The 49,671-nt window shown below is 67.0% G+C and carries 46 protein-coding genes (1 of these 46 cut by a window edge); 22 read left to right on the top strand and 24 right to left on the bottom strand.

Annotation, left to right across the window (positions count from 1 at the left end; translation table 11 throughout):
- Positions 1-466: the 3' portion of a response regulator gene (locus R1L06_RS05790; protein WP_107432195.1), read on the top strand. Its footprint begins 188 nt before the window's first position; the window shows 466 of its 654 coding nt (coding positions 189-654); its start codon lies beyond the left edge, outside the window; it ends in the stop codon at positions 464-466.
- A 216-nt stretch (positions 467-682) separates the two neighbouring features.
- Here the strand turns inward: R1L06_RS05790 and R1L06_RS05795 are convergent, their stop codons facing one another.
- The 5 genes from R1L06_RS05795 to R1L06_RS05815 form a co-directional block, all read right to left on the bottom strand.
- A complete protein-coding gene (locus tag R1L06_RS05795) occupies positions 683-1,999 on the bottom strand; it encodes an acyl-CoA thioesterase/bile acid-CoA:amino acid N-acyltransferase family protein (protein ID WP_317217164.1) in 1,317 nt (438 codons plus the stop codon).
- 113 nt (positions 2,000-2,112) lie between these two features.
- Complete coding sequence (locus tag R1L06_RS05800) at positions 2,113-2,835, bottom strand: LytR/AlgR family response regulator transcription factor (protein ID WP_317217165.1); 723 nt, start codon at positions 2,833-2,835, stop codon at positions 2,113-2,115.
- A complete protein-coding gene (locus R1L06_RS05805) occupies positions 2,832-3,887 on the bottom strand; it encodes a sensor histidine kinase (protein WP_317217166.1) in 1,056 nt (351 codons plus the stop codon). The genes R1L06_RS05800 and R1L06_RS05805 overlap by 4 nt, the downstream gene beginning before the upstream one ends.
- Before the next feature lie 166 nt (positions 3,888-4,053).
- Positions 4,054-5,511, bottom strand: coding sequence for an amidohydrolase family protein (locus R1L06_RS05810; protein WP_317217167.1), 1,458 nt, complete (start codon positions 5,509-5,511; stop codon positions 4,054-4,056).
- A gap of 51 nt (positions 5,512-5,562) precedes the next feature.
- Positions 5,563-6,261, bottom strand: a complete 699-nt coding sequence (locus R1L06_RS05815) for an ankyrin repeat domain-containing protein (protein WP_317217168.1) — start codon at positions 6,259-6,261, stop codon at positions 5,563-5,565.
- Between the two features lie 121 nt (positions 6,262-6,382).
- On the opposite strand from R1L06_RS05815, the gene R1L06_RS05820 reads away from it, so the two are divergent.
- Both R1L06_RS05820 and R1L06_RS05825 read left to right on the top strand, forming a co-directional pair.
- Positions 6,383-7,264: a LysR substrate-binding domain-containing protein gene (locus tag R1L06_RS05820; RefSeq protein WP_317217169.1), complete on the top strand. Its 882-nt coding sequence runs from the start codon at positions 6,383-6,385 to the stop codon at positions 7,262-7,264.
- A gap of 174 nt (positions 7,265-7,438) precedes the next feature.
- Positions 7,439-7,876, top strand: coding sequence for a DUF3806 domain-containing protein (locus R1L06_RS05825; RefSeq protein WP_121503529.1), 438 nt, complete (start codon positions 7,439-7,441; stop codon positions 7,874-7,876).
- A 115-nt stretch (positions 7,877-7,991) separates the two neighbouring features.
- On the opposite strand, the gene R1L06_RS05830 is transcribed toward R1L06_RS05825, so the two are convergent.
- Positions 7,992-9,152 carry an amidohydrolase family protein gene (locus tag R1L06_RS05830; RefSeq protein ID WP_317217170.1) on the bottom strand — a complete coding sequence of 387 codons (1,161 nt, stop codon included), beginning with the start codon at positions 9,150-9,152 and terminating at the stop codon, positions 7,992-7,994.
- Positions 9,153-9,335: 183 nt separating this feature from the next.
- On the opposite strand from R1L06_RS05830, the gene R1L06_RS05835 reads away from it, so the two are divergent.
- Positions 9,336-9,977 (top strand): hypothetical protein, encoded by a 642-nt coding sequence (locus R1L06_RS05835; protein WP_317217171.1) that lies wholly within the window; start codon positions 9,336-9,338, stop codon positions 9,975-9,977.
- Between the two features lie 27 nt (positions 9,978-10,004).
- Here the strand turns inward: R1L06_RS05835 and R1L06_RS05840 are convergent, their stop codons facing one another.
- Both R1L06_RS05840 and R1L06_RS05845 read right to left on the bottom strand, forming a co-directional pair.
- Positions 10,005-10,637 carry a hypothetical protein gene (locus R1L06_RS05840; protein WP_317217172.1) on the bottom strand — a complete coding sequence of 211 codons (633 nt, stop codon included), beginning with the start codon at positions 10,635-10,637 and terminating at the stop codon, positions 10,005-10,007.
- Between the two features lie 104 nt (positions 10,638-10,741).
- Positions 10,742-13,468 (bottom strand): TonB-dependent receptor plug domain-containing protein, encoded by a 2,727-nt coding sequence (locus tag R1L06_RS05845; protein ID WP_317217173.1) that lies wholly within the window; start codon positions 13,466-13,468, stop codon positions 10,742-10,744.
- Between the two features lie 219 nt (positions 13,469-13,687).
- Between R1L06_RS05845 and R1L06_RS05850 the strand changes: the two genes are divergently transcribed.
- Positions 13,688-14,287 (top strand): GNAT family N-acetyltransferase, encoded by a 600-nt coding sequence (locus R1L06_RS05850; RefSeq protein ID WP_121503533.1) that lies wholly within the window; start codon positions 13,688-13,690, stop codon positions 14,285-14,287.
- Here the strand turns inward: R1L06_RS05850 and R1L06_RS05855 are convergent.
- The gene (locus R1L06_RS05855) at positions 14,284-15,060 is read right to left on the bottom strand and encodes a CDP-diacylglycerol diphosphatase (RefSeq protein WP_164081234.1); all 777 of its coding nucleotides are present in this window, start codon (positions 15,058-15,060) and stop codon (positions 14,284-14,286) included. The genes R1L06_RS05850 and R1L06_RS05855 overlap by 4 nt on opposite strands.
- 67 nt (positions 15,061-15,127) lie before the next feature.
- A complete protein-coding gene (locus R1L06_RS05860) occupies positions 15,128-15,784 on the bottom strand; it encodes a decarboxylase (RefSeq protein WP_317217174.1) in 657 nt (218 codons plus the stop codon).
- A 171-nt stretch (positions 15,785-15,955) separates the two neighbouring features.
- Between R1L06_RS05860 and R1L06_RS05865 the strand changes: the two genes are divergently transcribed.
- Positions 15,956-16,252 carry an I78 family peptidase inhibitor gene (locus R1L06_RS05865; RefSeq protein WP_006373100.1) on the top strand — a complete coding sequence of 99 codons (297 nt, stop codon included), beginning with the start codon at positions 15,956-15,958 and terminating at the stop codon, positions 16,250-16,252.
- Between the two features lie 98 nt (positions 16,253-16,350).
- Here the strand turns inward: R1L06_RS05865 and R1L06_RS05870 are convergent, their stop codons facing one another.
- Entirely contained in the window at positions 16,351-17,235 is an 885-nt protein-coding gene (locus R1L06_RS05870; protein WP_317217175.1) for a hypothetical protein, read from the bottom strand.
- Here R1L06_RS05870 and R1L06_RS05875 point away from each other — a divergent pair.
- Positions 17,234-17,440 (top strand): hypothetical protein, encoded by a 207-nt coding sequence (locus R1L06_RS05875; protein ID WP_317217176.1) that lies wholly within the window; start codon positions 17,234-17,236, stop codon positions 17,438-17,440. The genes R1L06_RS05870 and R1L06_RS05875 overlap by 2 nt on opposite strands.
- A 16-nt stretch (positions 17,441-17,456) precedes the next feature.
- Here the strand turns inward: R1L06_RS05875 and dld are convergent, their stop codons facing one another.
- The 6 genes from dld to R1L06_RS05905 form a co-directional block, all read right to left on the bottom strand.
- Positions 17,457-19,163: a D-lactate dehydrogenase gene (dld, locus tag R1L06_RS05880; protein WP_317217177.1), complete on the bottom strand. Its 1,707-nt coding sequence runs from the start codon at positions 19,161-19,163 to the stop codon at positions 17,457-17,459.
- Entirely contained in the window at positions 19,160-20,299 is a 1,140-nt protein-coding gene (gene lldD, locus R1L06_RS05885; RefSeq protein ID WP_014037557.1) for an FMN-dependent L-lactate dehydrogenase LldD, read from the bottom strand. Before lldD ends, dld begins: the two co-directional genes overlap by 4 nt.
- 4 nt (positions 20,300-20,303) lie before the next feature.
- Positions 20,304-21,068 carry a transcriptional regulator LldR gene (gene lldR, locus R1L06_RS05890; RefSeq protein ID WP_317217178.1) on the bottom strand — a complete coding sequence of 255 codons (765 nt, stop codon included), beginning with the start codon at positions 21,066-21,068 and terminating at the stop codon, positions 20,304-20,306.
- A gap of 53 nt (positions 21,069-21,121) precedes the next feature.
- On the bottom strand, positions 21,122-22,780 hold the full coding sequence (lldP, locus tag R1L06_RS05895; RefSeq protein ID WP_132810342.1) for an L-lactate permease: 1,659 nt from the start codon (positions 22,778-22,780) through the stop codon (positions 21,122-21,124).
- Positions 22,781-23,002: 222 nt separating this feature from the next.
- A complete protein-coding gene (locus R1L06_RS05900; protein WP_005410036.1) occupies positions 23,003-23,455 on the bottom strand; it encodes an MgtC/SapB family protein in 453 nt (150 codons plus the stop codon).
- Between the two features lie 147 nt (positions 23,456-23,602).
- Complete coding sequence (locus R1L06_RS05905; protein WP_049398446.1) at positions 23,603-24,361, bottom strand: SDR family NAD(P)-dependent oxidoreductase; 759 nt, start codon at positions 24,359-24,361, stop codon at positions 23,603-23,605.
- 446 nt (positions 24,362-24,807) lie between these two features.
- Between R1L06_RS05905 and R1L06_RS05910 the strand changes: the two genes are divergently transcribed.
- Positions 24,808-25,761, top strand: coding sequence for a helix-turn-helix transcriptional regulator (locus R1L06_RS05910; protein ID WP_049398445.1), 954 nt, complete (start codon positions 24,808-24,810; stop codon positions 25,759-25,761).
- 219 nt (positions 25,762-25,980) lie between these two features.
- Complete coding sequence (locus tag R1L06_RS05915; protein WP_317217179.1) at positions 25,981-26,445, top strand: SMI1/KNR4 family protein; 465 nt, start codon at positions 25,981-25,983, stop codon at positions 26,443-26,445.
- Between the two features lie 98 nt (positions 26,446-26,543).
- On the opposite strand, the gene R1L06_RS05920 is transcribed toward R1L06_RS05915, so the two are convergent.
- From R1L06_RS05920 to R1L06_RS05930, 3 genes are all read right to left on the bottom strand, one after another.
- A complete protein-coding gene (locus R1L06_RS05920; RefSeq protein WP_317217180.1) occupies positions 26,544-28,454 on the bottom strand; it encodes a CocE/NonD family hydrolase in 1,911 nt (636 codons plus the stop codon).
- A gap of 219 nt (positions 28,455-28,673) precedes the next feature.
- On the bottom strand, positions 28,674-29,060 hold the full coding sequence (locus R1L06_RS05925) for a DUF4440 domain-containing protein (protein WP_317217181.1): 387 nt from the start codon (positions 29,058-29,060) through the stop codon (positions 28,674-28,676).
- Positions 29,060-30,418, bottom strand: coding sequence for an MFS transporter (locus R1L06_RS05930; protein ID WP_317217182.1), 1,359 nt, complete (start codon positions 30,416-30,418; stop codon positions 29,060-29,062). The genes R1L06_RS05925 and R1L06_RS05930 overlap by 1 nt, the downstream gene beginning before the upstream one ends.
- A 105-nt stretch (positions 30,419-30,523) precedes the next feature.
- Here R1L06_RS05930 and R1L06_RS05935 point away from each other — a divergent pair, with 105 nt between their 5' ends.
- Positions 30,524-31,417, top strand: coding sequence for a LysR family transcriptional regulator (locus R1L06_RS05935; RefSeq protein ID WP_317217183.1), 894 nt, complete (start codon positions 30,524-30,526; stop codon positions 31,415-31,417).
- Positions 31,418-31,460: 43 nt separating this feature from the next.
- On the opposite strand, the gene R1L06_RS05940 is transcribed toward R1L06_RS05935, so the two are convergent.
- Positions 31,461-32,033 (bottom strand): hypothetical protein, encoded by a 573-nt coding sequence (locus R1L06_RS05940; RefSeq protein WP_317217184.1) that lies wholly within the window; start codon positions 32,031-32,033, stop codon positions 31,461-31,463.
- A 15-nt stretch (positions 32,034-32,048) separates the two neighbouring features.
- Positions 32,049-34,844 carry a beta-glucosidase family protein gene (locus tag R1L06_RS05945; RefSeq protein WP_317217185.1) on the bottom strand — a complete coding sequence of 932 codons (2,796 nt, stop codon included), beginning with the start codon at positions 34,842-34,844 and terminating at the stop codon, positions 32,049-32,051.
- 337 nt (positions 34,845-35,181) lie between these two features.
- On the opposite strand from R1L06_RS05945, the gene R1L06_RS05950 reads away from it, so the two are divergent.
- Positions 35,182-35,616 carry a VOC family protein gene (locus tag R1L06_RS05950; RefSeq protein WP_049422820.1) on the top strand — a complete coding sequence of 145 codons (435 nt, stop codon included), beginning with the start codon at positions 35,182-35,184 and terminating at the stop codon, positions 35,614-35,616.
- Positions 35,617-35,927: 311 nt separating this feature from the next.
- Positions 35,928-36,608, top strand: a complete 681-nt coding sequence (locus R1L06_RS05955; RefSeq protein WP_317217186.1) for an AraC family transcriptional regulator — start codon at positions 35,928-35,930, stop codon at positions 36,606-36,608.
- Between the two features lie 9 nt (positions 36,609-36,617).
- Here the strand turns inward: R1L06_RS05955 and R1L06_RS05960 are convergent, their stop codons facing one another.
- The gene (locus R1L06_RS05960; protein WP_317217187.1) at positions 36,618-37,508 is read right to left on the bottom strand and encodes a sterol desaturase family protein; all 891 of its coding nucleotides are present in this window, start codon (positions 37,506-37,508) and stop codon (positions 36,618-36,620) included.
- A gap of 131 nt (positions 37,509-37,639) precedes the next feature.
- Between R1L06_RS05960 and R1L06_RS05965 the strand changes: the two genes are divergently transcribed.
- The 7 genes from R1L06_RS05965 (at position 37,640) to R1L06_RS05995 (ending at position 46,411) form a co-directional block, all read left to right on the top strand.
- A complete protein-coding gene (locus tag R1L06_RS05965) occupies positions 37,640-38,590 on the top strand; it encodes a LysR family transcriptional regulator (protein ID WP_317217188.1) in 951 nt (316 codons plus the stop codon).
- Between the two features lie 92 nt (positions 38,591-38,682).
- A complete protein-coding gene (locus tag R1L06_RS05970) occupies positions 38,683-39,333 on the top strand; it encodes a DsbA family oxidoreductase (protein WP_317217189.1) in 651 nt (216 codons plus the stop codon).
- Positions 39,334-39,368: 35 nt separating this feature from the next.
- Complete coding sequence (locus R1L06_RS05975; RefSeq protein WP_106468390.1) at positions 39,369-40,376, top strand: cyclase family protein; 1,008 nt, start codon at positions 39,369-39,371, stop codon at positions 40,374-40,376.
- 296 nt (positions 40,377-40,672) lie between these two features.
- A complete protein-coding gene (imuA, locus tag R1L06_RS05980; RefSeq protein ID WP_317217190.1) occupies positions 40,673-41,287 on the top strand; it encodes a translesion DNA synthesis-associated protein ImuA in 615 nt (204 codons plus the stop codon).
- Between the two features lie 9 nt (positions 41,288-41,296).
- Entirely contained in the window at positions 41,297-42,706 is a 1,410-nt protein-coding gene (locus R1L06_RS05985; RefSeq protein ID WP_317217191.1) for a Y-family DNA polymerase, read from the top strand.
- A gap of 6 nt (positions 42,707-42,712) precedes the next feature.
- Complete coding sequence (locus R1L06_RS05990) at positions 42,713-45,823, top strand: error-prone DNA polymerase (RefSeq protein WP_317217192.1); 3,111 nt, start codon at positions 42,713-42,715, stop codon at positions 45,821-45,823.
- 81 nt (positions 45,824-45,904) lie between these two features.
- Positions 45,905-46,411 carry a hypothetical protein gene (locus R1L06_RS05995; RefSeq protein WP_317217193.1) on the top strand — a complete coding sequence of 169 codons (507 nt, stop codon included), beginning with the start codon at positions 45,905-45,907 and terminating at the stop codon, positions 46,409-46,411.
- A gap of 134 nt (positions 46,412-46,545) precedes the next feature.
- Here R1L06_RS05995 and ptsJ read toward each other — a convergent pair whose 3' ends face one another.
- Positions 46,546-47,832: a MocR-like B6 salvage transcription factor PtsJ gene (gene ptsJ / locus R1L06_RS06000; RefSeq protein ID WP_317217194.1), complete on the bottom strand. Its 1,287-nt coding sequence runs from the start codon at positions 47,830-47,832 to the stop codon at positions 46,546-46,548.
- 76 nt (positions 47,833-47,908) lie between these two features.
- On the opposite strand from ptsJ, the gene R1L06_RS06005 reads away from it, so the two are divergent.
- From R1L06_RS06005 to R1L06_RS06015, 3 genes are read left to right on the top strand one after another with little or no spacing between them, the layout of a single operon-like run.
- Positions 47,909-48,682 carry a YggS family pyridoxal phosphate-dependent enzyme gene (locus R1L06_RS06005; RefSeq protein WP_121503549.1) on the top strand — a complete coding sequence of 258 codons (774 nt, stop codon included), beginning with the start codon at positions 47,909-47,911 and terminating at the stop codon, positions 48,680-48,682.
- Positions 48,679-49,380 (top strand): glutamine amidotransferase, encoded by a 702-nt coding sequence (locus tag R1L06_RS06010; protein ID WP_071228847.1) that lies wholly within the window; start codon positions 48,679-48,681, stop codon positions 49,378-49,380. Before R1L06_RS06005 ends, R1L06_RS06010 begins: the two co-directional genes overlap by 4 nt.
- Positions 49,377-49,601, top strand: coding sequence for a hypothetical protein (locus tag R1L06_RS06015; RefSeq protein WP_032129370.1), 225 nt, complete (start codon positions 49,377-49,379; stop codon positions 49,599-49,601). The genes R1L06_RS06010 and R1L06_RS06015 overlap by 4 nt, the downstream gene beginning before the upstream one ends.
- Positions 49,602-49,671 lie beyond the last annotated feature (70 nt).

A 49,671-nucleotide genomic window follows, 5' to 3' on the forward strand; every position in this document is an offset into this window, starting at 1 on the left:
GCCACGGCTGGATGGTGTGGAAGCGATCGTGCGGATCCGCGCGATGGATCCGCGCGCGCGCATCATCGTGCTGACCACCTACCGCGGTGACGTACGCGCGGTCCGCGCGCTGCAGGCCGGCGCCAGCGCCTATCTGCTGAAGGACATGCTGCGCCATGAGCTGGTCGATACGATCCGCATGGTCGCTGGCGGCCGCCGCGCACCGATTCCCCCGGCGGTGGCGGCCAGCATCGCCGCGCATGTGGTGGAAGACCGGTTGTCGCCGCGCGAAACCGAGGTACTGAGGCATGTGGCCGGCGGCCTGTCGAACAAGCGCATCGGCGAGCGCATGCAGATTTCCGAGCAGACAGTGAAGGCGCACATGAAGAGCCTGATGGACAAGCTGGGCGTGGGTGATCGCACGCATGCGGTGACCCAGGCGCTGCGGCGCGGGATCATCAGCCTGGACGACAGCGGTCACGATTAGGGAGTTGTTCGGCAGGGCTTGCAGCCCTGCACCTGCGGTAGTGCCGGCCGCTGGCCGGCAACCTCTACAGCAACAGCGGGCTTTCCGTGGGATGGCGGGGCGGTGTTGGTAGGTGTCGACCTTGGTCGACACGGTAGATCCAGGCCATGCGTGGATGAAGCTCAATCGGATCGGAATCGAACATCTGGAAGGAAGAACAGGGGTCAGCACTTTCGGCTACAGCGCCTCGGCAAGGAACTCCAGCACCGCTGGCCCTACCTCTCGGTCCGCGCGGGCATGACCTTCGGCCGTGCCCCCCACTTCAATGTACGGGCCTACATCATGGCGATGGGTGGTCGGCTGCAGAAACGGGGTGATCAGATGCCCCGCATCTGAGTAGTACAGGAAACGGTCACGGTCACCACGCCCTGCGGCTGCAAGCCGACGCTGCGCAACAGCCAGCATCGTGCCTGAGTCACCCAGCCGATCGTCACCACCTCCGATCCACAACGTGCGTGCAGCAATGTCCTCGATGGGCAGCATCGCGATACGCAATGCCGGTTCCCACTGCGGCCCCGGTCTGCCCCAGTCAACCTCCTCGCGATACGGCAGCCACGGCAGGGGTTCGCCCTGCCAGCTCAAGGGGGAACGGTCCACCGCTCGGAAATCGGCCGGGGCCACGTCACGGGCGATGCCACGAAACGGGGCTGGACTGCCTACCCAGGACACAGCGACGCGGAGCTCAGGCAGATGCACCGCCGTGGCCATGGTCACGATGCCGCCCCAGGAGCCTCCCATCAGCCCTACCCGCTGTGGATCCACCCGGGGATGGCGCTGCAGCCAGTGCACTGCATCGCGTACGGTTTCCAACGGAACCTCGATCAGATCCTTGGGCACGCCCGGCCCGCGATACCACGCCACCGACACCGCGACATAGCCGTTGCTGGCCAGCCAGGCGGCATAGAGGTCGCCACCGTCGAATCCGCCTTCGGCACCGCCCAGCGCCACCAATGCTGGCGCCCGTGCATCAGCCTGCTGGCCCGATGGCAGGTACAGATGTGCTTCGCGGCCACCGATTTCGACCCGTTGCACCTCCACGCCCGGCAGCATCAGATGGCGCTGCAGGGTCCGCCGTGCGACCACCGATCCTGCACGCTCCACCTCCAGTTCGAAGGCCTGCGACTGGAATCCCAAGCCGTCATCGCAGCGCTGCCACTGCAGGGGAAGTGCGTTGGCCCTTCCTTCCTGCGGCTGCATCGACCAGATCAGCGCGCTCGCATCGACGCCTCGATAGCTGCCCTGTTCCGAGCCGCTGCGTGCGGTGTCGACCGTCCCCTGCGGGTCCGCGCGCAGTGCAGCCTGTGACTGCCAGCGCTGGCCCCGGCTGTCCCGCATCGACAACCGTAGTTGCACCACCTCGGCCGCCGCCAGTCCCTCAACCCTAATGGCTGGAATACGATCAGCGCGCCCCTGATGGTCATCGACAATGACCCGCACATCGGCCAACGCAGGCAGCGCCAGCACGCCCAGCAACACACCCAAGCACCATCGCATCCGCATGCTCCACCCTGATCTGGAAAGGCGCAGGGTGCACTGGCCGCAACGACCGGATTGCGTACTTCGGCGACGATGGCACCAACCGTGCCGCTGCAGGCACCAGCCGTGTGTCAGGCGCGTGCCGCCAAGGCCGCCTCCAGCACCGGCCGGTAGCTGCGGCTCACCGGCAGCTGCACGCCATCGGCCAGTTCAAGCAGCGCATCACCGTTATGGCGCTCGATCAGTGATCGCACCCGCAGCGGGTTGACCAGCGCCGAGCGGTGCACGCGCAACAGTCCTCCATCCGCCAGCCGTTCGGCCAGCTGCGCCAGCGGCTCACGCAGCAGGTGCAGTCGCTGCCCCACGTGCACGCATGCGTAATGACCGGCCATGTCGATGTAGTCGATCTCCGCCAGCGGTACATACTGGACACCACCACTACCAGGCACCGCCAGGGTCTGCTCACAGTCCTCCGTACGCGGTGCCAGGCCTGCCAGGCGGCGCACGCGCTCGATCGCTTCACGCAACCGCTGCGCTGCCACCGGCTTGAGCAGATAGTCTGCGACGCCCAGTTCGAACGCGCGCAGCGCATGCTGCGGCAGCGCGGTCACGAAGATGGTGTGCGCGGCCAGCGCCGGCTGCTGCTGGGGCAACTCCCAGCCACGACCGTCGGGCAGGACCAGATCCAGCAGCAGCAGATCGAAACGGCGCCCCTGAAGCTGCTCGCGTGCCTGCGCGAGGGTGGCGGCTTCGGCATCGACCCTGACCTGCGGAGTGCCCGCCAGCAACTGGCGCAGGCGGTCACGTGCCAGCGCCACGTCATCCACCAGCAGCACGCTCAGCGGACGCGTCACGCGATGCACTCCGGCAAGGTCACGCGAGCACGATAGCCGCCGCCCTCGCTGGCGGTCTGCAACCGGCCTCCCATCATCGCCACGCGCCGCTGCAGTGCAGCCTGGCCAGTGCCCAGTCCATCGTTCGTGCCGGGACGCAGGCAGGGGTTGAACAGCACCACATCAAGCAGGCCGTCTTCCACACCGGCCCATAGCTCGATCCGCAACGGCCCGTCCCCCGGCTGCCAGCCACTGTGCAATACCGCATTCTCGATCAATGGCTGCAGCAACAGGCCAGGAACTGTCCAGGCCAATGCGTCAGCGCTGGCCTGCAGATGCAGATGCACTTCCTGATCGTGCAGCAGCGACTGCAGCGCGACATAGTCCTGTGCTGCGCCCAGTTCATCGGCGAAGCAGCGCTGCGGCGGGCATTGCAGGGTATCGCGCAGCAGCGACGACAGCTGTGCCAGTGCGGCATCCGCCGCGCGTGGACGTTGCAGCGCCAAGCCACCGATGGCGTTGAGCGCATTGAACAGGAAGTGGTGCTGGAGATGCTGGCGCAGGGCTGTTTCACGAGCCTGCTGCAGCACCTCTGACTGCGCCCTCAACCGCTGCAGTCCGGCCAGGCCATGGCCCACGCCCGCCACCGCAATGAAGGTCGGCAACGCAAACAGCGCGGTAATACCAATCGCGCGCAACACCTGCTGCGGTGCTGGCCAGGGTTGCCCCTGCCACAGCTGCAGCAGCACATGGCCCAGGGTCCATCCCAATGCCGTCAACAGCGGAGTCAGCAGCAGGCACAGCGCCAACCATCCGGCCAGATGCCGGCGTCCAGACAGTGGCCAGCGCCGGCACGCATCCCACAACAATGGCGTCGCCAGCATCCAGGGCAGCTCGGCGCCAAGGATGAACAACGCTGCCGGAATCAGACCGCCAGGCTGTTGGCTCAGGTGCACCGCCGGCACGGCGGTGGCGATCAACACCCCCCACAGGGCCAGCATCACCCAGTGTGGGCGTGGCAGCGGAAGCGGCGCCTCATGGGCTGGCAGCAGCAAGGCAGGCGAAACAGGCATGCACGGATTCGAACGGGAAACGGGCACCATGCTAGATGCCCGCACCGAATCATTCCCGTGCCGGAAGCAAGGGGCTGTCCACTGCCACGGATCCGCATCGTGCCTGGATTCCGTTCGACGCTGGGGTCAGAGCCCTTCCCGGTCGGAAGGGATCCGACCCCGCCGATCATTGCGCCTTCGCCGCCTCGGCATTCCACGCTGCGACCTTGGCCTTGGTGTCGGCCAGCATCCTGTCCAGTGCGGCGCGGTCATACACGTTGCCACGCAGGATCACGCTGTCGATTTTCTCGGTCGCCGCAATGTTCTGCAGCGGATTGGCGGTCAGCAGCACCAGATCGGCAGCCTTGCCCTGCGCAACACCACCGTAGCGGTCCATCTGGCCGAACCAGGCCGGGCCGGAACGGGTTGCGGCCGACAGCGCCTGCGGTGCGCTCAGGCCTTCCTTCACGAACAGCTGCAATTCCTGGTGCAGGGCGATGCCCGGGAAGTTGAACGAGTTGAGGAAGCCCGCATCGGTGCCCGCAATGATCGTCACACCGGCCTCCTGCAGCATCGGCAGCACCGCGGCCACCTGGTGGTACTGCGCGTGGCGCGCTTCGATCTGTGCCGGCGTGGCCTTCGCCGCGCGGTCCACGCGCCACTGGTAGGTCGCGCGCAGGCCCGGGCCGATGTAGGCCAGGTACGGATCGTTGGCGTGGTCATCCTGGTCAAGGAAATCGAGGATGCGGCCACCGTTGAGGGTCGGGGTCACGAACACGCCGCGCTTGGCGAAATCGCGGTAGGCGTGCATCGCCGTGTCACGATCGAAGCTGGCGTCGAGGCGGCGGTTGGCTTCGGCGCGGTCGATGCGGCCGGCACCGAAGTCGGCGGCGATCTGCGCTTCATCCTTGCTGCCTGCCTTGAATGCGTAGTCCAGATGCTCGATCGAGGCCAGGCCTGCATCGACCGCCTGTTCCACAGTCAGCGCCATCGGAATGTGACCCGAGGCCTTGAACCCGGCCTTGCGCGCAGCACTGGCCGAGTACAGGAACAGTTCCGGCTTCAGCGTGCTGTCGGTGATCTTCACGAAATCAACCTTGTCGTGCTGCAGGCGGGCGATTGCCTTGTCGGCATCCGCCTCGCTGCCCACTTCGATCGTGCCCTTCCAGACCGGCTTGATGCCTTCGATCTTCGCGCCGGAACTGAGCAGGCGCGGACCAAACAGCGTGCCCTTGGCGATCTCGCCGCGCCACTGCAGCACCTGCTCGGGCAGGTCACCGGAACAGTCGCGCACGGTGGTGATGCCGTGCGCGATATATAGCGGCAGCAGCGCCTTGTTCTCTTCGATCAGCGCCGGGCCACCACCGAAGTGCACGTGCATGTCCCACAGGCCCGGAATCAGGTACTTGCCCTTGGCATCGATCTGGCGGGCCGTACTCCATTGGCTGCGCAGCCGCGCGTCCGGGCCGACGGCCACGATATCCTCGCCACGGATCACCACGCTCTGTCCGGCCAGGGTGCTGGCGTGCTCGACATCGACCACGGTGGCATTGCGGATCAGCAGGTCGGCGCGCTCGGCAGCAGACGCCGACAGCGGGGCCACTGCAAGGAGGATGGCAAGGGACAACGGACGGGAACGGAACATGGACAGCATCCTGATGGGCACGCCCAGCGTGCGGGTGGAAGGGGACGGTCTTCAGCGTGCCGCGCCATGCTGGCGCAGCAGGGTCTCGATTTCGGTGTAGCCGCGCTTGCGCGCGTGCGCCAGCGGCGTCACGCCGTCGCCGTCGGCCAGCTCGGGGTCGGCGCCGGCATCCAGCAGCAGCCGCACGATCTGCACGTGGCGCGCGCCGCCGTCGCCGAGCAGGATGGCCTCCAGCAGCGCGGTCCAGTGCAGGCGGTTGACATGGTCCACAGCGACGCCGGCACGCAGCAGCGTGCGCACGGTGGCGACGTGGCCGCGCTCGGCGGCGGGAATCAAGGCGGTGCCGCCGTAGCGGTTGGTGCTGCGCAGGTCAGCGCCATGCGCTAGCGTCATCACCAGGATCTCGTCCAGACCACGCGCGCCGGCGTACAGGTAGGCGCTGTCCTGCAACGCATCCTTGGCGTTGACGTCGGCGCCGGCTTCGATCAGTTCACGCGCGGCGTCTACATTGTTGCCATGCGTGGCCAGCAGCAGCGCGGTGCGGCCCTGGCCATCACGCGCCTCCAGATCGGCGCCGTCTTCCAGCGCCCCACGCACTGCCTCGGCATCGCCGCGGGTGGCGGCATCGCGCAGGCGGGCATCGGCCGAACCCGCGGTGGCCGAGCAGGCTGGAATGACCATCGCCAGCAGGCACAGCAGCAACAGGCGACCCATCGGGGCGGGCCAGCGACGGCAACGATGGATTCGCATCTTCGGTTCTCCTGTGCGGCGAGCACTGCGGGCGATGCCGGTACAACCGGGGCGCGGTGCTTGCTGCCCCCTCACCTGCATGGTAGAAGTCGTCACGCGCATCCAGAAGTGAAATGTTCAAATGCAAGACAGTGCCAAATCGAATAGAACGCTGTTCGAACTGGACCTGCTGCGAGCGCTGGTGATGGTGGCCGACTGCGGCAGCTTTACCACGGCGGCCACACGCCTGCATTCGACGCAGTCCACGGTCAGCCAGAAGGTGCGCCGGCTGGAGGAACTGGCCGGGCATCGCCTGCTCGAGCGCGGCCACCGCGACGTACACCCCACCGACGCCGGTCACACCCTGCTTGGCTACGCGCGGCGCATGCTCGACCTGAACGAGGAAATGGCACAGGCGTTGGCCGGCGCCACCGTGGAAACCGCGGTGCGCATCGGTGTCCCCGAGGACTTCGTCAACGCACAGACCACACGCATGCTGGCCGCTTTCAGCCGCCGCCATCCACAGGTGAAACTGGAGATCAGCAGCGGCCTCAGCCGCGACCTGGCCCACGGCTTCGACCACGGCGAGCTGGACCTGGTGCTGGTCAAGCAACGCCGCAACACCCGCCAGGCGGTGCACTGCCGACGCGAGCCGATGCATTGGGTCGACAGCCTGCGCAGCAGCTGCCTGCTGCAGGACCCCCTGCCGCTGGTGACCTTCCCGCCGCGCGGGCTGTACCGCGACGAGATGATCCACGCCGTGGAGGCGCTGGGCCTGCGCTGGCGCATCGCCTTCACCAGTTCTTCGCTGGGTGGCATCCAGGGCGCGGTGGCCGATGGCATCGGCATCAGCCTGCTGCCACGCCGCGCGGTCACCCGCGATCACCGCATCATCGATGGCGAACGCGAGCTGCCGGTGATCGACAATTACGAGATCGGCCTGCTGCATCGCTCCGATGCCGATGATGCCGTGCGAGCGCTGGCCAGCGAACTGTGGCGGCAGGTGCAACGCGAACCGGACTGAGCACCGCACATGAGGTAGTGCCGGCCGCTGGCCGGCAACCTCGACAGCCACATTGTCCAGGCGCGGGCATGGATCTAGCGCATTGATCATCGATATCTGATCAGACCTGCCGCACCAGGGCACTACATCGCCGGCTACAGTCCCCGTTGTTTCCGTGCCCCACGGCGCCTCGCCATGTCCGACGAAATCCCCACCCGCTTCGATCCCCTGCCCGCTGCGCTGCAGACGCATCTGCAGCACCAGCGTTCGCTGATCGCCGCGCGCGTGGCCGCCGGCTTTCCGACGTTGCCGGTGCAATGGCCGCTGGCGGCCACCACGCTGCAGCGCGTGGTCGATGCCGAGCTGATCGACCGTGATGACGGCGATGGCTGGGAAGCGCTGGGCGTGGCGTTCGGTGACACCCTGGCCCAGCGCGTGCCGGGCCTGGCCTGGATGCAGGTCACCGATGCCTGGGGCATCGACGCGGTGCTGCGCTATGCCGACAGCAGCCTGCAGATCGGCGCCAGCACGCTGCTGCTCAAGCGCATCGAGCAGGGCGAGCTCATCGACATCGCCCATCTGCTGGCGTGGCTTGAGGAATTTGTCGCCACCCGCGCCGACGATTACGCCTGAAAAGCTGCCGAGCATGGCTCGGCGCAACCGGAACTGGCGTGGCGTCGTGGGTAGATCCACGCCATGCGTGGATGGAACCACCGCGCGGCCACATTCATCCACGCATGGCCTGGATCTACAGCCAACGGCCATCAACTACCACGCGTCGCTCCACCGGCACTGCGGCCACAGCGGCCGGGCCGTGGTCGGCACGCACCGCCACGAATGTGGCCGGATGCCCTTCCACAAGGCCGTACTGCGGCAGCCCGATCACCTGCGCGGCATGGGTGGTCACCATGTCCAGCGCCAGCATCAGGTCGGCATCGGTATGGAAGCCGGAGCGGTAGCCCAGCAGCATCGCGCGTTGCAACAGGTCGCCGTTGCCATACGGCCACCAGCAGTCGCGGATGTTGTCGTTCCCGGCGAACACGCGCACACCAGCGTCATGCAACGCGCGCAGCGGCGGGAACGGATGATCGCCCGGCGCGTTGCTCATGATCGCTACGCCGGCCGTGGCCAGCGCCTCGCCCACCTGCAGCGCGCGCGCCAGCGGCGCCTCGCCCAGCGAATAGGCATGGCTGACCGCCACCCGACCCTGCAGGCCAGCGGCCCGGGTGCGCGCGGCGATGCGCAGCAGCTGCGCCAGGCCGGTTTCGCCGGGCTCATGCAGATGGATGTCCAGCTGAACGCCGTAACGCTCGGCCAAGCCGAACAGCAGCGCCAGCTGGCCTTCGGCATCACCGTCGAGCGTGGTCGGGTCGATGCCGCCGAGCACCTCCACGCTCGCAGCAAGAGCCTGCTCAAGCACCGCAGCGGTACCAGCGCAGGACATCACCCCGGCCTGTGGGAACGCCACCAGCTGGATGCGCATGATGTCGGCACAGCGCAATGCGGCCTCGCGTACCGCCTCCAGGTGGCGCAGGCCGGTGCTGCCATCGATATCGACATGGCAGCGCATTGCCACTGTGCCGAAGCCGCTGCATTGGCGGATCAGCGCCTCTGCGCGATCGACCATCGGCGCCGCAGCCGCCACTGCCGCCTTTTCCACCGCCAACCGTTCACGCAGGCTGTTCACCGGCTGATGCGGGTGCCAACGGTCGCCGACGAAGCTCTTGTCGAGGTGAATGTGGCCGTCGACCAGCCCGGGCAGCACCGCGAAGCCCTGCAGGTCGACGCATTCCGCCCCTTCGGCCGGCGCGGCCTCGCCAGTGAGCCCGCTGATGCGGCCATCACGGATATGGAAATGCAGTGGCGCGCCGTCGCGGTCAACACCACCGTGGATGAACTGCAGGGTCATCGGGAATTTCCGGAAAGCCAAGACTGGCGCCATCGTGCGCCTCGACACAACCATCGGCCAACGAAATATCTGGATGGCACGCATTCACCAGAACGATGATTCCCCCTGCGACAACCGGTCGCAGCCACGCCGTGCACACCCCTGAACGGGTAACATGGGCGCCTGTTTCCGCTGTGATGCCGCATGGGCCCGTCCGACCGCCACGATCGTCTCCGCCGCTGGCAGGCCGCGTCCCTGCTTGCCGCCGCTCCGATCGCCAGCCTGTCCGCCACTGATGCTGCGGCCGCCGCGCCGCTGCAGTCGCCGCCGGGCCAGCAGCGCATCGCCCCGGCTGCGCTGGTCGAGCGCCTGCACCAGCGCGTGCTGTCCGGGCAGAGCGCCACCGCCACGCTGGAACACTGGTGCGCAGAGCACGGCCTGGCCGAACAGGCGCGGGTGCGCGCCGTACGCATACACGGCCAGGACAAGCCTGCCCCCGCCGACGTGCTGCAGGCGCTGGGCGTGAAGCCAGGCACCGACCTGCGCTATCGCCGCGTGCAGCTGGTCTGTGGCAGCCGCGTGCTGTCCGAAGCAGACAACTGGTATCTGCCGGAGCATCTCAGCCCGGCCATGAACCAGGTGCTGGACAGCACCGACGAACCGTTCGGTCGCGTGGTCGGCCCGCTCGGCTTCCAGCGCCAGACCCTGGCTGACCAGACTTTCTGGCCGCCGCGGGGCGAAGGCGATCACGGCGTGATCCTGGAAGTGCGTGCCCTGCTGCGCGACCGCCAGCAACAGCCTTTCAGCTACGTCATCGAGTCGTACCTGCAGCAGACGCTTCCGTAACGCGCCGCGGCGCCGGGCATCCGCCGGCTACGGGCCCGTGATGGCGTTGGCTGCAGGATCCACCGAGAACACGAAGCGCCCACCACGCTGGTCCCTGCCCCATGTCATCGGCGCCGTGGTCAGACTGTAGACCGGGGCCGCCTTGTCCGTGCCGATCGCCTCGGACCAGGCACTGAAATCCTCATCGGTACGGCTTCGGATCTCGCCAACACACAGGCTGTAGCCACAGGCGAAAGACACCAGCGTGCCGTCGCTGCCGGTGAGCCGGGTCGCGGCCGTCCTGTAGAGCCGGGTCAGGTCCTGCACTTCCGGGTGGCCAGCCGCATCGCGCTCGAACTGGCTGATCGCCTGCGCGAAAGCCTTGTCGGAACCCAGCAGCGCCTCGCTCTTCTGCGTGGACACCGCACCCTCGCTCAGCAGCATGCGCTCGCCCTCGAGGAAGTGCCCCTCCGGTTGCGCGAGCCCAGCTGCCGCCGTCGTGGCACTCGATGCCGTTGCCGCGCGCGATGGCCCAGCGTGCTCCGCTGGCTGCGCGTGAGACTGCGCAGGCGCGGCATTGGCCACCTCCGCGGCATCCTCCACGCTGGCCGCCTGCCTGCCACTGCAACCTGCAATGGCCACCACTGCAATCACACTCCACACCCTGACATCCATGCGCATCCTCCTCCGGGTTGCGCCACAGCATGCCACGCGCGCAGCGGCAACACGGGTGCACTGCACAAAGAAAAGCCCAGCAATGCTGGGCCTTTCGTTCGCCTGCGGAATCAGCGGAACCGGTAGTCCAGTTGCACCCAGTACTGGCGGCCATACGGGTCGTAGTTGCCGACCGGGTAGAACGGCCAGCCGCCACCGTTCTTGTCCGCCGGCGGGCGGCTGTCACGCAGGTTGTTGACGATCACACCCACCGACAGGTTCTCGCCGAACTGGCGGAACACGCTGGCGTTGTAGGTCATGTACGGCGCGATGCGGCCACTGCCATCGGTCTTCGGCAGCGAGCCGAAGCGGTTGCCGTACAGCGTGGTGGTCCAGTCACCCTGGTTCCAGGTGATGCTGCCGTTGGCCTTGCTGCGCCACTGGTAGTCATCCAGCGAATTGCGGATGTCACGCTCCGGATCATCGGAGAACTGTCGGTATTTGTGCTCCAGCACCACGGTGTAGGCCAGGCGCGTGGTGAAGCGGCCATAGCGGCCGGCATCGAAACGCCAGTTGCCCTTCAGGTCCAGGCCGCGAACCGATTCGGAGGCCGCGTTGATCGGATTGATCAGCACGCGGGTCACCTGGTCCGGCTGCACGGTGGCATTGGACGGATTGCGGATCACCCGCGACAGCGCGTCCTGGCACAGCGGCGAACCGATATCGCGCGCTTCGCCGCCCAGCGTCCGGCCCAGGCGGCAATCGGCCTCATCACGCAGGATGCGGCTGGTATCGAGGCTGGTCACTTCGTTGTCGATGCGGATGTCGTAGTAGTCAGCGCTGAAATCCAGGCCGGACAGCGGCGACCAGACCACGCCGAAACCATACGACTTGGCCGATTCCGGCTGCAGCTGCGCATTGGCGCGGTTGCTGTAATCAATCGACAGGCCGTTGTAGTCGCAGTTGTCGTACGACTGGCCCGCCGTGCGGCAGCGCCAGTAATCGGTCATGCCCGGGTTGTAGCCGCGGGTTTCGGTGGCAAACACGTAGTTCATGTCCGGCGCACGGAAGCTGGTCGCCGCCGTACCACGGATCAGCAGGCTCTCGATCGGACGGAACTCGACGCCGAAACTCCAGGTGGCCTTGCCGATGTGCTCGCCACCGGCACGGTACTGGTCATAACGACCGGCCAGGGTGGTGGTCAGCGACTGCAGCAGCGGCAATTGCAGCTCCACACCTGCAGCGTAGCGGTCACGCTCGCCACCGGCGCCGACGCCTGCACTGGTGTTCCAGAACTCGCCGCTGCCCAGGCGCGGGTCCGGTCGGTTGCGATAGCCCTGGCTGCCGGCCTCGACCACCGCTGCCAACGCCGCATCGCCCCCAGGCAGCGCGAACAGGCGGCCGTTGACGCTGGCGCTGAAGGTCTGCAGCCATGCCGCGTTACGGCTTTCCTGGTAGTCGGACAGCCCCTCGTATTCGTTCGGGGTCAACGGCTGGAACAGGCGCGCCGGATCCGGCGCATAGACCTCAACGCCGTTGCGCACACCCAGCTTCGGGCCGAGCAGGTATTCGTTGATGCCGGCCAGCAGCACCGGGCGGCGGGTGCGGTTCTCGTATCGCGAGCGGCTGTAGACCGCCTCATAGTCCCAGCCGCTGTCGCCGATCTGGCCACGTGCACCGACGTTGAACGACCACGAGTTTTCCAGGAAGCGGTTGGCATTGCGCGGCAGCCCGCCGATTTCCTCCGGCGCGAAGCGGCGGTACCAGCTTTCCAGGTTGCCGGTGGTCTGGTTGTAGAAGTAGTTGCGGGCCGAGGTCCAGGTCGGCGCACGCGTGTTGTTGTAGATCCGCGCGCTGCCCACGGCGACATCGGCAAACAGGTCAGTGGTCTCGTTGACGTGGAAGGTCAGCAGGCCATAGCCATTGAGGTTGCGCTTCTGGGTCTGCACGGTCCAGTAGCTGGCGGCGGCCTCGTTGCTGCCGCAGTACCAGCCCTGGCGAGGGTTGAAGGCGCGGAACACGCTGCCGCCATAGATGTCAGACGCCCCGTCGCAGCCAGTGACGCCCGGATCGATGTTGCGGCCGGTGGCGGCATTGCGGCGATAGGCGATCGCGGTCGCCTGCGGTGCCTTGCCGGCCGGATCATCGTCCAGCGAATCCATGAAATCGCGCTGGCGCCCGTGGATCGCCTTGCGCACATCGAACTCGAAGCCGAACAGCGCATCCCAACGCTCGCCGGAACTACCACCGACCACCTGCGCGCGCTGGTTGTCGCCGCCGCCCTGCTGGGTGCCACCGGCGCGCACGTTCACATCCACGCCCTCAAAGCGGTCCTTGAGGATGATATTGACCACGCCGGCGATCGCATCGGAGCCGTATACCGCAGACGCACCTGCCGCCAGGACCTCGATGCGCTCGATCAGCGCACTGGGAATGTTGGCCAGGTTGACCACGTTCACCGACCCTTCGTAGGCCAGCGGGTAGTCGGCCTGGCGGCGGCCGTTGACCAGCACCAGCGTGCGGTTCGGGCCCAGCCCGCGCAGGTTGATGGTGTTGGCGGCCGGGGTGAAGGTGTTGCCGAAGTCCTCGCCCTGTACGTTGCCGGTGTTCTCGGTCAGCGCGCTCAGTGCGTCGAAGGCATTGCGGTAGCCCTGCGCATCGATCTGCTCGCGGCTGATCACGGTCACCGGCGACGGGCCCTCGACACTGGCGCGTGGAATGCGCGAGCCGGTGACCTTCACTTCCTGCAATGTGGTGGGTGCGCTTTCCTGCGCGAAGGCCGGCAGCGAGACCAGCATCAGGGACGACAGTGCGAGCACCAGCGGACGCGGGCGCAGCGCCTTGTGGGAGGCGGACATGGGCTTCCTGGGGAGTTGGGCGGGTGGTGGTACGGGGGCAGCGGCCTGTACGGCGCATAACGATCCCGTAACGAAAGTGTCCTGAATGGGGGGTTTCAACGGAAATGACCAGGCCTGATGGCCTTATGCCTGAACCGAATCAGACCCGCAGTGCCATCCACCACACTTTTGCAATGTTTTGAATGGTGCAGGGCTGCAGGCACGGCCATCGTGCCGAGGATGATGACCCCGTACCCCACTTCCCTCCTTCCCCCATTGCGCCCAGTGCTGCGCCGTCACCTGCTGCAGCTGCAGGCCGCACCGGTCACCCTGCGCCCTTTCCAGCGTGCCGACCTGCCGCGCTGGCGCCTGTTCGATGACCGCCGCCGGCGCGGCCGCCGCGATCCGTCCGTCATCGATGAGGAAGCGCGCTTCCTCGCCCACATGCATCGCTCACGCCTGGAACAGGACAACGACCAGCTGCTGCTGGGGGTGTTCGATGACGAGCACGGCAACGTACTGGACCAGCTGCACGTACGGCTGCAATCACTACACGCGCGCAGCGCCGAACTGCTGTCGCTGCAGCATTGGCACCCGCATGCCGACGCGGCGCTGCAGGCGCTGTGCCCGTTCCTGTTCGAGGACGTCGGCCTGCATCGCCTGTTCGTGATGCTGCCACCGGACTGCAGTGATCCGTTCGCCACCGCGCTGCGGGCCTTCGGCTTCGAGCAGGAAGGCCTGCTGCGCGACCATCATCTGGATCTGGATGGCTGGCAGGATCGCCAGCTGCTGGCGCTGACCGCCCCCATGTGGCGGAGCAAGCACAGCGTGCTGGACTAGCGCACCCGCTCCAGCGCGTTGCCGGCACCGGTCAGCACCGAGCAGGCGTGGTCCTGCAGCTCTTCGGCGCTGGCCTCGTTGCCGGTGCCCGCGTCCACACGGGTGGCCAGCAGGATGAAGCCCGGGACGCCCTGCACGGCGTCCCGGCCCGCCACAACCAGGCTCCACTGGCCGACGTCGTCCACGCCTGCGAGGTCGTAGGCCAGCAGATTGAGCGGATTGGCGGTCAGTTCTGCGCCCGGCAGCAGGCGTGCCTGGTACTGATGGCCGCGCAGCAGCCCCGGCAGCGGTGTCCACTGGCTGCCCAGAGCGGCAGCATGCGTGTCCAGCGCCTGCAGCACGTCGGCACGCAGGCAATCCACGTGAATATGCAGCTGATGTTGCGAGCGGCCATGCGGTGAATTCAGCGCCAGGCTGGCAACGTTGCGCGGCAGCGGTTGGCCCAGCGCCCGTTCGGTGTGGGTGCGGGCCAGCCAGGCCGCGCCGAAGTAGTTGGGTGCACCACGCTGGTACAGGCTGCGGCTCTCGATGCCGCTGACCTTGTCCAGCGGCATCAGCAGGAACTGGTAGTCGCCGTGCGCGTCCTTGACCAGCACATCGCGGCGGTCTGCTGCCGTCTCCACCCGCAGGCAATCGCCACGCGGGCCTTCGGCGCCCTGGCAGTCACGTTCAATCAATCGCCACAATGCATCGGAATGGGCCGGCGGCGGAGGCGCGCTGGCACAGGCAGACAACAGCAGCAGGGACGACAGCAGGAAGGGGCGCAAGGACACGGCACGACTCACGGAGCAGGCACGGCAGACAGCGCCGCGCTGCATTCTAGCCAGTGCAACGCTGCAATCAGTAGGTGCCGAACGGCACTTCAACCACGATCGGGGCGGCACCCTCGCCGGCCTGCAGGCTGTAGCGGTCCAGCGCGCCATCGTCATCGGCGTGCGGCTGGCGCTGGAAATGCAGCGGATAGCGGCTGTCCCCCAGGCGCACGGCACCGCCGTCGGCCTCCAGCGTGGCACCTTCCGGAATCAGCAGACCGCCCAGGTCGCTGTAGGCGCCAGGTACATCGGCGAAGCTGTAGTCGGCCAGCTCGTCCACCCGCTGCATCGCATAGACGTGCGGCACATAGGGTCGTGCAGGGCTACGGCCATTGCTCAGGTCCGTCACCCAGGCCTGCGGCAGGCGGTACTCCCCGCGCAGCGCAGCGACGCCCAGCGAGGGGCTGGCCACCTGCAGGCAGCACACCGCCCGCTTGCCCTCGCGGTCGAGGATGGCGAAACGGTCGCCGCGGGTGGCCGCCTGCGGAAGCATGGCGAAGGCCAGGTTACGCTGCGCCGGCGCGTAGCCGGATTCGGTCTGCAGGTTGCGCCAGGCGCCGAATACCGGGGATTGGACCTGCTCGGGTTCCGGATCGGCAGCGGAGGCGGCAAACGCCACGCCCAGCAACGACAACATCAGGGCCGTCATTGTCTTGTCCTTGCCGCGGAAACTGCCTGCCGTCATACCGTATCCAACACCTGCGCCGGAAAGGCCCGGCCTGCCCGCTGGCGTACTGCCAGCTATTGCTCCCACTATGCAATGACCACGCTGTGCCGGCAATGACCGGGGCGCTGACGCCTTTCGCACACTCGGTGCTATCGTTCCCGCCATCGTCCCCTGCGCAGGAGCGCTCACATGTCTGCATTCCGTCTGTCCCTGTTGCTGCCGGCCTCCGCCCTGCTGCTGTCGGCCTGCGTCAGCACCCCTGGCCCGGAAGTCAAAGGCAGTGGCCGCTGCGACGCCAGCCAGCTGGGCTGGGCGATCGGCCAGCCGGCCAACGAGCCCAACATCCGTCGCCTGTCCCGCGAGAGCGGTGCCGGCCTGGTCAACCCGATCGGCCCCAGCACCATCACCACCAAAGACATCCGCCCGGACCGCCTGCGCGTGTTCGTGGACAAGGACAACATCATCACGTCCACCCGCTGCGAGTAAGCGCGGCAGCAGGCTTTTGTAGAGTCGAGCCATGCTCGACTGGCTTTTCGCGCGGCGCATCCGAAGACCAGCCGAGCGTAGGCCCGGCTCTACAAGGTTCAGGGTTCGGTATACCCCGCGCAATCCGGCAGCGCCTGGTCGGGGTGGAATACCCCATCGCTGAAGCGGAACAGCCGCGTGTAGGTGCACGCCGGGTCCTGCTCGGTGCGCAGATCCTGCTTCTTCAACGGCCCCTTGGCCAGCGAATCCTCGAAGCGCGAAACACCGGCCGGGAACCGGGTCGCCACGGTCTGGTAGCGCAGCACCGGCATGCCCTCGGCGACCGTATCCAGCGCCAGCTTCGCCGAGAAGCCGTATTCGTCATGGCAGGCACCTGCGCGCTGCTTGATGTCCTGTTCGCTGAAACAGGCGCGGATCATCGCATTGCCCAGCCATGGCACGGTCAACACGTCGTCGTCCACCTGGATGTCGTCCTGCAGGTGGCGCACGCGTGCCAGTTGCAGCGTGGATGCGTCGGCACCTCCTCCGGAGTACATGGCGCTGAACGTGACGATGCCACCCACCAGCACATTCTGGCGGGCGCGCTGCTGCGGGTCGGTCACCGGTTCATCGCTGCCCACGCCAGGTGCCAGCCGCACGATCCACGGCCACAGCGACAGCTCGCTTTCCTGCGGCACGTCGATGCTGACGTGGTAGGTGTGTGGCGTGCCCTGGCCCGGTTCCTTCTCAAGTACTTCCAGCACGGTCGGCCGGTCACCATCTTTGGCAACCGGCTGCACGCGCACGCACCAGATGCCGTCCCGCGTGCACTCGTAGAGCCCCACCGGCCCCGTCTCATTGGCGATCAGCACCTGCCCCAACGGCTCCATCACGTTGCCCGCAGCGTCACGCTGCTGCGGCAGGATCGAGCCCTGCGCCAGCGTCAGCATCGGGGTGGCCAGCAGTGCAACGCACACGGTCGTGCGGGCAAGGACGGGGGGCATGGATGAGATTCCTGCTCGTGGAATCCAGATGGTAACCGCTGCTCCGGTAGAGTCGAGCTTGCTCGACTTTGCATTTTTAGAGTCGAGCTTGCTCGACTTTGCATTTTTAGAGTCGAGCTTGCTCGAGTTTGCATTTGTAGAGTCGAGCTTGCTCGACTGTGCCTGTCGGGAATTGCAGCCGAGCATAGGCTCGGCTCTACAGTAAAGCCACGTTGTATCCGTCAATGCCTACTACAGTCGCAGCCACCCCACCCTTTCGCCTTCGATGTCTGGCCGATGCCCGGATTGAACGTATTGCTCGGGTCCAGCTGCCTGTAGAACCCGGCCAGCGCCGGCTTGGCCGGGTACAGGTGGCCGACGTTGTGCTCGGCTGGATACTCGGCGCCACGCTGGTCCAGCAACGCCCACATCGCATGCTCGATCGCCATCGGGTCTTCGCCTTTGCGCGCGATGTAGTCCTGGTGGAACACGTGGCACAGGAAGTGCCCGTAATACAGCTTGTGCAGCAGGCGGCCATCGATATCGACCGGCAACTGCTCGAACCAGTCGGCATCATCGCGGCGCAGGGCGATGTCCAGCGCGACGATGTCCTGCACCTGGTCGCGGTGTACCTCGCGGTAGCGCACCGCGGCGCCAGCCACAGCGAAGCGATGCAGGAACGCCTTGCGCCCCTCATCGGCCGTGCAGTGGAAGTAGCCGCCCTCATGGTCGGCGAAGAAGCCGCGCAGCCAGGCCTCGGTTTCCGCGGCGTCCTGCGCGGAGACCTTCAGCAGCAGATGATGCTCGTAGCGCTGGCGGAACTCGCCCATGCGCTTGGGCAGGTGCGAGGGCAGCAGGCCGGTCAGCACCTGCATCACCCGGTCGGTCACGCCGCGCAGGCCCAGCCGCTCGAACCAGCCATCAACCCGGCTCTTCAATGCGAAGGCGGCCGGCACGCGGGCGGTGCCAAGGCGGTCGATCAACAGGAAGCTGTCCTTGCCGTAGCGTTCGCCGATGTCATAGGCATCGCGGTGGATGTACTCGCCGGCAATCGGCAGGCGTTCGAAGCCGGTCAGCAGTTGGCGCCGGATCGCGGTGAGGCTGTCGGTGCGGTTGCTGCCGATATAGAAGACCTCGGCGGCCTCCTTCTCGAAGGTATCCAGGCGCACCGCGAATACTGCCAGCTTGCCGGCAGACCCCGCTGCCTCGAAGTGGCGGCTGGGGTCGGCATTGAAGCGTGCCGGCGTATCGGCATCGACCCGGCGCACTTCCTCGGCGTAGCGTGGATCGGAGGCGGCGCGGCCATCGCCGTCCCCAACGTCGGCAGCACGGTAGTCACCCGCCTGCAGGCGCTGCAGGATCTGCTCGGGCGTATCGCCCAGCGCGATGCCCAGATGGTTGACCAGCTGCAGCTGGCCCTGCGCATCGACCTGCGCATACAGTGCCAGCTCGGTGTAGGCCGGGCCACGGCGCACCAGCGCGCCGCCGGAGTTGTTGCAGATGCCACCGAGTACCGACGCACCGATGCAGGACGAGCCGATGACCGAATGCGGTTCGCGGCCGAGCGGTGCCAGCGTCTGCTCCAGGCGGTCCAGCGTCGCGCCGGGCAGGCACAGCACCTGGCGGCCCTCGTTCAACAGCTGGATGCCGGTCAGGCGCAGCGTGCTGACCAGCACGATAGGACGCCCATAGTCGTTGCCATCCGGGGTCGAGCCACCGGTCAGGCCGGTGTTGGCCGCCTGCAGGATGATCGCCGCTCCGCCCTGCACCGCCGCCTGCAGAACACGCCACAGCTCCAGCAGCGTCCCCGGGCGCACCACCGCCAGCACCGGGCCGTCGCCGAAACGGTAGCCACGGCGAAAACGGCGGGTGGCCTTGTCGCCGGTCAGTACATGGCGGTTGCCGACCGCATCGCGCAACTGCGCCAGCACGGCATCGTGGCCACTCATGGCAGGCTGACCAGCGAATCGCGACCGATGTCGGCGATGCGGCGCGCGCCGGTCAGCGTCATCGCCACGCGCATTTCCTTGGCGATCAGGTCCAGCAGGTTGGCCACGCCGGCCTCGCCCTGCGCGGCCAGCGCGTAGACGAAGGCACGGCCCAGCAGCACGGTGTCGGCGCCCAGTGCCAGCATGCGCACCACGTCCAGGCCAGTGCGGATGCCGGAATCGGCGAGGATCTTCAGGTCGCCCTGCACCGCATCGGCAATCGCCGGCAAAGCACGCGCAGTGGACAGCACGCCATCGAGCTGGCGGCCGCCGTGGTTGGAGACCACGATGCCATCGGCGCCGAACTTGACCGCATCGCGCGCGTCATCCGGGTCGAGGATGCCCTTGATCACCATCGGGCCCTTCCAGAACTCGCGGATCCACTCCAGGTCCTTCCACGAAATGGAGGGATCGAAGTTGCTGCCCAGCCAGCCGATGTAATCCTCCAGCCCGGTCGGGTTGCCGCGGTAGGTGGAGATGTTGCCCAGATCATGCGGGCGGCCGAACAGGCCCACGTCCCACGCCCAGTGCGGATGGGTGATGGCCTGGCCGATGCGGCGCAGCGAGGCATTCGGTCCACTCATGCCGGAGTGTGCATCGCGGTAGCGCGCGCCTGGTACCGGCATGTCCACGGTGAACACCAGGGTGGTCACGCCCGCGGCCTGCGCCCGCTCCAGCGCGTTGCGCATGAAGCCACGGTCGCGCAGTACATACAGCTGGAACCACATCGGCCGCTGGATGGCCGGTGCCACTTCCTCGATCGGGCACACCGAAACGGTGGACAGGGTGAACGGGATGCCTCGACTGTCGGCCGCGCGCGCCGCCTGTACTTCACCGCGTCGGGCATACATGCCGGTCAGGCCGACCGGCGCCAGCGCCACCGGCATTGCCAGCGTTTCGCCGAACAGTTCGGTTTCCAGGCTCAGGTCGGACATGTTGCGCAGGATGCGCTGGCGCAGCGCGATGTCGGACAGGTCGGAAACGTTGCGCTTCAGCGTGTGCTCGGCATACGCGCCGCCATCGATGTAGTGGAACAGGAACGGCGGCAGCCGGCGTTGCGCTGCGGCACGGTAATCGGTGGAGGCGGAGATGATCATGGGGTCAACCGTGTGGGGAAGGTAGACGCGAGGCCCGCGCACGCCGGGCTTCGTTGTCATCGAGGGTGCGCAGCGTGGTGTGCACGAACTCGAGGTGGGCATGCGCGGCGGCGCGCGCGCGTTCGGGGTCGCCGGCCAGCACCGCGTCCATCATCTCGCGGTGCTGGTCGGACAACGGCGAGAAGGTCCTCGCCGAGGTGTAGAGCTTTTCGCGGCTCTGCGAGATGTTGGTCTGCAGCAGGTCGAACAGGCCGCGCATCACCTGCAGCAGCACCAGGTTGTGCGAGGCCTCGGCGATGGACAGGTGGAAGGCCGCGTCGGCCTCGGCTTCACCGGCGGGATCGTCCTTGCCGTGCGCGTCCATCATGGTCTGGAAGGCCTGCGCGATGCGCGTACGATCCTCATCGGTGGCGCGCAACGCTGCATGCCAGGCGGTGGCACCTTCCAGCGCGTGGCGGATCTCCAGCACGTCGAAGCGGTATTCCGGGTCGCCCTGGAACAGCGGCAAGTACGGCGCCAGCGGTTCATCCAGCGCCTGCCGCGCGCGCGCCGCGGGTTTGGCCACGTAGGTGCCGCCACCGACCCGTGCGGTCAGCAGGCCCTGGCTGGCCAACTGCGCGATGGCCTCGCGCAGCGCCGTTCGCGAGACCCCCAGCTGCACCGCCAGGGTGCGTTCGGCCGGCAGCCGGTCACCCGGCTGCAGCCGCTGTTCCTGCACCAGGCCGCGCAGCTGCGCGGCCACCTTGTCCGAAATACGTTGCGTGCTCATGGCGTCATTGTGGCCCGAAGCGCGCAGCGGGTGGTCGGCTGACCGTGCATGGCTCAGGGAATCATCCAGGTCAGCCAGTAAGCCTGGGCCAGGGTGATCAGGCCGACCATCGTGGTGAAGATCAGGCTGTGCTTGACCGTGAAACGGAACAGGTCCGATTCCTTGCCGGCCAGGCCGACCGCCGCGCAGGCAATGGCGATCGACTGCGGCGAGATCATCTTGCCGGTCACGCCGCCAGTGGTGTTGGCCGCCACCAGCAGCACGTCGGACACGCCGATCTGCTGCGCGGTGGTCGCCTGCAGTGCCGAGAACAAGGCATTGGACGAAGTATCCGAGCCGGTCAGGAACACGCCCAACCAGCCCAGGAACGGCGAGAAGAACGGGAACGCATCACCGGTGTGCGCCAGTGCCAGCGCCAGCGTCGCCGAAAGGCCCGAGTAATTGGCGATGAAGGCGAAGGCCAGCACCATGCCGATCGAGTAGATCGGCATGCGCAGCTCACGCACGGTCTCACCGAAGGTCTGCAGCGCCGAACGGGCCGGCATGCGCAGCGCGATGATGGCGATCACAGCGGCGAGGATGATCGAGGTGCCGGTGGCCGAGAACCAGTCGAACTTGTAGATCGCCTCGTAGCTGAGCGGTGCATCCACGATCGGCGGCATCTTCTGCACCATCTGGTCCAGGCCCGGCACCGGGATCTTCAGCACCCAGCTTTCCAGCGGGCCGTCCGCCGCGAACAGCGACTTGAACGGTTTGATGCTCCACAGCGTGACCATCGCGGTGAGGATCAGGAACGGCGACCATGCCTTGGCGATCTGGCCGACGCTGTAGCGCGGCGCCTCCAGCGCCTGTGCGGCCGCCTCGGCGCTGGTTTCGGTATCGAAACGGAAGATCCGCACCGGCTTCCAGCGGCGCAGGAACAGCGTCAGGCAGACCAGCGAGGCCAGCGACGCGGTGATGTCCGGCAGCTCCGGGCCGATGAAGTTGGAGGTCAGATACTGCGCGATGGCGAACGAACCACCGGCCACCAGCACTGCCGGCCAGGTTTCCTTGATGCCGCGCCAGCCGTCCATGATCGCCATGATCCAGAACAGCACGATGATCGTAAGGAACGGCAGCTGGCGCCCAGCCATCTGGCCGATCTCGAAGGCATCCAGACCGGTGACCTGCCCGGCCACGATGATCGGAATGCCCATCGCACCAAAGGCGACCGGCGCGGTGTTGACGATCAGGCACAGGCCGGCGGCATACAGCGGTTTGAAGCCCAACCCGACCAGCAGTGCCGCGGTGATCGCCACCGGTGCACCAAAACCGGCTGCACCCTCCAGGAAGGCACCGAAGGCGAAGCCGACCATCAGCATCTGCAGGCGCTGGTCCTCGGTGACCGACAGGATCGAGGCGCGGATGATGTCGAACTGCCCGGTCTTGACCGAGACTTTGTAGAGGAATACCGCGCCGATGATGATCCAGGCGATCGGCCACAGGCCGTAGACGAAGCCGAAACCGGCCGCGCCCAGCGCCTGGCTCAGCGGCATGCGGTAGAACAGCAGGGCGACGCCGAGCGCGATGGCCACGGTGATCGTGCCGGCCAGCCAGCCCTTCATGCGCAGCACGGCCAGGGCGACGAAGAAGAACGCGATCGGCAGCAGCGCGATCAGACTGGACAACCACAGGTTGCCGGCGGGGTCGTACAGGTGTTGCCAGGGCTGCATGGGGGCTCTCGACTGGGGCGGAATGTGCTCCACCGCAGGCGGTGGGTCGCCATGGTCGTCGATTATTGGTATTACCAATAATGATTTCGATCAGACCACTTGCAGCGGATTTAACCGCCGCTCCGACGAAGCGCCTATTAGACCATAGGGCTAGATGTCATATTGGTCCGACCATTTAGATCCCGTGATAGTGCCGGCCGCTTGCCGGCAACTCGAGATTCCCTACGAAATCCGCTTCTCCAACCGCCGCATCACCGCCAGCACCAGCACGCACAGCACGCTCACCCCGATGGCAATCACGTACTTGCCGATGCCCACGGCGATGCCGATGGCCGCCGCCATGATCAGCGAGCTGGCCGTGGTCAGGCCGCTGACCTGATCCTCGCGTGACCCACGCAGAATGGTGCCGGCGGCAACGAAGCCGACGCAGGCGACCACGGCTTCGATCAGGCGCACCGGGTCGACCTGCAGCAGGTCGCGGTAACGCTCCTGCTGGAAGTGCTCTGCCACTGAATCGCCGAGTCCAACAATCAGCGCAGCAGCGCCGGCAATCAGCATGTGGGTGCGCAGGCCCGCAGCGTGCTTGCCCATCTCGCGCTCGACACCGAGCACGCCGCCGAACAGCATTGCTGCGGCCACGCGCAGCAGGATCGAGACATCCTGGGTGAGTTCCATGGGCAGGCTCCGGGCGTTTCCCGGAGCGTTGCTCGGCAGCCGTGGGATGGCGGTGAAGACGATGGCACGCCCTCTTCACCGCATGCGCTCATCCACGCATGGCCTGGATCTACTGGCCATCGCCATACGTAACCTTCACGCACTCGATCATTGCGCCAGATAGCCACCATCGATCGCATAGTATGTGCCGGTCGCGAACGAGGCGTCGTCGCTGGCCAGCCAGGCAACCAGCGCCGCCACTTCCTCGGCCGTGCCCAGCCGCTTCAACGCGTGGCGGCCTTCCAGCGTGGCGCGCACCTTGGGATCCATCTTCTCCAGCAGTGGTGTGCTGATGAAACCCGGGCCGACCGCGTTGACACGGATGCCGTCGGCCGCATGCTCCCAGGCGGCGGTCTGGGTCAGCCCGACCACGCCGTGCTTGGCCGCCACGTACGCGGTGGAACCGGCATAGCCCACCTGGCCCAGGATCGAGGCCATGTTGATGATGCTGCCACCGGTTCCGGCCGTGCGCATCGCCTGGATCTGCGCACGCTGGCACAGGAACACACTGGTGAGGTTGACGTCGATTACCCGCTGCCAGCCATCGATCGGATAGTCACCGCTGCTTGCGGCCGGCCCGCCGATACCGGCGTTGTTGACTGCCACATGCAGGCCGTCGAGTTCCTTGATCGTGCGCTGCACCGCCGCCTCCACGGCCGCGTCGTCTGTAACGTCCAGCGCAATGCCGATGGCCTGTGCACCGGCACTGCGCAGCTGCGTCACGGTGGCATCGACTGCATCCTGCTTCAGGTCCCAGACCGAAATACGGGCACCGGATGCGGCCAGCGTCTGCGCCACGGCCAGGCCGATACCGGACACGCCGCCGGTCACGATCGCGGTCTTGCCGGTGAGCTGGTAGTCAATCATCTGCGTTCTCCATCAGTGGGGGTATCGATGTGACCTGCAATGGCCAACCGCCCCACCCTACGCGCCCGCTCGTGATGGCCCGGCCGACATCGCGTCTACGGGTGATCGTTCCAGCCATGAAACCTCAACTCAAGTTGATGTATGGAATTGCGTACGGATATGCATGCAAAACGCTGGCGTATGTTCGGCGGCATTTTCACTTTGGCCGTAATCGTCAATCGTTTTGACCATATTGAAATCAAAAGCGCGCGAATCAAGGCGACAATGGGAAACGTTTCCAGTTTCTTCGACACATTCCATTCAACCTGGTGTTCCCCCACTATCCAGCGTGCCCACGCCCCTGCTTCCCAGCATGTCTGCACGGGTAACGACGGGATCTGCATCTGCATTGCAGAGCGCGTGGGCGAGGTAATGCCAGCGTCCACCTCCAAAGCACGTGCCGAGCGATGTCCCGATATTTCACTTTTGCTGATTACCGCCGCTTCGGCCACCGCCATGGCTTCGATTACCGCGCCGACCCGGAACACCTGCGTGACGACCAGTGGGCCGGCCATGGCGAGGTCAACGAGCAGTTCCTGCGCGGCGGCATGAGCCTGATCGCCTCCGACGTCCATAATCGCTTCCCTTATGTCGCCACCGCCCAGCAGAGTCCCGGCCTGGCCATCCGCGTGATGCTGCAGGGCCAGGTCGATGTGCGCATTCCGCGACGCGGTGGTTTCACCCTGCGTGCTGGTACGGCGATGACCGCGCACCACCGCGAACAGGTTGAGATGACGGGTGCGCATCCTGGCGAAACGCGCATGCGCGGCGTCAGCGTGATGGTGCCCGGCCAGATCGATCCGGACCTGTTCCAGCTGCCACAGTTGGAGACCGCGCTCAACACCCACCTGGAATGCCGCCACTGGGCCATTCCGCATACCCTGCTGCCGGTGCTGGGCCAGCTGTTCGAAAGCCCATGGGAGGACGGCATCGACGCGTTGTGGCGCGAAGGCGTCGCACTGCAGCTGCTGGCCGTTGGGCTGAAGGCCGAGGATCTGCAGACCGATCATGTGCGAACGCTGCGGGCTGGCCAGCGCGAGCGCCTGGAGCGCGTGCGTGCCTACCTGCATGACGATCCCAGCCACGCGCATAGTCTGATCGAACTGGCCCAGCTGGCCTGCATGAGCCCAAGTTCGCTGCGCCGTCATTTCGCCCAGCAGTACGGCTGCTCGGTGTTCGACTACCTGCACGAACAACGCATGCGCCACGCCGAGCAGGGCCTGCGCGAGGACGGCTGGACTGTCGAGCAGGCTGCGGCCGCCAGTGGTTACCGCCACCCCAGCAACTTCGCGGCTGCATTCCGTAAGCGTTTCGGCCTGGTACCCAGCCGCTGGCGCACCGGGCCCTCAAAGGTCGGATAGCAGCTTCTGCTTCACGCCATCGCGGATGCCGGCCAGCGGCCGGCACGACCGCAGCCGCCTAATCAACCTGCCATGGCTTCGCTCTGGTAGGTGTCGACCTTGGTCGACACGCGCTGGAAGCGATCATATTTCCGACACATCTCTGCGCATGTCGCATATGCCCATTGCCGCCAAAGATGGGCCGCGCCATCGTAGTAAGGCTGACTACAGGGACTTCTCGTGGACAATCGAGATCAACCAAGCACGCCTTACTTCATCCGATGCATCCAAAGTCCATGGCTACCCGAGACAGGCGCGCATGCGGACGATCTACGCAGCTTACAGGCACATTGGAGCGAGGCAGCGATTCCAGAGGACTTCATACAGCTCCTGCGTTGGTCAAACGGTGGGCGCTGCGTGTTCCCTCATGCTTATGTCGACCTATGGTCCATCTCCAGCATCATTCAGCTCAACCGCTGCTACCAGATCCATCGTTATCTTGGCGACTACCTGATGGGCATTGGAACGGACGGTGGATCGACGCTCATCGCGCTCGATCTCTGCCCGCTCAGTCGCGGACAGATCGTCTCATTCGATCTGGGCGATCTCGACATCAGCCGGGGAAAGCCCATCGCCGAATCAATTGCCGAACTCTTTCGGAAGTTCGACAGTGGGCTGCTGACGAGCGACAACCTTTATCCTTGAGCATAGAAACGCCGGCCAGCGGCCGGCACTACCAAAGCCGTCGTGCATCGCGCGGGCCAAGGTAGCGCCGGGCCATGCCCGGCGTCACCCTGTGGGCCTCAATACACCGGCAGATCGATGTAACTGGCCTGCGCCGCGCTATGCCAGACCCGCTGCGTGGCCTTCTGGTAATCGCCGGGCTTGGCCAGGTAGACGTTCGGCACGTAGGTCTGCGGGTTGCGGTCATACAGCGGGAACAGACTGGACTGCACCTGCACCATCACCCGGTGCCCCTTCTGGAAAGTGTGGTTGGCGTTGGGCAGGTCGAAGCGGTACGGCAGCACCTGGTTCGCCGCCAGCGGCTTCGGATCGCTGAAGCTCTCGCGATAGCGACCACGGAAGATCGCCAGCGACACCGGCAGCTCGTAACCGCCCATCTCCGGCGTCGACGCTTCCTGGTCCGGATACACGTCGATCAGCTTCACCACCCAGTCGCTGTCGGTGCCGCTGGTCGAGGCCTGCAGGTGCACCACCGGCGCGCCGCCGATGCGCAGCGGCGCGGTCAGCGGTTCGGTGATGAAGGTCAGCACGTCCGGGCGGCCATCAACGAAGCGCTGATCCTTGACCAGCCAGGTGGTCCACATGTCGCGGTCACCGAAACGCACCGGACGCGGCACGAACGGCACCGGCTTGGCCGGGTCGGACACGTATTCCTCGAAGTCGCCCTCGCCCGCCGCCGGTGCCTGGAACGCCAGCTTGCCGCCAGCACGCAGGTACAGCGGCTTGCTGCTGGCAGCACAACCCTTGTCGCAGCTGCGTGGCCAGCCCTTCAGGCGATCCCAGTGGTTCTCGCCGGTGTTGTAGATCAGCACCGGCGGCGTATCCGCCTTCGGCGCACCGTCCACCAGGTACTGGTCAAAGAACGGCTTGAGCACATCACGGCGGAACTGCAGCGCGGTATCACCATCGAACTTCAGCGCGCCCAGCTCGCTGCCACTGTAGTTCACCTGGCTGTGCCGCCACGGCCCCATCACCAGATAGTTGCGGTTGTTGCCGCTGTCGCGCCCTTCCATTGCCTGGTAGGCGTGGTTGGCACCCCACATGTCCTCCTGATCCCACAGACCCTGCAGCCACATGGTCGGCACCTTCAATGGCGTCTTCGCCATCACCACGTCCAGCGCCTGGCCCTGCCAGAAGCCGTCATAGGCCGGGTGCTCCACCAGTTTCTTCCACCAGGTCAGCTGGTCCACGCCGGTGAAGCGCGCGTAGTCGCCGGCCGAACCGATGCGCAGGAAGGTGCTGTAGTCGTCATAGCCGAGGCTGGGCAGCGGCGTGCCCTTGCCGCGCTTCTCGGTCTGCATCGCGAAGTAGTTGAAATTGACCTGGCGGAACGCGCCGTAATTGAGCCAGTCGTCGCCCATCCAGCCATCCACCATCGGGCTCTGCGGCGCGGCCACCTTCAGCGCCGGGTGGGGGTCGGTCAACGCCATCACCACGGTGAAGCCCTCGTACGACGAGCCGAGCATACCGACCTTGCCGTTGCTCTCCGGCACGTTCTTCACCAGCCAGTCGATGGTGTCCCAGGCGTCGGTGGAGTGGTCCACCTTGGTGTTGTTCAACGGTCCGCGCAGCGGCCGGGTCATCACGTAATCGCCCTCGGAGCCGTACTTGCCGCGGATGTCCTGGAATACGCGGATGTAACCGCCATCGACAAATACCTCGTCGCCCTGCGGCAGCAGGTCGCGCATGCGCGGCGAATCACTGCGGCTGGCGCGGCCGGCAGCATCGTAAGGCGTGCGGGTGAGCAGGATCGGGGCATTGCGCGCGCCCTTGGGCACCACGATCACCGTATACAGCTTGGTGCCATCGCGCATCGGCACCATCACCACGCGCTTGTCGTAGTCACGACCGACATCAGGGGCAACGAAGGGCTTGCCGCTGATATCCGGGGTCATCGGCGGGGTTTCGGCGGCCAGCACGGTGCTGGACAGGCAAAGGGCAATGGCTACAGCGACGGCACGCACACGCATGGACAACCCCTCCCGGCAGGAAAGCCTCAAGCCTACTCCTGCCTTGAGCCGTGAAGTGTGGGCGTGCTTTGCATTCTGCGGTGGATGCAGGCAGGACTGATGGCACATGTGCGACCAGCTGCTGCGCTCGTCGGCAACCGGTAGTGCCGGCCGCTGGCCGGCAACTTCATCCACCTCGGGCACGGTACGCGGTTGCCGGCCAGCGGCCGGCACTACCGATCAGGCCGCCGTTACCTCATGCAGCGCCAGCCAGCGCCAACGCCCCTCTTCCTGCCGCAGCACCGCCAGCGATTCCCGCCATACGGGCTCGCCGCCATCGATCGCATGCCCTTCGCGATAGCGCAGCACCGCCAGCGGTGAAGGCGCTTCCACCGCCTGCACGGCGTCGATGGAAATCTGCAGCCCTGGACGCGCGCCATGACCACCCGCGAACAGTGCCTGCACGGCCTTCCGGTCCAGCCTGCGACCCGCGATGCCGACCATGCTGAGGTCCGCGCAGAAATGCGCCATCAGGTCCTCCAGTGCGTCGGTGCCGACGTCGGCGCGGAACCAGGCCTGCAGCTTGTCGTGCAGGTGGTGGACTTCGTGTTCTGCGGTGGTATCCATCAGGTGTTCTCCGGTTGCGAAAGGGTGAGCAACTGCGGCCGGCGCAGCAACGCCATCGGCAGCAGGGTAAGCAGAGCGGACAGACCCAGCGCCACGCCGGTGGCGCGGGCCGGCAGCCACTGCATGGCCAAGGCCAGCAGCAGCGCGATGGCCGCGGTGCCCAGGCAGAAGCTGAGCTGGCGATTGAGGTTCCAGAGCGCACTGGCATCGCCCAATGCTTCGCCCTCGACCCCATGGAAGGCCAGCGTCTGCGCCGTGCTGCTGCACAGGCTGCCGCCGGCGCCCATCAAGGCAAACAGCCATGCTGCAATGGCAAAGACCGGGTGTGGCAGCAGCGCCATCAACAACAGGCCGCAGGCCTGCAGGAGCATGCCCGCACGCAGCACCGAGGCTGGTCCGAAGCGAGCCAGCAGGCGCTTGCTGGCCGTGATCGCAATGGCCGAGGCCAGCGCCCACGGCAGCATCAGCGCGCCGATGTGCGCGGCACTATAGCCGGCCTGGTGCAACTGCAGGGTACTGACCAGCTGGCTGCCGATGAACACACCGGGTACGGCCAGATAGATCAGCATCGCCAGGCGCAGCCCGCGATGGGACAGCAGCGACCAGCGCAGCAGTGGCTGCGCCTGCTGCCGTGCATGCCGCAGGTGAGCCGCCGCCAACAGCATTGCGATCAACAGCAGTACGGCACCGGCGGTCCGATGTCCGGGCTCGCCCAGCCAAGTCAACGCCAGCAGCAGCGCGCCCAGCGCCGCCATCGCGGTGGACAGCGCATAGGCCTGCAGGCGTGGCGCACTACGCGCGCCATCGGCCGGCATCCACGCCAGCACCAGTCCAATCGCCACCACGGCCAGCGGCAGGCTGGCCCAGAGCACACCGCGCCAGGACAACCACTGCACCAGCAGCCCACCGAGCGCAGGCGCCAGTGCCGGCACCAGCAGCGCCACCAGCAGGATGCGGCGGGTCAGCGCGCCACGCTGGTCAGGCGTGCACTGTCGGTACGCTGCCGCTTGTGCCACCGGAATCAGCAGGCCACCGGCCAGGCCCTGCAGCAGGCGCCAGCCCAACAGCCAGCCAATACCCGGTGCAGCCCCGGCCAACACTGCGGAGGCGGCGAACAGCAGCAACGCCACCAGCAGCAGGCGACGCTCACCGCAGCGTGCGGCCAGCCAGGGCGCCAGCGGAATCACCACGCTCAGGCCCAGCATGTAGGCGGTGCCGACCCAGGCCAGGGTACCGACGTCGGCATGCAGTTCCGCCGCCAGCGCCGGATAGGCCACCGTGGCGATGAACATGTTGACCAGATCCAGAGCGAACACCAGCAGGAAGATGGCCTCATGGCGCAGGCGGGGGGACGGCATCGGCGACGCTCCAGCAGGGAAGCGGCCAGCATGCCGTGCGGGCCTTGTTGGAAAAACACGACAGCAACTGCAACACTGTCAAATCTTCTTTGACAATGAATTGCCATGGTCAGCCTCGATCGCTTCGATATCTTCCGTGCAGTGGTCGAGGCCGGCAGCCTGACCGCGGCCGCCGATCGCCTGGGCCTGAGCCGCGCCGTGGTCAGCTTCAACCTGAAGCGGCTGGAACAGGAACTGGGCGTGACCCTGCTGCTGCGAAGTACCCGCCACCTGGCCCTCACCGAGGCCGGCGAACAGTTCCTGCAGCACTGCATACAAGCCCTGGATGCCGCGCAGGCGGCCATCGATGCCGCACGGCGCGACCAGCATCAGCTGCAGGGCACGCTGCGCCTGACCACCACGCCGGAATACGCACAGCTGCGCCTGATTCCGGCGCTGGAGGCATTCCGTGCACGGCACCCGGCCCTGCAGCTGCACCTGTCCACGTCGCCGGCACCGGCCGACCTCATTCCCGAACGTTTCGATCTGGCCATCCGCCTGGGCCGCCTGCCGGATTCAGGCCTGCATGCCAGCGAACTGGAACGGCATCCGCTGTGCGCGGTGGCCGCGCCCTCGTTGCTGGGCCGCCTGCCCTCCGCGGATGCAGCCGACGACCCGGTGCAGCTGGGCACCCTGCCCCGCCTCGGCTACCCACGCCTGGCCGATGTACCGGTGGTTGCCCCCGATGGCAGCGACGCGCTGTTCGCCACCAATCCGGGCAATGCCGTGGTGCGCGTGGACGGCGCCAGCAGCCTGCGCGCTTTCGCCCTGGCCGGTGCAGGCGTCACCGTGCTGCCGCGCTGGCTGATCGAGGACGACCTGGCCTTTGATCGCCTGCGGCCGGTACTGCGCCAGCACCGCTTCCCGCAGCAGAGCGTCTACGCGGTCTATCCCCACAGCACGCAGCCCTCGCCGAAGGTCCGCCAGCTGATCGATTTCCTGCGCGGGTGGTTTGGCTGAGGATACTTATCTCTATCTCCACGCATGCACGACGTGGGCGATATCACATGGACTGCAGCCTTCGCTTCGCTGAGGCCGCCACCATCTTGTCCGGGTCGACGGAAAGCAACTCTAGAGTCTGCCGGGTTACTTTGGGATTGCAAGCGATACGATGCCGCACGGTTGCATCGGCATCCTGCGCCAAACGGGACATAACCCCCTGACTCAGCCGGCGTTTGCACGCGATGCTCCAACGCACGTCGACGTCTTCGCTGTTAGCCAGCTGTTCGATAATGAACTCAGGAATTGTTTTATTCCCGGCGACACAGCGCGCCAACTCAGGGTAGACCGCAAGGATATCCATCCACGTTTGATCCTCGGCCTGCTGCCAGGCAAATGATGTATCTGACTCGCTTTCACACAACTGCTTGAATGCCCATGCGCTCGTGAGCATTGGCTGGTCCTTTTGCGGCAGCCGGTCAGTATTAACTGAGCGGAAGAACGGCTCCAGTGTCAGAAGCGACATGACTATCCGCTCCTGCGCCTGCTGTTCCATCGTCCGCCGGGCATGGCCCGGCGAGCGCAGCGGCAGTCCACAAACAGAAACGGCCCCTTTCGGGGCCGTTTCTTCAAGCATCAACAACCCGCTGGATCAGCGCAGCACCTGCTCCGCCAGCTGCACGTCCACCGTCTGCAGTGGCTCGGCGGCGTTTCGCGACAGCTGCACCTGGTAGGTGCCGCCCTCGATCTTCCACTGGCGCGCCTGCGCATCGTAATGGGCCAGGGTCTTCGGCTCGGCTTCGATGCGGATGCGGCGCTGTTCGCCCGGCTGCAGGGTCACCTTGTCGTAGCCGATCAGGCGGATCGGCGTGGTGCTGCCAGCCGGAAGCTTCAGGTACAGCTGGGCCACATCGGCACCGGCGCGCTTGCCGGTGTTGCGGATGTCGACGCTGGCGACCAGGCGCGATCCTTCCACGCTCACCTTCAGATTCTCGTAGGCGAACGAGGTGTAGGACAGGCCGTGGCCGAAGGCGAAGGTCGGGGTCAGGCCCTTGGCTGCCATCCACTTGTAGCCGACGTTGGCACCTTCGATATCGAAATCGAACACATCACCGAACGGCTTGGCCGGCTTGAAGCCGAGGCCGTCGATGTGCGGGCGCGGCAGCTGCGATTCGTCCACCACCCAGGTCACCGGCAGGCGGCCGGATGGATTGACCTTGCCGGTCAGCAGCGCGGCAATGCCTTCGCCACCGCGGATGCCCGGGTACCAGGCCTGCAGCATCGCCGGCACCTGCGCCAGCCACGGCGTGCGCACCGGGCCGTTGGTTTCCAGCACCAGCACGGTCTTCGGGTTGGCCTTGGCCACCGCCGAAATCAGCGCGTCCTGCTTGTCCGGCAACTGCATGTCCGGCAGGTCCACCGATTCGGCGGCCCACTGGGTGGCGAACACGATGGCCACATCGGCCTGCGCGGCGGCCTTGGCCGCAGCGGCGGCATTGGTCCCGTCCACATACTCGATGGTCGCATCCGGACGCGCCGCACGCAGCGACTCCAGCGGCGAGGACGGGTGGAAGATCACCGGGCCCGGCCAGGTGGTCGGCAGCACGCCCGGCACCGCGTTGGTGCCCTTGGCGGTCACGCCCACCATCGACGAACCACCGCCACCGATCACGCCCTTGTCGGCATGGCCACCGATGATCACGATGCGCTTCACGCTGTCGGCCAGCGGCAGCAGGTTGCCTTCATTGCGCAGCAGCACGCTGCCTTCTTCCACCGTGCGCTGGGCGACGGCGAAGCCAGCCTCGGCGTCCACCTTCTGGTGCTGCGGCGGGTTGTCGAAGTTGCCGTGCAGGAACATCGTGCGCAGGATGCGCGCCACCATGTCGTTCAGGTGCTCCATCGGCACCACGCCACCGTGCACGGCCAGGCGCAGCGGCTCATCGAAGAACACCGCTGCGTCGAACACTTCACCGGCCGACTGCTGGTCCAGGCCGGCCAGCGCTGCCTTGGAACCGCTGTGCACGCCGCCCCAGTCGGACATCACGAAACCGGGGAACTTCCATTCCTGCTTCAGCACCTGATTCATCAGGTAACCGTTCTCGCAGCCGTAGGTACCGTTGATCTTGTTGTACGAGCACATCGCCACGCCCGGGCGGCCGGCGTCCAGCGCGATCTCGAAGGCCAGCAGGTCCGACTCGTGCATGGCCTGTTCGCCGATGCGCACGTCGTGGAAGTTGCGGCGGGTCTCCATGTCGTTCAGCGCGAAGTGCTTCATCGAGGAGATCACGTGCTGGCTCTGCACGCCCTGGATCAGCGCGCCAACCATCGAACCGGCCAGCAGGGGGTCTTCACCGGCGTATTCGAAGTTTCGGCCGTTGCGCGGGTCGCGCTGCAGGTTGACGCTGCCCGACAGCAGGATGTTGAAGCGCTGCTGCCAGGCCTCGCGGCCCATGGTCGCGCCGCCGGCAAAGGCGACCGCACGGTTCCAGGTGGAGGCGGTGGACGGGCCGGACGGCATGGCGGTGGCGAAGTCGCCCGGGCGGATGCCGCCTGGATTGGTCACGCCGACGCCGGCATCGGCCGACTGCTGCGATGGAATGCCCAGCCGCGCCACGCCCGGCACGAAACCGGCCGACCCGACCGCGCCTTCCGGCAGCGGGCCACCGTCCTTGCCCAGCCCGAAGTAGCTGTGCAGCATCTGGAACTTCTCATCCTCGGTCATCGCCTTCAGCAGCAGCGCAGCGCGCGCATCGGCGTTGAGGGTGGTGTCCATCCATGGCCTGTCGCCATGTTTATCGGCGGCATAGGCCAGGGTCAGCAGCGTGGCACGCAGGGCGCTGCCTTCCACCTTGAACGGTGCACTGCTGGCGGCCTGGAAGCCGTCGCTGAAATAGCTGGCATCCGCTTCCAGCGCCACACGCGCCGGATCAAAGCCTGCGGCCTTGGCCGATTCGCCGGCCACTGCGCCGAGCAGCACCGCCGGTGCGCCCAGCCGCGAACGCGTGACCAGCGCCGGCAGCTGCGCGGCACCTGCACCAGCATCGGTGTACACCGCCACGGCATGGCGACCGTCATCCAGGCGCAGGTAGTTCAGGCCCGGCTGGTCCGGGCCGGATTCAGCAGCAATCGGCAGCCGGGTCAGCACGGCCTGGCCGCGCTGGGTCTGGCCATCGTCCTTGCCCGCAGCAATGAAGCGGTACGCGTAGCCCAGGCCATCGGCCAGCACCTGCAGCGGATCGACCTGGCCGATGCCGCGCTGCACCTGGCGCACGCTCACCGCGTCCACCTGCAGGGTCTTCAGCTGGGCGGCCAGGGCCGGCATGGCCTCGGCGGTCGGGGCCTGTTCCAGGGTCAGCACAGTGAACGCGGCGGGGTCGGCCCAGGCCGGGGCGGCCAGTGCGGCTGACAGGGCCAGGGACAGTGCAAGCGGCTTTGTAAACGTTTTCATCGGCAGGCGTAATTCCGTTGCCAAGGCAATCGGTCCAGGGAAAGTGCCGCCGAAGGGTGCAGCGTTCATGCCGCGCAGGGGTTGCCAGGCAACGCCCCACAGGCCGAAGGACGGGCCGGTCTGCGCCTGGGACCCTCCTCCCGGCGTGACAACCTGCCTGTCCGGGCCGCGCAGGGCGGCCCAATCATGTGAAGATTGTGCGAGGGCGTTCACACCTGTCAACAGGACCTAAGTCACAGGCCGACCCCAGCCACTGGTTATCAGGCCATCACCGGCGGTCATCAGCGCGCCGCGCGAGGCTGCTGATAATGCAGATCCCTGGCCACGAATCGAGCCCATGACCGTACACCGCGACTTCGATCATCTCTGGCGCGACCGCTGTGATACCTCCAGCCAGCGCGCGCCGCGCGTGCTGATCCGGGTGTTCGTGGCCCCCGGTGAGCTGGAGCGCAGCGTGGCGTTCTACGAGCAGTTGCAGGGCGTGGTGGCCGATGCCGGGTTCCCGTTTCCGGAGGCCGGCCTGCGTCTGGCGATGGTCGGTGCGTTCCTGTTGATCGAGGGCAGCAAGGCGGCGCTGGCGCCCTTCACTTCGACCACGGGGACGCTGCTGGTCGATGACGTTCGGCCCTATCACGACAAGCTGGTGGCGGCTGGCGCTGAAATCATCTTCCCGCTGCAGGTGGTACCGACCGGGGCGGCGTTCAATGCGGTGCATCCCGATGGCACCGTGGTCGAGTACGTGCATCACCGGCCGGATCCGCAGGGGCGGTGAGGGGGCACACGGCCGGGCTGCGCCCGGCACCCGCAGAGGCAACGGCCAATGCAACAGCAGAAGCAAAAGCTGGGCTCCTGTGGGGTGGCGGGGTAGGTCCGGTTGCGGGGGACGGCACAAGTACGTCCATGTAGCCTCGATCGCGCCATCCATGCCGCTCACGCCCCCGCAACCGGACCCACCCCGCCTTGGACAATTCGCCGCAATCTGCAGTAGATCCACGCCATGCGTGGATGTTCTTCGATCAATCGTCGAATCAATCGATTTCGATGGAGATTCATCCACACATGGCGTAGATCTACAATTCCTCCATGTCCTCTCCCGCCCTGCCCTGGAATGGCACGCTGCTGCTGGATGCTCACGTGGCCGTGCTGCAGGGCCACGCCGGTGGCAGCGATACGCACGCGCACTACGCCCATCAACTGTTGCTGAGCGACGGCGCGCTCTGGCAGGTCGAGGTTGATGGGGTGCGGCAGCAGGGCCAACGGCTGTGGCTGCCGTCATTCCAGCCGCACGCAATCCTGTCGGCGCCGGAAGCGGGCTGCACGGTGTTCCTCGAACCCGCGCATGCCGATCCCGGGCAGATCCAGCAGCACCTGCACGCGCTGCCGGGCAACGCGCTGGCGCTGCACGACTGGCTGCCACGGCTAAGTCGCCCGCAACCACTGGACCGCCGCGTGCAGGCCGCGCTGTCCCGTATCGCCGAGCACCTGCCCGGGCCGGTGCCAGCCGCCGATATCGCCGAGGCGGCACATCTGTCGACCAGCCAGCTGCATCGACGCTTCCAGTCCGATCTGGCGGTGACCCTGCGCGGCTGGGTGCTGTGGCAACGGCTGCGCAGCGCACTGATGCATCATCTGCGCGGGCACAGCCTGACCGACAGCGCGCACGCGGCCGGATTCGCTGACCTGGCCCATCTGTCGCGCAGCCTGCGCCGCATGTTCGGCATCGGTGCCGCGCAGCTGCAGGGCCTGCAGCTGCACGCGGCCTGACACGCCCCATCATCCGCGCCTGCGTAGACCTTCCGGCAGCTCCGGCACCTCGCCATGCGGCAGTTCGCGGAACGGCGCCAGCAGCTGTCCGGGATAATCGCGCGGATAGTCCGGCTGGCTGCCGATGCCGAGGTCGCGTTGTTGCAGCCGATAGCCGGGCGCATCGAAGGCGGTCCCCAGCAGGTGATCCCAGACAGTCAGGAACAGGCCGAAGTTGACGTCGCCGGCGGTGCCGTAACGCATGTGGTGGAAGCGATGCAGCGGTGCCCAGGCCATCACCCGGCCCAGCACGCCGGGGCGCATGTCCACGTTGGAATGCTGCAGCAGCAGCTGGATGGCAATGGCGAAGGCCAACACCGCGGCTACCGGCATCGGCAGGCCCAACAGCAGCAGCGGCAGCACGCCGCCCACCGCTTCGGCCGCCTGGTGCAGCGGGTGTTTCATCAGACCGTTGAAGCCATACATGCGGGTCACGCTGTGATGCACCGCATGCAGCCGCCACAGCCAGCCGATGCGATGGCTGGCGTAGTGCACCAGGGTGATGCCGAGATCGGCGCAGATGACGGCCAGCAGCACCTGCAGCGCGAATGGCCACTGCAGCGGCCAGGCCTGCCACGGAATGATGGCTGCCAGCAGTGGCACCGCCGCGATCGACAGCAGGTTCAGGCTCTCGTTGACCAGCGCATGCAGGGTGTCACGCAGGCTGTCGCCGTGATCGTGGTTGAACGCGGGGTCGTACGGCCAGACGCGCTCGGCGGCGAACGAGACCGCGATGGCGACCGCCAGCAAGGCCAGCAGCCATAGCGGATCACCGTGCAGGTGGCCGACCCAGACGACGGCAGCAGCGACGAAACCCAGCAGGAACAGCGGGGCATACAGGCGGAGCATCCAGTGCTTCATGGGCAATCCGAAACGTAAGGGGCCTGCATGCTGGCGCCGCGTATGGGGCGCCGGCTTGAACAAACGGCGCAACCCGGCGCGCTCCCCGGTGGATGACCATCATGGACGCACCACGTTTCCCACATCCATGCATGGCGTGGATCTACAATTGCGCCCTCATCGCGCCCGGGACCGGCATGGACTCCTTCAACCTGATGCGTGCCTTCCGCCGCATCGTCGAACGCGGCGGGCTGGCCCGCGCTGCCGAAGACCTGGGCATGTCGCCCGCCGGCCTGAGCAAGCAGCTGCGCACGCTGGAAGCGCATCTGGGCGTGGTACTGCTGCAGCGGACCACGCGGCGCATGAGCCTGACCGAGACCGGCCACGCCTATTACCGCGAATGCTGCCGCCTGCTCGACGAGCTGGATGCATTGGAGCGTGGCATCGCCGAACAGCGCGGCGACGTGGCCGGGCGCCTGCGCGTCAATGCACCGCAATCATTCGCGCTAAGCACGCTGTCGCCGCTGCTGCCACGCTTCCTGCAGCAGCATCCGCAGCTGTCGCTGGACCTTGTGATGGAAGACCGCCTGCTCGATGCGGTGGGCGAAGGTTTCGATGTGTCGCTGCGGCTGCGTGCCGAGCTGGACGACTCGCGGCTGGTAGCGCGCCGCCTGGCCTCGCTGCAGCAGGTGCTGTGCGCGGCTCCGTCCTACCTTAAGCAGCATCCGGCACCGCAGGCGGTGGACGATCTGCAGGCGCACAGCGTGCTGGCCTACAGCCTGTCCGACTCGCCCGGCAGCTGGCCGCTGCTTGGCCCTGATGGGCAGGTAACGATCACCCTGCCGGCGCGCGTCACCGTCAACAACAGCCTGCTGCTGCGCGACCTGCTGGTGGCCGGCATGGGCATCGGCGCCCTGCCCTCGTTCCTGGCGGCACCGGCGCTGGCCCGAGGCGAACTGCAGCAGGTGCTGCCCGACCACCGCTATCCGCCACGCTTCGTGCATGCGGTCTATCCCACCTCGCGCCACCTGCAGCCCAAGGTGCGTGCCTTCATCGATTTCCTGCACGCCGAGCTGCCCGGCTGCGCGGGCCTCGATTCGTAACCGCCAGCGAAAACTGAGCTGCCCGCGGCGTGCTGTTTCAGCCACGCAGCGCTGCCTAATCTGCCGCCTCCCCTCTCACCGATGGCAGGCAGATGTCTTCCGTTCCTTCCCCCGCCACCGCCGCGCCGGTGGTCGATTTCTTCCACGACGTGGTCTGCGGCTGGTGCTTCGTGCTGGCCCCGCGCCTGCAGCAGGTCTCCGCCGAACTCGGCATCCAGGTGCGTCACCGCAGCTTCGTGCTGCAGGACTCGCGCGCGCAGATGGTCGAGGTGTTCGGCTCGATGGAGCGCGCCAAGGCGATCATCCTGCGCCACTGGACCGACTGCGCCGCGCATGAAGACACCGCGCGCATCGATATCGAAGGCATGCGTGCACAGGACTTCGAGTATCCGTCCGGCTGGCTCGGTGCACTGGCCTGCCAGACCGCCGGCATGCTCGGTGACAACGACGCCCATGGCGCGATGTTCGATGCCGTGCAGTGGGCGCACCTGCACCAGCACCGCAACATCGGCGACGCCGAAGTACTGCTGGATATCGCCGAAGCACTGGGCCACCCGCGTGGCGCCTTCGCTGACCACATGCGCAGCGACGCAGCAGCCCGGCGCGTGCAGGCCGACCGTGCCGAAGCCGCGGCCCTCGGCATCCGCTCCATTCCCACCGTGATCGGTGGCAACGGCCTGCGCCTGCAGACCCTGCCGCTGCCGCAACTGCGCCAAGCCCTGGCGCACCTGGTCGCGGCCTGAGCCGCACCATCCCCCACCCTGCAAGGAGACTCCCCATGACCCCACGTACCCTGGCCACCGCGCTGGCCCTGCTGCTGGCCGGCACCGCCGCTTCCACCACCGTATCCGCGCACGAACGCGTTCCCTCCGGCCAGCAGGTCGGCACCAGCCCCTGGGGGCCGAAGGACGAGATCGGCCGCCTCAACCTGATCACCGAGGCCTCGCGCGCAGCGATCCTGTCGCGGGTCAGCGGCGGCAAGGCCTATGACCTGGCCACCGAATACTACGTTGGCATGCCCAGCTGGCAGGATGCCGGCGACCCGCACTACCAGTTCTGGATGACCCACACCCCGCGCGGCACGGTGATGGATGATCCGATGGGCGTGGGCGAGACCATGAACCTCACCCGCAGCTACACCGGCACCGCATTCTCGATGTACAGCCACACCGGCACCCACATCGATGCGCTGAACCACTTCGGCATCCACGGAAAGATCTGGAACGGCTTCGAGGCCGACAAGCACCTCGGCGACCGTGGCTGGAACGTCACCGGCATCGAGAAATTCCCGCCGCTGATCGCGCGTGGCGTGCTGATCGACGTGGCCGGCGCCAAGGGCGTGGACATGCTGCCGGACAGCTACCGCGTCACCCGCCAGGACCTGAAGGATGCGCTGGCACGCCAGCAGGTGAAGCTGCAGCAGGGTGACATCGTGCTGATCCGCACCGGCCGCATGCGCCTGTTCGAGCAGCCCAAGGCCTACATGGCCAACCCGCCGGGCATGGGCCTGGACGCCGCGCGCTTCCTGGTCGAGGACAGCGGCGCGATGATTGTCGGCGCCGACAACCTCAGCTTCGAGACCTTCCCCTCGGAGGTGTCCGACGACTACGTGCCGCTGCACACCTACCTGCTGGCCCAGCAGGGCGCGCCGATCATCGAGCTGGTGGCGCTGGACGAACTGGCCCGCGACAAAGTCTATGAGTTCGCCTTCATCGGCGGCCCGCTGAAGATCCGCGGCGGTGATGCCGCGCCGCTGCGCCCGGTGGCGTTGCCGGTGCGCCCGTAACCGGGAGTGCCCGTGCCTATAGGTGCCGACCCTGGTCGGCACCGTTTTCCCATCCACGCATGGCGTGGATCTACTGGAGAGAACCCTGGTAGATCCACGCCATGCGTGGATGCTTTAGCCCTTCAGCAACCTGAAACCCGACCTTCCGATTTCATTAGTAATTCTACTCACAAGGCGAGTAGCATGTCCGGTCTCAGCCCCTGATACCGGCCCGTCGATACTCGCGCCATGCCCGCCGTTTCCGCCCGTTCCTGCCGCTTCCAGCCCGCTCGGCGCCTCCCTTGGAGGACCGGCTGATGGGTGCTGTCGTCGCCCTCGACCGGCTGCTGGACGGGCGCCAGCTGTGGCGCGGCCCGGCCCGCCAGGGCCCGGCCAGCGACCACCTGGCCAGCGGCCACCCGGCACTGGATGCACGCCTGCCCGGCGGTGGCTGGCCGGCCAGCGGGCTGTGCGAGGTGCTGCAGGCGGCGCCCGGCGTGGGCGAGCTGGCGCTGGTCTGGCCGGCGCTGGCCAGGCTGAGCCAGCGCGACCGCCCGATCGTGCTGGTCGCCCCACCCTACCGCCCGCATGCCCCGGCCTGGGCCGCCGCCGGGCTGGACCTGGCCCAGCTGCAGATCATCCACGCCGCGCCGAAACAAGCGCTGTGGGCCGCCGAACAATGCCTGCGCTCTGCGGCCTGCGCGGCGGTGCTGTGCTGGCCGCACCAGGCCGACGATCGCGCCCTGCGCCGGCTGCAGGTGGCTGCCGACAGCGGCCAGTGCCTGGGCTTCGTGTTCCGCGAGGCGCAGGCAGCGCGCAACCCCTCCCCGGCCAGCCTGCGCCTGCAGCTCGACCACGGCCAGGTACGGGTGCTGAAGTGCCGTGGCGGCCTGCCACCCGCGCAGCCGTTGCCACTGGCCATCGCCCACTGAGGCCGCGCCATGCACTGGGCCTGCCTGTTGTTGCCGCAGCTGGCACTGGACAGCGTGCTGCGCCTGCAGCCGGACCCGCAGCGGCCACTGGTGCTGCTGCAGGGGCCGGCGCAGCGTCGCGTGCTGCGAGCGGTCAGCCCGTCGGCACGCGCAGCGGGACTGCGCCCGGGCATGCTGCTGTCGGCCGCGCAGGTGCTGGTGCAGGACATGTACCTGCACGACTACGACCCGAATGCCGAACAGCACACGCGGCAGCTGCTGGCCAGCTGGGCCTATGCCTACAGCTCACAGGTCAGTCTCGATTTCCCGCATGCGCTGGTCCTGGAGATCGGCGCCAGTCGTGCCCTGTTCGGTGACTGGTTGACGATCGAAAAGCGCTTGCGTGGTGAACTGCATGAACTCGGTTTCCGCCACCGCCTGGTGGCCGCACCCACCGCGCATGCCGCGCGCGTGCTGGCCAACGTCCACGATGGCCTCGGCATCGATGCGCAGCAACTGCCGGCGGCACTGGCACAGCTGCCTTTGCCGCGCTGCGGCCTGCCCAGCGAAGCGGTGACCGTGCTCGGTCGTTCCGGGCTGCGCACGCTGGGTGCGGTGCTCGAGCTGCCGCGCGACAGCCTGGCCCGGCGCTTCGCCCCCGAGGTGCTGCAGCAGCTGGACGCATTGCGTGGCCTGCCTACTGCGCCACTGCGTTACTACCAGCCACCGGATCGTTTCGATGCGCGCATCGAATTCGAATACGAGATCGAATCCAGCCAGGCCCTGCTGTTCCCGCTGCGCCGCCTGCTGCTGGACCTGGCGGCCTTCCTGTGCTCGCGCGATGGCGGCGTACAGCGCTTCGACCTGCACTTCGAGCATGACCTGCTGCCGGCCAGCGTGCTGACCATCGGCCTGCTGGCACCCGAGCGCGATCCCGCGCTGCTGTTCGAGATCGCGCGCAACCGCATGGAAGCCTTTGCCCTGCCCGCCGGCAGCCGTGCACTGCGCCTGCAGGCCGAGCAACTGCCACCATTCGTGCCCGCTGCGCGGGATCTTTTCGATACCCGACCGGCACAGGCGATGCCATGGACGCAGCTGCGCGAGCGCCTGCGGGCGCGGCTGGGCGATGACGCCGTGCAGCCGCTGGCGGTGCAGGCCGACCATCGCCCCGAACGCGCCAGTGGCACCCAGCCCGCGGTCAAGCCTCCGTCGTACTGGCCGCTGCGTCCGGGCTGGCTGCTGGACACGCCGCAACCGCTGCGTGATCCCCGCCTGCGCATCGTCACCGGGCCGGAGCGGATCGAATCGGGCTGGTGGGACCAGGCCGATGCGCGGCGCGATTACTACGTGGTGGAAACCGCGCATGGCCAGCGCGGCTGGGCTTTCCGTGAGCGCAATGATCCGCATGCGCCGTGGATGCTGCACGGCTGGTTCGGCTGAGCCGCCATGCACAACGAACTGCCCGGCTACGCCGAACTGCACTGCCTGTCGGCCTTCAGTTTCCAGCGTGGCGCCTCGATCGCCGAGGAACTGTTCGCGCGCGCCGCCGGCCAGGGCTACCGCGCGTTGGCGATCACCGACGAATGCTCGCTGGCCGGCATCGTGCGCGCCTGGCAGGCCGCCAAGACGCATGGCGTGGCGCTGATCGTCGGTGCCGAATTCCAGGTCGAGGACGGCCCGAAACTGGCCCTGCTGTGCACCGACCAGGCCGCCTACGCCGGCTTGTGCCAGTTGATCACCACCTGCCGGCGGCGCGCGGCCAAGGGCGAATACCGCTGCCTGCGCGAGGACCTGCTCGGCCTGCCGGAGGGCCTGCTGTGCCTGTGGCTGGACCGGCAACCGGCCGCCACCGATCTGGAACTGCTGCGCGCCGGCTTCGATGATCGCCTGTGGTTGGCGGTGGAGCTGCACCATGAGCATGACGACGCGCGTCGCCTGCAGCAGCTGCAGGCCTTCGGCGAACGCCACCACCTGCCGCTGGTGGCCAGTGGTGATGTACACATGCACGTGCGCCGCCGCCGCGCCCTGCAGGACACACTGACCGCCATCCGCCACCGCTGCAGCGTGGCCGAGGCCGGCTGGCGCCTGTTTCCCAACGGCGAGCGCCACCTGCGCCCGCGTACCGCACTGGCCCAGCTGTATCCGCCCGAACTGCTGGCCGAGACCCTGCGCATCGCCGAGCGTTGCCACTTCACGCTGGAGCAGCTGCAGTACACCTATCCGCGCGAGCTGGTGCCCGAGGGCCACGACCCGGACAGCTGGCTGCGCGTGCTGGTCGAGCGTGGCATCCCGTGGCGCTGGAAAGACGGCATCGAACCGGCACAACGCAAACAGATCGAGCACGAACTGGCGTTGATCAGGCAGAAGAACTACGCCTCCTACTTCCTCACCGTGCAGGACATCGTGCGCTTCGCACGCAGTCAGGACATCCTCTGCCAGGGTCGTGGCTCGGCGGCCAACTCCGCGGTGTGCTTCGTACTGGGCGTGACCGAGATCGACCCGGCACGCAGCAACCTGCTGTTCGAGCGCTTCATCTCCGCCGAGCGCGACGAACCACCGGATATCGACATCGACTTCGAGCACGAGCGCCGCGAGGAAGTGCTGCAGTATGTATTCAAGCGCTATGGCCGCGAGCGTGCCGCCCTGACTGCGGTGGCGATCAGCTACCGTGGCCGCAGCGCGATCCGCGACGTCGCCCGTGCGCTCGGCCTGCCGATGGACCAGGTCAACGAACTGGGCGCGGCGATGGACCACTGGGGCGGCCATGTGCCGCTGCCGGAAATCCTGCGCGAGCGCGGCTTCGATCCGGACACGCCGCTGATGCGGCGGCTGCTGTCACTGACCAATGAACTGATCGACTTCCCGCGCCACCTGTCTCAGCATCCGGGTGGTTTCGTCATCTCCGAGCATCCGCTGTCGACCCTGGTGCCGGTGGAAAACGCGGCGATGGCCGACCGCACCGTCATCCAGTGGGACAAGGACGATCTGGATGCCACCGGCCTGATGAAGGTCGACTGCCTGGCGCTGGGCATGCTCACCGCCATCCGCAAATGCCTGGCGATGTTGAAGCAGCACGGCCTGCATGAAGGACGCATGGATGCGATCCCGCCCAAGGATGCAAAGACCTACGACATGATCTGCGCCGCCGACACCATTGGCGTGTTCCAGATCGAATCGCGCGCACAGATGGCGATGCTGCCGCGCATGCAGCCACGCACGTTCTATGACCTGGTGATCGAGGTGGCGATCGTGCGCCCTGGCCCGATCCAGGGCGACATGGTGCACCCCTATCTGGAGCGGCGCCGGATCCTGCGCGAACAGGGACCGGACGCGTTGAACGACCCGGACAACCCGCTCTACCCACCGCAGCTGGAACGCGTGTTCGCACGCACGCTGGGCGTGCCGCTGTTCCAGGAACAGGTGATGCAGCTGGCGGTGGAAGCGGCCGGCTACACGCCGGGCCAGGCCGATGCCCTGCGCCGCTCGATGGCGGCGTGGAAGCGCCGTGGCGGTCTGGAACCGCATCGCGAGAAGCTGCTGGCCGGTATGCTGAAGAACAACTTCAGCCGCGAGTACGGCGAGCACCTGTTCGAACAGATCAAGGGCTTCGGTGACTACGGTTTTCCGGAAAGTCACGCCGCCAGTTTCGCCCTGCTGACCTATAACAGTTGCTGGCTGAAGTGCCATCACCCGGCCGCGTTCACCGCCAGCCTGATCAACAGCCAGCCATTGGGTTTCTACAGCCCCGACCAGCTGCTGCAGGATGCGCACCGGCATGGCATCCGCGTGCTGCCGGTGGACGTGCGCCACAGCGACTGGGACTGCACGCTGGATTTCAGCAAGGGGCCGGCCGCGATCCGGCTCGGCCTGCGCCTGGTCGATGGCTGCAACGAGCCCGCCGTGCAGGCCATCATGCGTGAACGTGCGCGGCGCCCGTTCGACGATGTGGGTGACCTGTGCCAGCGTACCGCTCTGGACCGCCGCCAGCAGGGCCTGCTGGCCGATGCCGGGGCGCTGCGTGGGCTCAGCGGCCATCGTCATCGTGCGCGCTGGGATATCTCCGGCGTGGAAAACCGGCTGCCGCTGTTCGACCAGGCCCGCGCCACCGCCGAAGCCCGCGTGCCGCTGCCCCTGCCCAGCGCCTGGGAGGACATGCAGGCCGATTATCGCAGCACCGGCACCACCCTCGGCCGCCACCCGATCTCGTTCCTGCGTGCGCAACTGCGCAGCCGTGGCTGCCTGGATGCCGCACAGCTGGCCGGGCACGGCCATGGCCGGCGCGTGCGCATCGCGGGCCTGGTGCGCATGCGCCAGCGCCCGCAGACCGCCAGTGGCGTCACCTTCCTCACCCTTGAAGACGAGACCGGCATGATCAACGCCGTGGTCTGGCGGCACCTGGCCGATCGCCAGCACCGGGTGCTGGTCGATACCCAGCTGATGCAGATCGATGGCCGCCTGGAACGCGTCGATGGCGTGCAGCACGTCATCGTGCAGCGCATGCACTGCCTGGATGAACTGCTGCAGGGACTGCGCAGCCACAGTCGCGATTTCCACTGACGATACACAACGTCACACAACGAACTGGCCATTGCCGGTCCGCATCCGCTATCGTCAGCACATCCAAGGAAGGACGACCCGATGTCCCGTGCGCTGCTGCTGACCACCCTGGTGGTCTCGACCCTCGCCCTGCTTGTTTCCGGCTGGACCGCCTGGAGCCTGCATCGCAGCCAATCGCCACAGCGCATCATCGAGGCACGCGGGCTGGTCATCCACGATGCAAGCGGCCAGCCGCGGGTGATCCTCGGCGCACCGGTTCCCGATCCGCTCAGCCAGGGCCGTACCCAGGGGCCGCGCGCCACCGCCTTGTCCGGTCTGCTCCTGCTCGGCCCCGACGGCTCTGAACGCGGCGGCTACGGCACCAGCGACCGCGGCGGCGAAGCGCTGCTGACCCTGGACGATGCCACCGGCACCACGGAAGTGTTCAAGGTGGTGGCCAATCCAGACCGTGGCGCCAGCCTGATGGTCAAGCACCAGAACAACACCGGCGCCATGCTCACCTCCTGGCAGGGCAAGCCGGAACTGATGTTCGTCGATGACAGCGGCCAGTCCTACTACGTGCGCCCGGGCGCGAACGCCGCGCCCTGATCCGCTTCTGCAGGGTCGAACCATGCTCGACTACCGGTCATGTAGAGTCGAGCCATGCTCGACTGCTTCTACCAACAGCAGCCGAGCATGGCTCGGCTCTACAAAGGCGAAGCAAAGCCGAGCATGGCCCGACGCTACAGACCACACACCGCCGCCAGGTCATCGGCCAGCTGCCGCAGCTGCGCCGGTCCCAGCGCCGCACACGTAATGCGCAGACCATGGCCCGGTGCCGCCACCGCGAACACTTCGCCGGCGCGCACATGCCATCCGCGCGAGGCCAGTGCCAGCACCTGTGGGGGGCTGTCGGCCGGCAACGGCAGCCACAGGTTCAATCCTTCCATCGGCTGCGGCGTCGGCATGCCATGCGCGCGCAGCAGCTCCTGTAGCGACTGCAGGCGCTGCTGGTAGCGCTCACCCGCCGAGGCGATCTTCGCCCGCTGCGTTGCCGACGCCAGCACCGAAGTCGCTGCATCCTGCAGCAGGTGGCTGACCCAGCCGGTGCCGGACGCCAATCGCAGCCGCAACCGTGATGCGGTCTCCTCATCGCAGGCCAGCCAGGCCAGCCGCAGGTCCGGACCCAGTGGTTTGGACAACGAACGCAGCAGCGCCCAGCGCCGGCCATCCAGCGGCAGCACCGAGTGATAGACCTGCTGCGAAAGCAGCGCGTAGTGATCGTCGATCAGCACCGCCACCTGCGGGTAGGCCGTCAGCAACTGCCGCAACGCTCGCGCCCGCTTCGCATCCAGACTGGCCCCGGTCGGGTTGTGTGCCCGCGGCGTCAGCAGCACCGCTCGTGCGCCGGCCTCAAGCGCCTGCCGCAGCGAATCGACCTGCATGCCATGCGCGTCCACCGCCACCGGCAACGGCGCGTGGCCCACAGCATTGAGCACATTGAGGCTACCGAGGAAGCATGGATCCTCCACCCCGATGCGGTCTCCTGGCAGCAACCACGCCGCCAGCAGGCGCTCGATGCCATCAACCGCGCCATGGGTCAGCTCCAGCGCATAGCCCTCCGGGCAGTCCGCATCCAGCGAGGCGCGCGCCAGCGCCTGCAACCTCGGGTCGACCGTGCCCACGCCATACAGCCGTGGTGCGGCCGGGGCCAGGCGCAGGTTCGGCAGCAGGCGCGGATCCGGATTGCCACCGGCCAGGTCCTGCAGCGCCAGCCCGGGCGTACTGCCCTCGCGCGCCAGCGTCGGCGGCAATCCGCGCACCACCGTGCCACGGCGGCCCGCCGTGCTGGCCAGGCCCGCCGCATCCAGGCGCTTGTAGGCAGCGGCCACGGTGTTGCGGTTCACGCCCAGCTGCTCGGCCAGTTCACGCACCGGCGGCAGCACGCTGCCGGCCGGCAGGCGGCCCTTGCCGATGCCGTCGCGGATGCTGTCGAAGATCGACTCGGCGCTATGCCCGGTGATTTTCATTTTGTCCTATGCCAAAATATCTCTTGTCCTGTGCCAGTGTATCCCACCCTGGCCATCCTGCATTGGAGGTGCCCGCATGCCCCTTGCCGCTGCCGACTGGCCCGTCGCCCAGTCCGTTGAACAGATCGCCGCCAACCTGGTCACGGTGCGCCAACGCATCACCGATGCCTGCGCGCGCGTCGGCCGGGACCCGGCCAGCGTGCGCCTGCTGCCGGTCAGCAAGACCGTCGATGACGCCCGTATCCGCATGGCCGTGGCTGCCGGTTGCCATGAACTGGGCGAGAACAAGGTGCAGGAAGCACAGCGCAAGGCCGAAACGATGGCCGACCTGGGCGTGCACTGGTCGGTGATCGGCCATCTGCAGACCAACAAGGCGCGCTACGTGGCGCGCTTTGCCAGCGAGTTCCAGGCGCTGGACAGCCTGCGCGTGGCCGAGGCCCTGCAGCAGCGCCTGCAACTGGAAGACCGCACGCTGGATGTGTTCGTGCAGGTCAACACCTCGGCCGAGCCGAGCAAGTACGGACTGGAACCCGACGCGGTCGAGGCCTTCGTGCAGCAGCTGCCGGCCTTCGATCGCCTGCGTGTGCGCGGCCTGATGACCCTGGCCATCTTCACCCCCGACGTCGAGCGCGTGCGCGCCTGCTTCGTGCGCCTGCGCGAACTGCGCGACCAGCTGCAACGCACCGCCCCGCCCGGCCTTGACCTGTCGCAGCTGTCGATGGGCATGTCCGGTGATTTCGAAGTGGCCATCGAGGAAGGTGCCACCGTGGTCCGCGTCGGCCAGGCCATCTTCGGCGCCCGCGCCACCCCGGACAGCTTCTACTGGCCGAACAGCGGAGCGCCGGCATGAAGCACGCAGTCGTTCTGCAACACGTCGCCTTCGAAGACCTCGGCACCCTGCAGCCTTTGCTGTTGGCACAAGGCTGGCAGCTGCAGGTGCTGCAGGCCGGCGTCGATGCGCTCGATCCGGCCGAAGTGGCCGACCTGCTGGTGGTGCTGGGCGGCCCCATCAGTGCCAATGACACAGAGACCTATCCCTTCGTCACCGACAGCATCGCCCTGCTGCAGCGCCGGCTGCAGCAGCAGCGGCCAACCCTGGGCATCTGCCTGGGTGCACAACTGATGGCGCGTGCACTCGGTGCCAGTGTCGCTCCCAGCGGCGGCAAGGAAATCGGCTTTGCGCCACTGCTGCTGACCGATGAAGGCCAGCGTTCACCGCTGCAGGCCCTGCAGGGCATTCCGGTACTGCATTGGCATGGTGAGGCGTTCGACCTTCCGGCCGGTGCACGCCGCCTGGCCAGCACGCCGGCCTGCCGCCACCAGGCCTTCGCCATCGGCAACCACGCACTGGCCCTGCAATGCCATCCGGAACTGGACGCCCGCCAGTTCGAGCGTTGGCTGGTCGGCCACACGCTGGAGCTGGCCCAGGCCGGCATCGATCCGAATGATCTGCGCGCGCAAGCGCGTCGCTATGGCGCACCACTGGCCGCGGCCGCCACCGCGATGTTCGACCATTGGCTGCAGGACCTGCCGGAGACACCGCGATGAACTATCGATTACAGATCCACCGCGATGGCGTCTATTGGGGCCACTTCGACTGCAGCGGCCCTGATGCCCTGCAGCGCATGGACGCCATCGCCGCACAACTGCCTGCGGATCAGGGCTTCCAGCTGAAACGGCAGAAAGGTGTTGGCGAAGAGCGCATCCTGTCCAGCAATGCCGACGGCCTGCGCGTACTGGCTTCGCAGATCCAGTACCGCGACCTCTGACGATCGTCACGGTAGTGCCGGCCGCGACCCCGGTGGTGGAAGTGAAGACCCCGGAGCTGGATGGTCGCGG

This window comes from Stenotrophomonas mexicanensis, from assembly GCF_032911605.1.
Classification (GTDB): domain Bacteria; phylum Pseudomonadota; class Gammaproteobacteria; order Xanthomonadales; family Xanthomonadaceae; genus Stenotrophomonas; species Stenotrophomonas maltophilia_A.

Bases quoted from the DNA above. Each gene is read 5' to 3' on its own strand.
- R1L06_RS05795 (WP_317217164.1), bottom strand. From the start codon at position 1,999: ATGCGATGGTGCTTGGGTGTGTTGCTGGGCGTGCTGGCGCTGCCTGCG.
- R1L06_RS05805 (WP_317217166.1), bottom strand. From the start codon at position 3,887: ATGCCTGTTTCGCCTGCCTTGCTGCTGCCAGCCCATGAGGCGCCGCTT.
- R1L06_RS05810 (WP_317217167.1), bottom strand. From the start codon at position 5,511: ATGTTCCGTTCCCGTCCGTTGTCCCTTGCCATCCTCCTTGCAGTGGCC.
- R1L06_RS05815 (WP_317217168.1), bottom strand. From the start codon at position 6,261: ATGCGAATCCATCGTTGCCGTCGCTGGCCCGCCCCGATGGGTCGCCTG.
- R1L06_RS05820 (WP_317217169.1), top strand. From the start codon at position 6,383: ATGCAAGACAGTGCCAAATCGAATAGAACGCTGTTCGAACTGGACCTG.
- R1L06_RS05825 (WP_121503529.1), top strand. From the start codon at position 7,439: ATGTCCGACGAAATCCCCACCCGCTTCGATCCCCTGCCCGCTGCGCTG.
- R1L06_RS05830 (WP_317217170.1), bottom strand. From the start codon at position 9,152: ATGACCCTGCAGTTCATCCACGGTGGTGTTGACCGCGACGGCGCGCCA.
- R1L06_RS05835 (WP_317217171.1), top strand. From the start codon at position 9,336: ATGGGCCCGTCCGACCGCCACGATCGTCTCCGCCGCTGGCAGGCCGCG.
- R1L06_RS05840 (WP_317217172.1), bottom strand. From the start codon at position 10,637: ATGCGCATGGATGTCAGGGTGTGGAGTGTGATTGCAGTGGTGGCCATT.
- R1L06_RS05845 (WP_317217173.1), bottom strand. From the start codon at position 13,468: ATGTCCGCCTCCCACAAGGCGCTGCGCCCGCGTCCGCTGGTGCTCGCA.
- R1L06_RS05850 (WP_121503533.1), top strand. From the start codon at position 13,688: ATGATGACCCCGTACCCCACTTCCCTCCTTCCCCCATTGCGCCCAGTG.
- R1L06_RS05860 (WP_317217174.1), bottom strand. From the start codon at position 15,784: ATGACGGCAGGCAGTTTCCGCGGCAAGGACAAGACAATGACGGCCCTG.
- R1L06_RS05865 (WP_006373100.1), top strand. From the start codon at position 15,956: ATGTCTGCATTCCGTCTGTCCCTGTTGCTGCCGGCCTCCGCCCTGCTG.
- R1L06_RS05875 (WP_317217176.1), top strand. From the start codon at position 17,234: ATGGATGAGATTCCTGCTCGTGGAATCCAGATGGTAACCGCTGCTCCG.
- R1L06_RS05870 (WP_317217175.1), bottom strand. From the start codon at position 17,235: ATGCCCCCCGTCCTTGCCCGCACGACCGTGTGCGTTGCACTGCTGGCC.
- dld (WP_317217177.1), bottom strand. From the start codon at position 19,163: ATGAGTGGCCACGATGCCGTGCTGGCGCAGTTGCGCGATGCGGTCGGC.
- lldD (WP_014037557.1), bottom strand. From the start codon at position 20,299: ATGATCATCTCCGCCTCCACCGATTACCGTGCCGCAGCGCAACGCCGG.
- lldR (WP_317217178.1), bottom strand. From the start codon at position 21,068: ATGAGCACGCAACGTATTTCGGACAAGGTGGCCGCGCAGCTGCGCGGC.
- lldP (WP_132810342.1), bottom strand. From the start codon at position 22,780: ATGCAGCCCTGGCAACACCTGTACGACCCCGCCGGCAACCTGTGGTTG.
- R1L06_RS05900 (WP_005410036.1), bottom strand. From the start codon at position 23,455: ATGGAACTCACCCAGGATGTCTCGATCCTGCTGCGCGTGGCCGCAGCA.
- R1L06_RS05905 (WP_049398446.1), bottom strand. From the start codon at position 24,361: ATGATTGACTACCAGCTCACCGGCAAGACCGCGATCGTGACCGGCGGC.
- R1L06_RS05910 (WP_049398445.1), top strand. From the start codon at position 24,808: ATGTCCCGATATTTCACTTTTGCTGATTACCGCCGCTTCGGCCACCGC.
- R1L06_RS05920 (WP_317217180.1), bottom strand. From the start codon at position 28,454: ATGCGTGTGCGTGCCGTCGCTGTAGCCATTGCCCTTTGCCTGTCCAGC.
- R1L06_RS05925 (WP_317217181.1), bottom strand. From the start codon at position 29,060: ATGGATACCACCGCAGAACACGAAGTCCACCACCTGCACGACAAGCTG.
- R1L06_RS05930 (WP_317217182.1), bottom strand. From the start codon at position 30,418: ATGCCGTCCCCCCGCCTGCGCCATGAGGCCATCTTCCTGCTGGTGTTC.
- R1L06_RS05935 (WP_317217183.1), top strand. From the start codon at position 30,524: ATGGTCAGCCTCGATCGCTTCGATATCTTCCGTGCAGTGGTCGAGGCC.
- R1L06_RS05940 (WP_317217184.1), bottom strand. From the start codon at position 32,033: ATGCTTGAAGAAACGGCCCCGAAAGGGGCCGTTTCTGTTTGTGGACTG.
- R1L06_RS05945 (WP_317217185.1), bottom strand. From the start codon at position 34,844: ATGAAAACGTTTACAAAGCCGCTTGCACTGTCCCTGGCCCTGTCAGCC.
- R1L06_RS05950 (WP_049422820.1), top strand. From the start codon at position 35,182: ATGACCGTACACCGCGACTTCGATCATCTCTGGCGCGACCGCTGTGAT.
- R1L06_RS05955 (WP_317217186.1), top strand. From the start codon at position 35,928: ATGTCCTCTCCCGCCCTGCCCTGGAATGGCACGCTGCTGCTGGATGCT.
- R1L06_RS05960 (WP_317217187.1), bottom strand. From the start codon at position 37,508: ATGAAGCACTGGATGCTCCGCCTGTATGCCCCGCTGTTCCTGCTGGGT.
- R1L06_RS05965 (WP_317217188.1), top strand. From the start codon at position 37,640: ATGGCGTGGATCTACAATTGCGCCCTCATCGCGCCCGGGACCGGCATG.
- R1L06_RS05970 (WP_317217189.1), top strand. From the start codon at position 38,683: ATGTCTTCCGTTCCTTCCCCCGCCACCGCCGCGCCGGTGGTCGATTTC.
- R1L06_RS05975 (WP_106468390.1), top strand. From the start codon at position 39,369: ATGACCCCACGTACCCTGGCCACCGCGCTGGCCCTGCTGCTGGCCGGC.
- imuA (WP_317217190.1), top strand. From the start codon at position 40,673: ATGGGTGCTGTCGTCGCCCTCGACCGGCTGCTGGACGGGCGCCAGCTG.
- R1L06_RS05985 (WP_317217191.1), top strand. From the start codon at position 41,297: ATGCACTGGGCCTGCCTGTTGTTGCCGCAGCTGGCACTGGACAGCGTG.
- R1L06_RS05990 (WP_317217192.1), top strand. From the start codon at position 42,713: ATGCACAACGAACTGCCCGGCTACGCCGAACTGCACTGCCTGTCGGCC.
- R1L06_RS05995 (WP_317217193.1), top strand. From the start codon at position 45,905: ATGTCCCGTGCGCTGCTGCTGACCACCCTGGTGGTCTCGACCCTCGCC.
- ptsJ (WP_317217194.1), bottom strand. From the start codon at position 47,832: ATGAAAATCACCGGGCATAGCGCCGAGTCGATCTTCGACAGCATCCGC.
- R1L06_RS06005 (WP_121503549.1), top strand. From the start codon at position 47,909: ATGCCCCTTGCCGCTGCCGACTGGCCCGTCGCCCAGTCCGTTGAACAG.
- R1L06_RS06010 (WP_071228847.1), top strand. From the start codon at position 48,679: ATGAAGCACGCAGTCGTTCTGCAACACGTCGCCTTCGAAGACCTCGGC.
- R1L06_RS06015 (WP_032129370.1), top strand. From the start codon at position 49,377: ATGAACTATCGATTACAGATCCACCGCGATGGCGTCTATTGGGGCCAC.